This is a genomic window from Aquabacterium humicola (assembly GCF_030167915.1).
Lineage (GTDB): Bacteria > Pseudomonadota > Gammaproteobacteria > Burkholderiales > Burkholderiaceae_C > Pseudaquabacterium > Pseudaquabacterium humicola.
Genome location: NZ_JARGNB010000002.1, coordinates 1,235,342 through 1,293,012, shown reverse-complemented (window position 1 = coordinate 1,293,012; position 57,671 = coordinate 1,235,342). Strand labels below are relative to the sequence as shown.

The following is a 57,671-nucleotide window of genomic DNA, read 5'->3' as shown; positions in this document are numbered from 1 at the left end:
GTGTTCTCTAAGGCAATGCAGCTGATTCCATTGATCCCATTCATGACTTCGACGCTCCGCCGTCGAGCTGCGCGACCCACTTCCGCACGCCTCCGCTTGCGCGCTGATCCAGCCGTATGAAGCGCCGGGTTCCGGCAACGACACGCCCACGCCGGTATCCGAGCTGCTTTCCAAGCTCGCGCGCCCGCTCGTTCCATCGAGTGTGTGACCCCGGCAGGAAGTCCTCAATGGCTTTACGAAGCCGGTTGGTGGCAGCCTCCTGCGACGGCAGCCCGGCGAGCGAGCCGGTTTCATATGCTGTATCGATCGCCTCGCCCGCCGTGGTCGGCTCTTCCCCGAACACGTCGTGCCAGGCGCGGTGCAGTTCGAGCAACGCCGCTAAGTCATCGTCGTCGTCCTCGCTCGCCGTCAACTTCGCCAACGGATCGCCGACGAGCAGGCCAGTGTCAAAAGTGTTGGCCAGCCACAGGATCGGGCGCACCACGGCGGCCGACCACTCTTCGAAGCTACCCAGAGAAATTGTTGAGGCGAAGCTCTTGCCGTTGAGCTGGTACCCGCGCACCATGGTCAGCACGTCGCGAACGATGTCCTGCCGTTCTCTTGTGCAAGTTTCACGAGGGCTGAGCGAGAAGCGCCGCAGATAGGGTCGCTCCATCTTGGCGTCCAGGCGGCACGTGAGGATCCGCCGGGTCAACTCCCCGCGCAGCATCATGTTGTTCCCGTTGAATAGTGCAAGCATGCGGTTGGGCAACGTGAGCAGCCGCGTCTCGCCGAGCAACCGGTCGTTGAACCGCTCGGTCGTCAGCAGCGAGGCCAAGGTGGGCGAGTCGAATGCGCCTTTGATGTTGTCCCAAATCATTGCCGGCGCGCCCTTGAACAGCAACGACACCACCCGCTTGCGCACTTCAGGTTCGTCGTCGTGCAGGTGCGGCAACGAGCTCGGCGCACTCCCAGTGCCTACGATGGCCACGCACTCCGACAGCAGCGACTTGCCCGTGCCTTGCGCCGGCGCGTCGAACGCGAAACCAGGCGCAGCTCGCAAGCCCGGCCGCAGGACCGCCGTGAACAGCGCCGCGAGGAACACAGCGAGATCGTTCGGCGTGTCGAAGGGGAACGTCTCGAACCGCGCTAGCAGGCGATGAAACGCCCTCTGTACTGCTTGAAGGTCTGTCGGCACTGCCGTTGAATGCGCATTGGCAGGCAGCACCAAGAGCAGGCCAGACGTCGCGTCAAATCCCGAGCGCAGTAGCAATCGATCGCCTACGATGATGGGCGCCGTGATAACCGCGCTGAGTCGCGGTAGCTTTCGGTTTTCCCCAAGTTCGTAGACCGAGCTGCAAATCGAAGGCGCAGGGTCTTCTTCGAACCGCAGCCAACGACCCCGCTTTGCGTCGAACTTGTTTCGGTAGAAGTTGATGCGCGAACTGAGGGTGTACTGCAGCAGCCCCTTCGTGATCGTCACCAACGCTCCGTCGGCAGATACCGTTGCGAGCGCGTCGCCATAGTCGTACAGGTCGCCCGCATCTCGAAGGCGATCAAGCGTGTCGTCAACGGCGCGATGTAGCGCACCGACTGCCACTTCAACGGCGCCGGTCTGGCCCACCAGCTTGTACGTGCTGCCGCCGTGCGCAAACGAGTGCAATGTCGGGACCGGTCCGGTGAGGAACAGCTTGCCGACGACGTGGCCACCGTTGTAGTCGGGCTCGATCGGATCCAAAGTCTTGAGACCGTTGAACTCGTCCTTGCGCTGCAGGATCGCGTCAACGCTAACCTCTTCCACCTGGCCGTTGCGCCGCACGACCTGAACCGCCACGTCGCCGTGCAGTTCGGGCCGATCTTGACGGAGCATCGCTTGCACGTCTGCTATCGCTCGCGAACGAGCGACCTCCGCCGGGCGGCCCAGTATCAACCCCGCCTTCTCGATCTTTGCGCCTTGTTCGAGGATGAACCGGGCGGCCGCCGCCTCGGCCTCGGCGGCTTTCGCGATGCGAGCACGGCCTTTGTGCTCGGCGACCTTTTCGACCTCGCTGTCGTTCAGCGACCGCGGAACGGGCTCGATCCGGCCATCGACTCGCGATGCAAGGCGCCGGTGAAGCCCCTCGTGCAGGATCGGCTCGCCGCGACGCTGCTCGAGCGGTGCTCGGCAGATGGCTCCGCCAGCGAAGTCGATGCGGCTCGGTTGCCACACGGCTGTATCGAACAAGCCCCGTTCCAGCAGTCGCCCCGCTTTCGAGACGGTGAACACGCCGTATCCCGCGGCCCACATCATCTCAACGATGTAGCCTCCCCATGCCGGGATCGCTTCCGCGTCTTCGACCAGGATGTAGACGCGGCTGCCTTTCAGCGGGTTGACCACCTCGCCCGTGTCGCGGTTGAAAATGAGGCTCGAAGCGGACGGCCACGTCAACATGTCCACGTCTGCCAGCTCCGGCACCTCTCGGCGCAGCAACTCGACCAGGTCCGCAGGGGGATGAGCCTGCATGCCCGGCTGCGGATCGTGATCCAGCATCAGCACGCCGACGTCACCACGCGCCCAACGAACGTTAGCTTCCGTTCGCGAGACGGCCGTAGCGGGTCGTCCAGCAGCAGTCCACGCGGCGTCGGTCATCAGGTTCAAACGATCACGCCCCGCGACCCCATACATCAGGCACTGGTTGCGCTGCAACCCGCTCAGGACGGTCGCGAACTCGCTCAGATCGCGACACGACAGCCGCTCCAGCGTGCCCTGCGAAATGTGCGCGCTGACCGATTTCGTCACGCGATCGTCTTCGAGCGCGAACACCTTCGAGACCTCGGCGGGGACGGACGAGGTGATCCGCGTGAACGAAGCCACGCGATCGGTCACACCACCCTCGCTCGGCGCGATCGGTAGGGCGCCCGAAACGCCCTCGGCCTCAAAGTTATCCATCGAGCCGGCGATCACGACACGGTCCCCTTGTCGGTAGCCTCTACGCCGGTAGCGCAAGCGAACGCGACAGAGGTGAAGCGATCGCGGTGAGCGACCCAGAAGCGCCGCTTCGCGAAGCGGATCGCGTCGTGGTCGATCAGCGCCTGCTTGAAGTGGCGGAGAAAATTGTGGAAGGCCCAGTGATCCCGGCGATAGCCGAGCTCGGGGTGGTTCGCGACGAACTCGGCCCAGGCCTCGAGGCCGGTCGTCCATTCAGTACACATGTTCAAAGTAGCTCCTCAATTGCTGCACGCTTGCGGCGTGAGGAGTACTGGACCATCTGCCACCTCTTGACGTCGGCAGTTGCGGTGCCGCCGAGAACTTGCGGTGCTACGTGCTCCTGCCGCCAGCTGCGCGGCCACCATGCAGGCCGATTGCATGACGACCCTCAGCGAATTTGTCTTGCATGTTTCGCCTGCTCAGCCCGGCGTAACCTTCCATCAAGGGACACACGATGTCGAAGAACTTTGCGTCACTTTCGTAGACGAAGTCCTTTGGCAGTCCCTGCAACGTTCCGTCGAGGACCCCCACCAAAGTCCCGATGATGTTGATGTTCGCGTTGTTGCTCTTCGTGGTTCCCTTGACGCGGGGGGCCGGCTCCAGCCCTCGCTGGATGTCGTCAAAGGCGGGTTGCTCATCAGACCGCCACCCGCACTCGTACCAGGGGTTGCCCAGCGGCTCGTCATCTGAAGGCTGCCACCCATCCTGTTGCGCTTCCTTGGAGTAGCGGGCTGCCAGCGCGTCGAGCGCTCGGACGACATGTTCAGCGTTCTTCTCGTTCGAGAACGTCCATCGGCCGTATCGATCTTGGCCGAGTAAGCCAACCTTTTCGATCGCTGTGGCCAGGGTCGCGATGCTGTACCCGCGGTTGTAGACCGCTTGCATCGACACGAAGTCCACCTCGTCATCCGGCATCAGTTTGTCGCCGCCCATGCCTGCTCCTGCGCCCGACGCAAAGCACCAGTTTCAAGGTGACCGTACCGACGCGCCAGTACGGCCGGATCGTGGCCCATCACCTGGGCCGCCACGGCAAGGGTTGTACCCGAGCGCAGCAACGCCGCAGCCACTGCGTGACGGACGTCATGCATGTGCAGATCCGGCCGACCGATGTCGGCCACCAGCGTCGCCCATGCCTTCTTGTAGTCGATGCGCTGCCCCGGCACCCTGCCCTCGAACAGCAATGCCTCGGGTTTGTGTGTCCTGTACACACGACGAATCAGATCGGCGGTGGCGGGGCGGAAGTGCAGGATGCGGGGAACCCCGGTCTTGGTCGTGGGGCACGTGATCTCGCAACGCTCCAAATCGACCTGAGCCCATGACCGGTCGAGCAACTCGCCTTTGCGTGCTCCGGTGTCCATTAACAGCGACACGAAGACCCCGAAGCGCCGGTCGCGAAAACCGAGGGCACGGTCGCGCAATGCCTGCAGTTCGGCGTCCGTGATCTCGACACGTCGGATGCCCTCGTCGTACCGCCGCACGTCCAGCGTCGGGCTACGAAAGCCGCGCGGGGACAACCGCCGGTCCCTCGCCCAGCGATACACCGAGCCGAGCGCGGACAGGTCGCGATTGACGCTGGAAGGCTTGTAGATCTCGAGCATGGCCTGCGCGGCCGTTTCGAGGTGCTCCGAGGTGATGCGCCACGCGGACTCATGCCCGAATGCGTCGGTCCACTTGCGAAGGCGCAGGTCGCTATCAGCAAGGCTCGCAACGGCGTAGGCCTTGACGAGCTCCTGGAGCGTTAGGTCGGCCGCCTGACGGTCGGCCATGGCGCGCACGGCGGCGGCCAGGTTGATGGTCTTTCGCACTTCGATCTCCTACAAAGATCACTGCCGTGATCCGTTGCTGAAAATCGCCGCAAGCGTGCGTCTTAGACCTTCAAAATCAACAACTTACCAAGAAAACTGGTGGGCGGTGCAGGGTTCGAACCTGCGACCCCTGCCGTGTGAAGGCAGTGCTCTACCGCTGAGCTAACCGCCCGGAATTCCGGGTGTTTCGCTGCCGTTGCCGGTCAGCGAAGCGCGGATTATGCCATAGCCGTTTCGGACTCCAGCTTCGCAGCGAACACCGCGCGCCAGATCGTCTTGCCGCCGCAAGCCTTGTCCAGGTCGGCCAGCACCGCCTCGTGGGCGGCCGCCTCGGCTTCCGAGGCCTCGATGACGGGCAGCACGAAGACCGACAGGTCGCGCGCCAGCTCGGCCTGCGGCGTCGACGCGTCGGCGTCGTCGTGGTGGATCACCAGCGAGTCCTGGCCGCGGGTCAGGCGGATGTAGACCTCGGCCAGCAGCCCGGCGTCCAGCAGCGCGCCGTGCAGCGTGCGGTGCGTGTTGTCGACCTCCAGCCGCCGGCACAGCGCGTCCAGCGAGTTCGCCTTGCCGGGGAACATCTCGCGCGCCATCGCCAGCGTGTCGGTCACCTTCGCGGCGATCGTGTGGAAGGGTTCGCGGCCCAGACGCTTCAACTCGGCGTTCAGGAAGCCGACGTCGAAGCCGGCGTTGTGGATGACGATGTCCGCACCGGCGAGGTACTCGAAGAGCTCGTCGGCCACCTCGGCGAACTTCGGCTTGTCGGCCAGGAACTCGTCGGTCAGGCCGTGCACAGCGATCGCCTCGGCATCACCCTTGCGCTCGGGGTTCAGGTAGAAATGCTTGTCCACGCCGGTCAGCCGGCGGTTGACCATCTCGATGCAGCCGATCTCGACGATGCGGTCGCCGCTCTCGGGATTCAGGCCGGTGGTTTCGGTGTCGAGGAAGATCTGGCGCATGGGGCGTGATCCTACCGGGCGCGAACCGGACGACCCTCGCGCCGGCCGGCCCAGGCCCACAGCAGCGCGCCGCCGGCGATCATCGGCACGCACAGCCACTGCCCCATGCTCATGCCCAGCGCCAGCAGGCCGAGGTGGCTGTCGGGCTGGCGGAAGTACTCGGCGGTGAAGCGGAACACGCCATAGCCGAAGAGGAACGCCCCCGAGACCTGGCCGGTCTTGCGTGGCGAGCGTGCGTACAGCCACAGCAGCACGAACAAGGTCAGCCCTTCCAGCCCCGCCTGGTACAGCTGCGACGGGTGGCGCGCGATGCCGTCGCCGGCCTGCGGGAACACCATCGCCCAGGGCAGCGACGGGTCCGCCGGCCGCCCCCACAGCTCGCCGTTGATGAAGTTGCCCAGGCGTACCGCGGCGATACCGGTGGGCACGCAGGGGGCGATGAAGTCGGTGACCTCCAGCCAGTCGCGGCCGCGCTTGCGGGCATACAGCACCATCGCGAGGATCACGCCGAGCATGCCGCCGTGGAAGGACATGCCGCCCTTCCACACCGCGAAGACCTCGAGCGGATTCGCCAGGTACTCGCCCGGCTTGTAGAACAGCACGTAGCCGATCCGGCCGCCGATGATGGTGCCGAGCACGCCCCAGAACAGCAGGTCCTCGATCTCGCGCCGGTTCCAGCCGGTTTCGGCGTACCAGGGCAGCTTCGCGCGCCGGTTGGCGAGGAAGAAGAACAGCCCGAAGGCGACCAGGTAGGTCAAGCCGTACCAGTGGATCTTCAGCGGGCCCAGCGAGAGGGCGATCGGATCGAATTCGGGATGCACGAGCATCGGGGAAGGCTCCACGTAGTCAGGGCGCGGCCCGTCCGCTCCGGGGTCGGACCGCGCCGGCCGCGGATTGTCGCTGCAGCGTCATCACCTGCGCGACGAAGCGTTCGACCACCGGCGGCGCGGGCTCGCGCCACAGCAGGCTGGTCTCGCAGCGCAGGTCCACCGCCCCGACGCGGCGGTAGACCACGCCCGGCCGCTGCAGCCGCGTCAGCGACTGCGGCACCCACGCCACGCCCATGCCGGCCGAGACCAGGTTGACGATGGTCTGCATCTGGATCGCCTCCTGCCCGATGTGCGGTGTCGCGTCATTCGCACGATAGGCCGCCAGCACGGCGTCGTACAGCGATGGCGCGATCTGGCGCGGGAAGATCACCAGCGGCTCGTCGGCGATGTCGGCGAACCGCAGGCTGCGCTGGCCCGCCGCGGGATGGCGCTCCGGCAGCGCCAGCACCAGCGGCTCGGCCAGCACGCGCCGCGCCGTGAAGCCGGGCGGCACGGCCGAGGGCGCATGCAGCACGAAACCGGCGTCGATCTCGTCGGCCTCGAAGGCGGCCAGCTGCACATCCAGCGTCGCTTCGCGCAACTGCAGCGCGACGTCCGGATGGGCCTCGCGGAAGCGGCGCAGCCACTCCGGCAGCGGGCCGTAGGCGATGCTCGACACGAAAGCCAGGCGCAGGGTGCCGGACAGGCCCGACGCCGCGGCCTGGGCGATGCGCGGCAGGTCGTCGGCGCCGGCCAGCAGGCGCCGCGCCGGCGCCATCAGCGCGACGCCCGCCGGCGTCAGCGCGACGCTGCGCCGCGTGCGTTCGAACAGCGCCGTGCCCAGCGTGCGCTCCAGCGACTGGATCGCCAGCGTCAGCGGCGGCTGCGTCATGTGCAGGCGCGCGGCGGCGCGGCCGAAGTGCAACTCCTCGGCCACCGCGAGGAACTGGCGCAGCAGGCGCAGCTCGATCATTCATTTGCTCCGTGAATCAGAATCACGGTACAAATATATTGGACGCGCGGCAAGCGCCGATCCGATACTGCCGGCTTCCACTGCTGAAGGGAGCTGCCGCCATGGCCTTCAACCGCCGCTCGAAGAACATCACCGAAGGCGTCGCGCGCGCGCCGAACCGCTCGATGTACTACGGCATGGGCTACACCGAGGGCGACTTCGGCAAGCCGATGATCGGCGTGGCCAACGGCCATTCGACGATCACGCCGTGCAACTCCGGCCTGCAGCGCCTGGCCGACGCCGCCGTCGAGGGCCTGAAGGCCGCCGGCGCCAACCCGCAGATCTTCGGCACGCCGACCATCAGCGACGGCATGGCGATGGGCACCGAGGGCATGAAGTACTCGCTGGTCTCGCGCGAGGTCATCTCCGACTGCGTCGAGACCTGCGTCGGCGGCCAGTGGATGGACGGCGTGCTGGTGATCGGCGGCTGCGACAAGAACATGCCCGGCGGCCTGATGGGCATGCTGCGCGCCAACGTGCCCTCGCTCTACGTCTACGGCGGCACCATCCTGCCGGGCCACTACAAGGGCCAGGACCTCAACATCGTCAGCGTGTTCGAGGCGGTCGGCCAGTTCTCCGCCGGCAACATGAGCGAGGAAGACTTCTGCCAGATCGAGCGCCGCGCCATCCCGGGCAGCGGCTCCTGCGGCGGCATGTACACCGCGAACACGATGTCCTCGGCCTTCGAGGCGCTGGGCGTCAGCCTGCCGTTCGCGTCGACGATGGCCAACGTCGAGGACGAGATCGTCGCGATGGTGCGCCGCGCGGCCGACGTGCTGGTCAACGCGGTGAAGGCGGACCTGAAGCCGCGCGACATCGTCACGAAGAAGTCGATCGAGAACGCGGTGGCGGTGATCATGGCCACCGGCGGCTCGACCAACGCGGTGCTGCACTTCCTGGCGATCGCGCACGCCGCCGAAGTGACATGGACCATCGACGACTTTGAACGCATGCGCAGGAAGATCCCGGTGCTGTGCGACCTGAAGCCCAGCGGCAGGTACCTGGCGGTCGACCTGCACCGCGCCGGCGGCATTCCGCAGGTGATGAAGATCCTGCTGAAGGCCGGCCTCCTTCACGGCGACTGCATCACGATCACCGGCAAGACGGTGGCCGAGAACCTGGCCGACGTGCCCGATTCGCCGCGCGCCGACCAGGACGTGATCCGCGACATCAGCGCGCCGATCTACGAACAAGGCCACCTCGCGATCCTGCGCGGCAACCTGGCCACCGACGGCTGCGTCGCCAAGATCACCGGCCTGAAGAACCCGGTGATCACCGGCCCGGCCCGGGTGTTCGACGACGAGCAGTCGGCGCTGGCCGCGATCATGGCCAAGCAGATCGTCGCCGGCGACGTGATGGTGCTGCGCTACCTCGGCCCCAAGGGCGGCCCGGGCATGCCCGAGATGCTGGCGCCGACCGGCGCGCTGATCGGACAGGGCCTGGGCGAATCAGTCGGCCTGATCACCGACGGCCGCTTCTCCGGCGGCACCTGGGGCATGGTGGTCGGCCACGTGGCACCGGAGGCCTACGAAGGCGGCACGATCGCGCTGGTGCAGGAAGGCGACTCGATCACCATCGACGCGCACCGGCTGCTGCTGCAGCTGAACGTCGACGATGCCGAGCTCGCGCGCCGCCGCGCCGCGTGGAAGGCTCCGGCGCCGCGCTACACCCGCGGCGTGCTGGCGAAGTTTGCGAAATGTGCGGCCAGCGCCAGCCACGGCGCGGTGCTCGACCGCTTCGAATGAACGAAGGGGCGCCGCTGGCGCCCCTTGCGACGATCAAGGGCCCGGCCTCAGCGCCGGTGCTCGTCCTCGGTCTGCACGCGCGGCTTGCCGGTGGTGGTTCCGCGCTTCTTGAAGTTCAGCCCCATGTTCTCCAGGTGCCGCTCGCGGCGCGCCGCGACGCGGCGGTCTTCCCGGTCGGCCTGGCGCTTCTTCGTGTAGCCGGTGAAGTCGGCGATCAGCCACCAGATCGCCGCGACGGCAAACGGCGACAGCACCCACAGCCAGGACCAGGTGGCCACGGCCGTGAAATCCGCCCACTTCAGCAGCACGAACAGACAACCGATGGCGACGAACCACATGCCAAGCCCCTTGGCGCCAGGATGCGGCGTCAACCGCCCCGGCTAGAATTCGTTGAGTCTTGAGCACTGTACTCCAGCCGGCCCACCGGGCCACGCCACGAAAGGACCCCATGAAACAAGCTGCCCTCTTCGTCACCTTGGCCGCCGTGTTCGCTGGCCCCGCGTTCGCGAACGCCGACCTGGCCCAGAAGAAGGCCTGCATGGCCTGCCACGCGCTCGACAAGAAGCTCGTCGGCCCCGCGTACAAGGACGTCGCCGCCAAGTACGCCGGCCAGAAGGACGCCGCCGCCAAGCTGGCGGACAAGATCCAGAAGGGCGGCTCGGGTGTCTGGGGCGCGGTGCCGATGCCGGCGAATCCCGGCGTCAGCGCCGACGAAGCCAAGCAGCTGGCCGCCTGGGTGCTGACGATCAAGTAAATCGTCCCCGCTCATCGACGAAGCCCCGCATGCGGGGCTTTGTCGTTTCTGCGCCGGTTCCGCCGTCCCCGACGGCGGGCCGGCGCCTCGTCACTTCTTCTGCTCGGTTGCGGTCAGCGTCACGCGCTCGGTGACGTTCTTGGCCGCCAGCGCATCGGCCACATAGCTGGTCGAACGCACCAGCAGGTCGCGCGCCACTTCCTCCAGCGGTGAACCGGTGATGCTGGCGTGGCTGCCGCCCAGGCCCACGCCGCCGCCCCAGCCCGCGCCGGACAACCCGAAGCCGCTGCGCTCGTTGTCGGCCTGGAAGGTGCGCGAGCCGACGATCTTCGCCTTATTGATGTCGACCACGCGCAGGTCCATGTTCATGTGGACCTTGGTCTTCTTGAAGTCGACGCTGCCGGCGACCACCGACAAAGGCCCCTTGATCAGGCCGCCGAGCGCACCGAGGCCGGTCGAGCTCTGCTCGAAGCCGAGCGAGGTGATCGAGCCGACGACCATGAAGTCGGCCGCCTCCACCTGCACCTTCTTGCCGACCAGCGCAAGTTCCTTGTTGATCTCCTCCAGCTGGGCGCGCTCCATGATCTCGAAGCAGCCGGTCTGGCTGAGCGCGGTCGCCAGCATGTCGGTCATGCCGGTGCCGACGCCGGTGTAGGTCGGTTGCTTCACCGTGTTGCCGGCGCCCATGTATTCCCACCAGCGGTAGCGCTTCGGGTCCTGCTGGCCGGCGCCGGCGCCGCAGTCGGCCGACTTGCACTTGATCTCGCTGACGATCACCTTGGCCACCGGCTGCGCGCACTTGGGCACGCTGATCTCGCGCTCGCGCACGTCGCTCGCCTGCGCGTGCGCCACCACGGCCGCCGCGGCCGCCGCCATTCCCACCACCATCTTCAGTCGCATGCCACTCACCTCGTTGGACGGCGGCACTGTAGCGGCGGAAATGGCGCGCGCCCGGGCGGACTCCCCACTTTGAGGGGCCGCGCGGGCGCACGGATGACCTTCGGCCGGGGCTCGCAGCCCGACCTGGGCGTTCCACCGCGACCGGCGGGCGCCCTTCGGCGGCGTCAGTTGTTCTCGGCCAGCTGCGCCAGGATCGCCGGGTTCTCCAGCGTCGAGGTGTCCTGCGTGATCTGCTCGCCCTTGGCGATCGAGCGCAGCAGGCGGCGCATGATCTTGCCGGAGCGGGTCTTCGGCAGGTTGTCGCCGAAACGGATGTCCTTGGGCTTGGCGATCGGTCCGATCTCCTTGCCGACCCAGTCGCGCAGTTCCTTGGCGATCTTCTTGGCTTCTTCGCCGGTGGGCCGCGGGCGCTTGAGCACGACGAAGGCGCAGATCGCCTCGCCGGTGGTCTCGTCCGGACGCCCGACGACCGCCGCCTCGGCCACCAGGTCGGTGTGCGAAACCAGCGCCGATTCGATCTCCATCGTGCCCATGCGGTGTCCCGAGACGTTCAGCACGTCGTCGATGCGGCCGGTGATGGTGAAGTAGCCGGTCTTCGCATCGCGGATCGCACCGTCGCCGGCGAGGTAGTAGCCCTTCAGCTCCGGCGGGTAGTAGCTCTTCTTGAAGCGCTCCGGGTCGCCGTAGATGGTGCGGATCATGCTCGGCCACGGCTTGCGCACGACCAGGATGCCGCCCTGCCCGTTCGGCACCTCGTTGCCGGTCTCGTCGACCACCGCCGCGTCGATGCCCGGGAACGGCAGCGTGCACGAGCCCGGCACCAGCGGCGTCGCGCCCGGCAGCGGCGTGATCATGTGGCCGCCGGTCTCGGTCTGCCAGAAGGTGTCGACGATCGGGCAGCGGCCGCCGCCGATGTGCTTGTGGTACCACTCCCAGGCGGCCGGGTTGATCGGCTCGCCCACGGTGCCCAGCAGCCGCAGGCTCGTCAGGTCGTAGCGGTCAGGATGCACGGCCGCATTGCCCTCCGCGGCCTTGATCAGCGAGCGGATCGCCGTCGGCGCGGTGTAGAAGATCGAGACCTTGTGGTCCTGGATCATCTTCCAGAAGCGGCCGGCGTCCGGGTAGGTCGGCACGCCCTCGAAGACGATCTCGGTGCCGCCGAGCGCCAGCGGCCCGTAGGCGATGTAGGTGTGGCCGGTGACCCAGCCGATGTCGGCGGTGCACCAGAAGACGTCCTCGGGCTTCAGGTCGAAAGTCCACTTCGTCGTCAGCGCCGCATGCAGCAGGTAGCCGCCGCTGGAATGCTGCACGCCCTTGGGCTTGCCGGTGGAGCCGGAGGTGTAGAGCAGGAACAGCGGGTGCTCGGCGCCGACCCACTCGGGCTCGCAGGTGTCGGGCTGGCCGGCCAGCGCATCGTGCAGCCAGACGTCCAGCGCGGCGTTCCAGGCGATGTTGCCGCCGGTGCGCTTGTAGACGATCACGTTCTTCAGGCTCTCGCAGCCGCCGAGCGCGATCGCCTCGTCGACGATGGCCTTCAGCGGCAGCGACTTGCCGCCGCGCGCCTGCTCGTCGGCGGTGATCAGCAACACCGCGCCGGCGTCCTGCACGCGGTCGCGCAGCGACTGGGCCGAGAAGCCGCCGAAGACCACCGAGTGCGTCGCGCCGATGCGCGCGCAGGCCTGCATCGCGACCACGCCCTCGATCGACATCGGCATGTAGATGACGACGCGGTCGCCCTTCTTCACGCCGCGCTCGCGCAGCGCGTTGGCCATGCGGCAGGTGCGCGCCAGCAGGTCGCTGTAGGTCGCGCGGGTGACGGTGCCGTCGTCGGCCTCGAAGATGATCGCCGTCTTGTCGCCGAGGCCGCGCTCGACGTTGCGATCGAGGCAGTTGTAGGACACGTTCAGCGTGCCGTCCTCGAACCACTTGAAGAACGGCGCCTCGCCGTCGTTGAGCACCTTCGTGAACGGGGTCTTCCAGGTCAGCGTCTCGCGTGCGAGGCGCCCCCAGTAGGCCTGGTGGTCGGCCTGCGCCTCCTTCACCAGCGCCTCGTAGGCCGCCATGCCGGAGACGTGCGCCGAACGCACGACGGCTTCGGAGGGGGCGTAGATCTTCGGCTCGTGCGTGCCGTTGGAAGCGCTCATGCAAGTCTCCTGAAATGGTGGAACCGGAAAATTGCCGCGACGCTATCCAGGGGCTCTTACGAACCGCTTACTCCCGAGGAACGCTCGCTCCGGCCGGACGACCGCAAATCGTCGCACAGGCGCCACCTAAAATCCTATTCGGTGCGACCCCACGCCCGTCCTTCCTCCGCTTCATGACCCCCGACCGCCCGAACCTCAACCGTCCCCTGCGTCCGCTTCCCAACCTGATCTTCGCCAGCCGCTGGCTGCAATTGCCGCTGTACCTGGGCCTGATCGTCGCGCAAGGTGTCTACGTCTTCCACTTCTGGGTCGAGCTGGTGCACCTCGTCGAGGCCGCCTTCGGCAACCAGCAGGCGCTGCAACAGCTGGTCAAGAGCGCCGGTTATGTCGCGGCCGACGGCACGATCGCCTTCAACGAGACGCTGATCATGCTGGTCGTGCTCGGCCTGATCGACGTGGTGATGATCAGCAACCTGCTGATCATGGTGATCGTCGGCGGCTACGAGACCTTCGTCTCGCGCATGGACCTCGAGGGCCATCCCGACCAGCCGGAGTGGCTGAGCCACGTCAACGCCTCGGTGCTGAAGGTCAAGCTCGGCACGGCGATCATCGGCATCAGCTCGATCCACCTGCTGAAGACCTTCATCAACGCGCCGAACCTCACCGAGAAGACGATGATGTGGCAGACGGCGATCCACATCGCCTTCCTGCTCTCGGCGATGGCCATCGCCGCGTCCGACCGCATCCTCGGCGGTGCCGGCGCGTCCAACGCCAAGCACTGATTCCTTCGTCGCCCGAAAGACTTCCGTCATGAGCACCACGATCCGCCAGTCCGACCTGATCGACAGCGTCGCCGCCGCGCTGCAGTACATCAGCTACTACCACCCGGCCGACTACATCACGCACCTGGCGCGCGCCTACGAGCGCGAGCAGAGCGCCGCGGCGAAGGACGCCATCGCGCAGATCCTGACCAACTCGAAGATGTGCGCCGAGGGCCGGCGCCCGATCTGCCAGGACACCGGCATCGTCAACGTGTTCCTGAAGATCGGCATGGACGTGAAGTGGGAAGGCTTCAGCGGCTCGATCGCCGACGCCATCAACGCCGGCGTGCGCCAGGGCTACCTGAACCCCGACAACGTGCTGCGTGCCTCGGTGCTGGCCGACCCGATCTTCGAGCGCAAGAACACCAAGGACAACACGCCCGCGGTCGTGCACATGGAGCTGGTGCCGGGCGACACGGTGGACGTGATCGTCGCCGCCAAGGGCGGTGGCAGCGAGAACAAGAGCAAGATGCAGATGCTCAACCCGAGCGACTCGATCGTCGACTGGGTGCTGAAGACGGTGCCGACGATGGGCGCCGGCTGGTGCCCGCCCGGCATGCTGGGCATCGGCGTCGGCGGCACCGCCGAGAAGGCCGTGCTGCTGGCCAAGGAAGCGCTGATGGACGACATCGACATGTACGAGCTGCTGCAGCGCGGCCCGTCGAGCAAGCTCGAGGAACTGCGCATCGAGCTCTACGAGAAGGTCAACGCGCTGGGCATCGGCGCGCAGGGCCTGGGCGGCCTGACGACCGTGCTCGACGTGAAGATCAAGACCTTCCCGACGCATGCCGCGAGCAAGCCGATCGCGGTGATCCCGAACTGCGCGGCAACGCGCCATGCGCACTTCGTGCTCGACGGCTCGGGCCCCGCGTACATCGACCCGCCGAGCCTGGACCTCTGGCCGGACGTGAAGTGGGCGCCGGACTACAACAAGAGCCGCAGCGTCAACCTCGACACGCTGACGCGCGAGGAAGTGGCGAGCTGGAAGCCCGGCGACACGCTGCTGCTGAGCGGCAAGATGCTCACCGGCCGCGATGCCGCGCACAAGCGCATCCAGGACATGCTGGCCAAGGGCGAGAAGCTGCCGGTGGACTTCACCAATCGCGTCATCTACTACGTCGGCCCGGTCGACCCGGTGCGCGACGAAGTGGTCGGCCCCGCCGGCCCGACGACCGCCACGCGCATGGACAAGTTCACCGAGATGATGCTCAGCGAAACCGGCCTGATCTCGATGATCGGCAAGTCCGAGCGCGGACCGGTCGCGATCGAGGCGATCCGCAAGCACAAGGTGGCGTACCTGATGGCCGTCGGCGGCGCCGCGTACCTCGTGGCGAAGGCCATCAAGGCCGCGAAGGTCGTCGGTTTCGCCGACCTCGGCATGGAAGCGATCTACGAGTTCGACGTCAAGGACATGCCGGTCACGGTGGCGGTCGACTCCCAGGGCACCAGCGTGCACGACACCGGCCCCAAGGAGTGGCAGGCGAAGATCGGCAAGATCCCGGTCGCCATCGCCTGACAGATCGCAGCGCGGCCATCGCCGCGCGCGCTCAGAGCCGGTAGCTCGCCTGCAGGTAGAACGAGCGGCGCGGCAGCGGGAAGTCGTTCGGCAGCGCGCCGGGCGCGAAGCTCGGCTCGCGGGCGTCCGCGTTGAACAGGTTGCGCACGCTCAGCGCGATCTCCCACTGCCGCGTGCCGCCGAGCGAACGCAGCGTCATGTCGACGGTGGTGTAGTCGGCCACCGGCGGACGGCTGTCGCCGGGCTCGCGCACGCGGCCCGCGATGCGGTTGAGTTGCAGGTTCGCCATCCAGCCCGCGCGCCAGCGCCAGTCGCCGCGCAGGTACAGGTGGTGGTGCGGCGCGATGCCGGCGTCGCGGCCGCTGCTGCCTTCGGTCGAGCGCTGCTTGCCGTAGTTGGCGGCCAGGCGCAGGTCGCGCGACGGGTCCCATTGCGCCTCGAGCTCGAGGCCGCGGCCTTCCTGGCTGCCGCTGTTCTGCGTCGTCGAGCCGGTGGTCGGATCGGCGTTCGGCACCGGCCGCAGGATGTCGGTCATCGCGTAGCGGAAGACGTTCAGCCCGAGGTGCAGGTTGCCGCTCGGCTGCCAGGCCAGCGCCGCCTCGGTGGTGCGGATGCGCTCCGGACGCACGCTCGGGTTGCCGAGGATCACCGGGTTGTTGATCGCGTAGAGCTCGACGTACGACGGCGCGCGGAAGGCGCGCCCGTACAGCAGCTTCGCGGTCAGGTTGTAGGCCGCATCCCAGACCAGCGCGAAGCGCGGGTTCGTCGTGTCGCCGAAGTCGGAGTAGTGGTCGCGGCGCAGGCCGGCCGTCAGTGTCCAGTCGCGTGCGATCGTCCACTCGTCCTGCAGGTAGGCGAAGCTCGAGTTGCGGCGCTGCGGCGCCAGGAACGGCGCGGTGGCGGTCACGTCCACCAGCGCGCCCAGCGGCGCCGGCACGTTGCCGATGCCGGGCACGTGCACCAGCGTGAAGTTCTTGCTTTCCTCGATGCGGTAGATGTCCTCGCGCGCATGACCGATGCCGACCCGCACCCGATGGCCCGCGAAGCCGGTGTAGAAGGCCGAGGCCGTCAGCCGCGCGTGGCGCTCCCACTTCGCCGGATTGCCGAGCATGCCCTCGGGGAACGGCCCGAGCAACACCGTGCCCGGCGGCAGCAGCACCAGCTGCGAACGCGTGGCCATGTCGAAGTAGCTGCCCTGCACCGTCACGTCCCAGCCGGGTGCGAGCTTCGGGTCGTGGTAGGTCAGGTCGGCGGTGAAGCGCTCGGTCTCGCTGCGGCCGTCGCGGTCGAGCGCACCGGCCACGCCGCCGCCGCTGCCGACGTCGTCGCGCCGCTTGTAGCTGCTGCGCAGCCGCCACTCGTTGCGCGCGATGTCCACCTGGGCATCCAGGCTGCGGCGCCCCAGGCTCACCGGACCGGGCGCCAGCGAGGCGCGCGTGCCGAAGATCGCATCGTTGACCGTCTGGCCGTCGACCTCGACGATGCGCTTGTGGCCCTCGGTGCGGCCGATGCCGAGATGGGCCGCGACCTCGAAGGCGCCGACCCGGCCGCCGTACTGCAGCCAGCCGTCGGTGGTGCTGAACGAGCCATGGCGCAGGCCGACCTGCGTGCCGGCGATGTCGGTCGCCGTCTTGGTCACGATGTTGATGACACCGGCGAAGGCGTCGGCGCCGTAGAGCGCGGAGCCGGGGCCACGGATGACCTCGACCCGCGCGATGTTCTCCACCGGCATGCCGCCCCAGACATCGCCGCGGTTGCCGAGGTAGATGCTGGTCATCGGGATGCCGTTGATCAGCAGCAGCACCTGCGGGTTGTACTGCGTCGCGATGCCGCGGACGATCCAGATCGGCTTGTTGTCATAAGGCAGCAGGTGAGCGACCGTCAGGCCGGGCACCATCTGCAGCACGTCGTCGATGTCGGTCGCGCCGACGGCCTGGATGTCGGCCGCCGTGATGACGGTGGCCACGGCCGGCGCGCGCGCCAGCGGCACCCGCGCGCCGGTGGCGATCGTCACGAAGGACTTGTCGCCGTAGGCCTGCGCGAGATCATCTTCTTCGACCGCCTGCGCAGCGCTGGAGCTGGCGGCGGCGAATACGGCCTGAGCGAGCAGCAGGCGCGACAGCGCCCGCTTCGAGCTTCGGTTTGTCCCCACCCCATCCCCTCATGGACATCGAGGTGAGGGTGATCCTCGCACGCGCTTCGGTGAACGGTCAACGCGGCGTTGGCCCCGGGCGACACGCCTCCCAGCTGCGCGGCGCCACGCCTTCGTAGGCCACGTCGCGGCAGCCCACCGGGAACAGCGTGCCGGCCGGCTTCTCGGCGGCCTCCGCATAACACGGCACCATGCCCGCCAGGAAGCACGGGAACAGGAACAGCGTGTACTCGCGGGTCGACATGCCGAGGTCGGCCGCGATCGCCGCGCTCATGCCGCCGTAGTTGAGCTTGAGGCGGTAGCGGCGCATCAGCGGCAGCTCCTGCAGCGCCAGCGCGAGCCGGATGTGCGGCAACTGGTCGAAGCCGAGGCGCTCGAGCAGCCGCATCATCGGCGGGATGCGTTCGTCGACCGAGGTCAGCGGCCGACCGTAGCCCGGCACGCCGCGCAGGCGTTCGATCTCTTCGGCGGCACAGACGGTGGCCGACTCGCCGGCGGCGACCCGGCGTTGCGCGCGCAGGAAGAAGTCGATCGACTTCGTCAGCACGCCGCTGCCGTAGATGGCGGCCTCGGACACCGCGAGCGCCGCCGACAGGCCCAGCGCGCCGGTGCTGCGCGTGCTGCCGGCCAGCGCCGCCTCGCGGTTGTTCCACAGCCGCGCATCGGGAAAGCTGGTGTAGGTCCAGATCGCGTGCATCAGCTCGACCTGCGCCGCGCTGTAGCGCTTGCCGGTGATGCCGAAGACGTACAGCGCCATCCAGTCGAGGTCCGCCAGGTCGGCGTGCAGGTCGTGCCCGCGGAACACCGCGCGCACGCCCGGAACAAAACCGCCGGCGCTCGACTTCAGCCGGCCCGCATGGGCCTGCAGCAGTTCAGGGCCCTTCATGCCGCCACCGCCTCTCGTTGCGCCGGCACGCGCGGGCCGGGGTCGTTCTCGATCTCGATCGCGTAGAACGGGAAGCGCTTGTGGCCGTAACCGGCCTGCTCCAGCGCATGCGCCGCCGCGCCCGGCAGGCGCAGCAGCAGGAACAGCATCTCGCCCTGCTGCGCATCGAAGCCGAGGTCGCAGAACGCCGCCGCGGCGACGCCGGCGATGTTCAGCGGAGCACCTGCCGCCTGCTCGAGCGCACTGCTCTGCTCGCGCAGCCAGGGCAGCACCCCACCGGGGCTGCGATCGGCCAGGTGCGTCAGCAGCTGCCGCACGATGGTCGGCGTGGACACGCCGTGCGGGTCGAAGCCCGGCGACCCTGCGCGGCGCGGCCAGGTGCTGGCCACGGCATCCGGCGCATCGAGCGACGCGCGCCAGCCGCGCCAGCGCTCGACGTCCGACCCGGCGGCCAACCAGCCTTGCATCGCCAGCCAGACTTCGCGTGCGCCGGTGTGCTGGCCGGCGCCCACGCCCAGCGCGGCGATCAGGCTCGACGCCGCCGTCGAGCCGCAGACGCCGCCGCACATCGCGGCATGCACCGACGCGTCGCGCGGGCCGGGATTGGCCAGCGCCACCGCCAGCGCCTCGAGCAGGTCCGCCTGCTGCGCGCCGGGGGCCTCGCCGCGCAGCAGCAGGTACAGCATGTCGACCCAGCGCGCCCGGCCGAGCATGGCGCCGAAGACGTCGTAGCCGTGGCAGCGCGCGACGCGGGTCGCGAACGGGTTGTCGGCTTCCGGCTCCTCGTGCCAGATGCGGGTGTGGATCGGTTGGGTCTTGTCGCTCATGCCCGCGCCCTCAGACCACGCTCATGCCGCCGTCGACGACGATCTCCTCGCCGACGACATACGACGCATCGTCCGACGCGAGGAACAGCGCGACCTTCGCGACCTCCTCGGGCTGGCCGAAGCGCTGCATCGGCGACTTGCCGGCGATCTGCGCCTTGATGCCCTGCGCCACCTCGTCGGGCAGGCCGAAGCGCTCGAAGATCGGCGTCGCGATCGGACCCGGGCTGATCGCGTTGACGCGGATGCCGCGGCCGATCAGCTCGAGCCCCAGCGTCTGCACCAGCGAGCGCAGCGCGGCCTTGCTGGCGCCGTAGATGCTCATCGCCGGCGTGCCGACCTGGTTGGCGATCGAGGTCGTGACGATGATCGACGCGCCCGGCCGCAGCAGCGGCAAGGCCTTCTGGATCGTGAAGTAGGTGCCCTTGACGTTGACCGCGAACATCTCGTCGAACTGCGCTTCGGTGGCGCCGTCGATCGGTGCCGCAAGCGCGACGCCGGCATTGAGCACCAGCGTGTCGAGCTGGCCGAAGCGGTCGGCGACGGTGGCCATCAGCGCGTCGATCTGCGCCAGGTCGCCGGCATCGCTGCGCAGCGCGATCACCGCGTCGCCCAGCGCCTGCTGGGCGTGCTCCAGGCCGGACTGGCTGCGTCCGGTGATGACCAGGCGTGCGCCATGGTCACGGAACAGCCGGGCCGTGGCCAGGCCGATGCCGCTGTTGCCGCCTGTTATCAGGACGGTCTTGCCGGCCAGACGTTGCATTCGAGACTCCATCGGTGGTTGCTGAAATTCGGTTCGCGGCTCACTTCGCGGTGCGCAGTGTCTTCATGCGCACGGACAGCGGCGGCACCTCGTCGGCATCGATGCGCACGTCGAGCAGGGTCGGGCCCTTGCGGCGCAGCATGGCCTCGAAGTCGACCAGCTCGAAGTCCTCCGGCGCGCCGATGACGTGGCCGGGGATGTTCATTGCGGCGGCCATCAGGCGGAAGTCGACCGCCGGCAGTTGGTGGCCGATCGACTCCGCGCCGGCCAGCCGCTGGCCGTGGCGCACCATGCCCAGCGATCGGTCGTTGAGCACGACGAAGATCACCGGCAGGCGCTCTTCGGCCGCGACGGTGATCTCCTGGCCGTTCATCAGGTAGCTGCCATCGCCGGTAATGCAGACGACCGGGCAGTTCGCCCGCGCGCGGGCGATGCCGATCGCGGCCCCGATGGCCCAGCCCATCGGCGCGAAGTCCATCGTCACGCGCAGCCAGCTCGCGCTGCCCGAGCGGCGCTCGTTGGCCGCCTCGGCGAGGTCGGCGCGCGGCCGCAGCAGGCGGCGGTCGTGCGGCTGCAGGTAGTGCACCGCCCACGCGGTGCTGTTGCCGGTGTCGGCGACGAAGCGCGTGTTCGCCGGGCAGCGTTCCGACAGCTCCTTCATCAGCCGCTGCGGCTTGACCGGCGCGGCATCGGAATGGAAGGCGTCCGGCGCATGCAGCAGGCTGTCCGCATCGCGAATCACCGGCGGTACCGGCAGCATCGGCAGCACCGGCGCTGCCGGCAGCGCACGCACCTCGTCGCGCTCGCGCAGCACCTGCAGCAGCCGCGTGCAGACGGCCTTGAGCCGGCCGCGCACGTGCAGCCGTGCCATCGGCGAGCGCATCAGGTTCTCGTCGCAGCCGTCGAGGTGCACCATGCGGCTGTTGAGCACGGCATCGCACCAGCCGGCGCTGTTCCATTCGCCCAGGCTCGTGCCGAAGGCCAGCACCAGCTCCGGCTCGCTGCGCAACAGGGCATCGGCGGCGGCATGGCCGCCGAAGCCGAACACGCCGCGGAAGCGCCGATGGCGCGGGTTGACGAAGCCCTTGCCGTCGGGCGTGGTGATGAACTGCGCATCGAGCCGTTCGGCCAGCGCCAGGATCTCCTCGATCGCCTCGCCGGCGCCGCCGCCGACCATGAACACCGGCTGGTGCGTCTGGCGCAGCTCGTCGGCCAGGCGCTGCACGCTGCCTTCGTCGACGAGGTCGGCCTTGCGCATCAGCAGCGAGTCGAGGTCATAGGCCTGCGCGCGGCGCGCCAGCGGGCTGCGCAGCACGTCGAGCGGAATCGACAGGTGGGCCGGGCCCTGCGGCGTCTGGTAGGCATGCATCAGCGCGCTGACCAGCTTGCTCTCGAGCTGCTCGGGATGCGAGACCAGCGAGTTGAAGCGCGTGCAGTGCCGGAACATGCCGACAGTGTTGATGCCGGTGCAGGCCGACTCCTGCAGCGCGCCCTTGCCGAAGGACGGCAGTGGTGGCTGGCCGGTGATCACCAGCAGCGGCACCTGGTTGTCGTAGGCCGTGGCCACGCCGGTGATCATGTTCGTCGCGCCGGGACCCGAGGTGGCGATGCAGACGCCGATGCGGCCGGTCTCGCGTGCATAGCCGTCGGCCATGAAGGCGGCGCCCGACTCGTGGCGCGCGGCGATGTGGCGCAGCCCGCCGCGGCGTTCGCTGCGTGCCAGGGCGTCGTACAGCGGCTCGACGGCGCCGCCCGGGATGCCGAAGACGTGCTCGACGCCGATCTGCTCGAGGTACGCGACGATCAGCGACGCCGCGTCGGCTGCGCTGTCGAACGGCGTGACGTCGGCCGGGCGCGCGACGGCAGCGGACCGCAGTCCGCTCAAGGCTGATGCTTCCAAATCCCCTCCCCAACTCGAAGCGCAGGTCCAGGTACGCTGCACTGCGGGCAAGGCAGGGTGCGGCGCGATGACAAGTGGCAAACCTCGAAAGGGGTCCGAGCGGCATGCTGTGGCCGCCAGGTACGAGACCCCGACCGAGGCAACCGGTGGCACGCGGCCCCCGGTCCCTCGTCACGCTGCGCCGCGGCGACGGCGTTCAATGCGCCATCGGCCGGTCGGCTTCGACCGTCTTCCCTTGGGATCGTGAGCCCCAAACGGCCCTAACAACCAAACGCCTCAGCCATGCGGGCGACGCGGTAACGAGTTGTTAGAAGCGACGCAGTATAGGGAGCAACCCGATGGCGGTATACGGGGGCCCCCCGGTTCGAGGGAAGCCCGGACCGTGCGGAAAGCCCGCTAGGACGCCTGCCGCATCACGCGCTGCGGATACGGGATCTCGACGCCGGCTTCATCCAGCGTGCGCAGCACCGCGAGGTTGACGTCGCTGCGCACGTTGCCCCCGCCGTTCTCCGGGTCGCCGATCCAGAAGCCGAGCGTGAGCTCCAGGCCGTCGGCGCCGAAGGCCGACAGCTGCACCGAGGGCGCCGGGTCGGGCAGCACGCGCGGCACGCCGGCCATCGCGGCGACCAGCCTGGGCATCAGCGCGTCGAGGTCGGTGCCGTAGGCCACCTGCACCACCGTCGTCAGCGAGATGCGGGTGTCGGCGAACGAGCTGTTCTCGACCCGCTGGGTGATCAGCAGCTCGTTGGGCACCAGCGACTCGCGGCCGTTGGACGCGCGGATCACGGTGTAGCGCGTCGTGATGTCGGTGATGCGGCCCTCGAAGTTGTCGACCTTGACGACATCGCCGATGCGCAGCGACCGTTCGGCCAGGATCACGAAGCCCGACACGTAGTTCGCCGCCAGCTTCTGCAGCCCGAAGCCCAGGCCGACGCCGATCGCGCCGCCCAGCACCGACAACGCGCCCAGCGGGATGCCGGCGGCCGACAGCGCGATCAGCAGGCCGATCAGCAGCAGGCCGGCGCGCGTGGCGTTGGCGGCGATCTTGCGCACCGACAGGTTGACGCTCTCGGCCTTCAGCAGCCGCGACTCGATGGTGGCGGACAGCCACAGCACCAGCATCAGCACGATCGCGGCGCTCAGTGCCCCCTCGATCAGGCTGCGCAGGCTCACGTCGGCGCCGCCGACCTTCCAGCGCACGCCCTCGAGCTCGGTCAGCAGCAGCGGCAGCAGGTCGGTCAGCCACAGCACCAGCACCGCCCAGACCAGCCACGAGATCGTGCGTTCGAGCGCACGCACCAGCAGCGACTGCGGGAAGGCCACCTGGAGCACGCGCACCGTCGTGCGGATCACGCCCAGGCTGATCAGCACCGGCACCGCGACCTTGAACAGCGCCAGCGGCAGCCAGGCCTTCAGCAGCAGGCGCGCCAGCAGCGCGAGCACCAGCGCGAGCCAGGGGAACAGCACGCCGTCGAAGCCGCGTTCGCCGAACCAGATGCTGCCGGGTGCGGTCCGGTGCGCGAAGCGCACGATGCCCCAGGCCAGCAGCAGGCAGACCGCGACGACCGCGGCCTCGATCAGCACGGTCGGCCGCTGCAGTGCCGCGAGCAGCGCAGCGAAGTCGATGCCGCCCACGGCTAAGCTACAGGTCCGCCAGCACGCGCAGGTGCGCGACGACGCTGCGGCCGAGCGCGCTCAGCGCGTAGCCGCCTTCGAGGCAGGACACGATGCGCCCGCCGGCGTGGCGGTCGGCGATGTCCTTGACGCGCTGCGTGATCCAGCTGTAGTCGGCCTCGACGAGCCCGAGCTGGCCGAGCTCGTCCTCGCGGTGCGCATCGAAACCGGCGGAGATGAACAGCATCTGCGGCTTGAAGGCATCGAGCCGCGGCATCCACATCGCCTCGATGATCTCCCGCACTTCCATGCCGCGGGTGTACGGCGGGATCGGCACGTTGATCATGTTCGTGCCCTTGGGCACCGCGCCGCTGCCGGGATAGAGCGGATGCTGGAAGAAGCTGCACATCAGCACGCGCTCGTCGCCGGCGATGATGTCCTCGGTGCCGTTGCCGTGGTGCACGTCGAAGTCGATGATGGCCACGCGCTTGAAGCCCAGCACGTCGAGCGCATGGCGTGCGCCGACGGCGACGTTGTTGAAGAAGCAGAAGCCCATCGCCTCTTCGCGCGTGGCATGGTGGCCGGGCGGACGCACTGCGCAGAACGCATTGCGCAGCTCGCCGCGGGCCACCGCCTCGGTCGCCGCCACGGCGGCGCCGGCGGCATGCAGCGCGGCCTGCCAGGTGTGCGGGCCGGCGATCGTATCGGGGTCGACCGCCCGCGGCTCGCCGCTGGCCTCGACCTGGCGCAGCAGGTCCTGGATGTGCAGCACGTAGGCGGTGCTGTGCGCCCGCTCGATCTGCGCCAGCGTGGCCGGTGGCGCCTCGCGGTGCTCCAGCGCGACGTCGATGCCGGAGGCGATCAGCTGGTCGGCGATCGCGTCGAGGCGCTGCGGGCACTCCGGGTGGCCCGCGCCCATGTCGTGCAAACGGCACTCGCGGTGGGTATAGATCGCAGTCGGCATTCGGGAGACGGGGTTTTTTGGGCTATGGTGCCGCGCATGGTCGATACCCCCCTCGCGCAGCGCCTTGCCCGGCTCACGGATCAGATTAGCACGATCATCGTCGGCAAGCGGTCGCAGATCGAGGACTGCATCGCCTGCCTGCTCGCCGGCGGCCACCTGCTGATCGAGGACGTGCCCGGCGTCGGCAAGACCACGCTGGCGCACGCGCTGGCGGTGTCGCTGGGGCTGCGGTTCTCGCGCGTGCAGTTCACCGCCGACCTGATGCCCTCGGACCTGGTCGGCGTCAGCGTCTACGAGCGCTCGAAGGAAAGCTTCGTCTTCCATCCCGGCCCGGTGTTCACGCAGGTGCTGCTGGCCGACGAGATCAACCGCGCCGGCCCGAAGACGCAGAGCGCGCTGCTGGAGGCGATGGAAGAGCACCAGGTCAGCGTCGAGAACGAGACCCGCGCGCTGCCCAAGCCCTTCTTCGTGATCGCGACGCAGAACCCGAGCGACCAGCTCGGCACCTATCCGCTGCCCGAGAGCCAGCTCGACCGCTTCCTGATGTGCATCACGCTCGGCTACCCGGACCGCCTGTCCGAGCGTGCACTGCTGGCCGGCGAGGACCGCCGCCACGTGATCGAGCGGCTGGGCCCGGTGATGTCGCCGGTCGACCTGGTGGAGGCGCAGGCCGCGGTGCAGCGCATCACCGTGTCCGACGCGCTGCTCGACTACCTGCAGGCGCTGGTCGCCGCGACCCGTTCGGGCCAGTGGTTCGTCGAGGGCCTGAGCCCGCGCGCCGCCATCGCGATCCTGCGCGCGGCGCGTGCCCGCGCGCTGCTGGCGCGGCGCGACTACGTGGCCCCCGACGACCTGCAGGCCATCCTGCCGCAGACCGCCGCGCACCGGCTGGTGCCGGTGGCCTCGGCCGGCCGCGGCCGCGTCGAGCAGGTGCGCGCGATGGTCGAAGCCATCCCCTTACCGTGATCGAGCGCCTCAGGACCTACCTCGAGAACCGGCTGCCGCGCAGCGACAGCTGGACGCTGGGCCAGGGCAACATCTACATCCTGCCGACGCGCGCCGGCTGGGCCTATGCGCTGACCCTGATCGTGATGCTGCTGGCCTCGATCAACTACCAGCTGAACCTGGGCTTCGCGCTGACCTTCCTGCTCGGTGGCGCCGGCCTCGTCGGGATGGTCCAGACGCATGCCAACCTGCGGGGGCTGACGCTGCGCGTGAAGAGCCCGCAGCCGGTGTTCGCCGGCGAACGCGCGCAGCTGGAGGTGGTGCTGAGCAACCCCGGGCGCGAGCGCAACGGGCTGGGCCTCGGCATCTACCGCGCCGGAGCGCAGGGCATGGCCTGGGTCGACGTGCCGATGCAGGGCTCGGGCAGCGCCCGCCTCGCCTTCGTGCCGTCCACCCGTGGCCTGCACGAGCTGCCGACGCTGATGGCGGAGACGCACTTTCCGCTCGGCCTGTTCCGCGCGTGGACGGTCTGGCGGCCCGCGGGCCAGGTGCTGGTCTATCCGCGACCGGAGCATCCGGCCCATGCGCTGCCGTCCTCGCAGGCGGCCCCGGGTGGGCCGCCGCAGGCGCAGGTGCGTTCCGGCGGCGAGTTCGACGGCGTGCGCGCCTACCGCCGCGGCGACACGCTGCGCCAGGTGGTGTGGAAGAAGACGGCCAAGAGCGGCGAGATGGTCAGCCGCGATACCAGCGCCAGCGCGAGCCGCGAGCTGTGGCTCGACTACCAGCTCGCCACGCTGCCCGAGAGCGAGGCCCGCCTGTCGCGGTTGGCCGCCTGGGTGCTGGCCGCCGAACAGCGCGGCACCAGCTTCGGGCTGCGCCTGCCGGGCCAGGAACTGGCGTGTGCCAGCGGCGAGGTGCAGCGGCGCGCGGCGCTCGAGGCGCTGGCGCTCTGGCAGGCGGCGTGATGAAGGCCGCGTCGGCGCTGCAGCCGATCGACAGCGCGCGGCGCTGGGCGAACTGGGGCCTGCTGCCGCGCGAGACGCGCGACACGCTGTTCCAGCTGGCGGTCATCGCCTGGACGGTGCTGCCGCACCTGTCGCACCTGCCGTGGTGGTGCAGCGCGTTGACCGCGGTGGTGCTGATCTGGCGCGGCCACCTCGCGCTGAACAACGCGCCGCTGCCCGGCCGCTGGCCGGTGATCGCGCTGCTGGTGATCGCGACGCTGCTGACGCTGTGGACCGAGCGCACACTGTTCGGCAAGGATGCCGGGGTCACGATGCTGGTCGTGCTGATGGCGCTGAAGACACTGGAGCTGCGGGCGCGACGCGATGCGCTGGTCGTCTTCTTCCTCGGCTTCTTCCTGGTGCTGACGCACTGCCTGTACTCGCAGTCGCTGCTGACCGCGCTGTCCATGATGGTGTCGACCTGGGGCCTGATGACGGCGCAGGTGCTGTCGAGCATGCCGGTGGGCCGGCCGTCGCTGAAACGCGCCGGCGGCATCGCCGCGCGCAGCGCGCTGCTCGGGCTGCCGCTGATGCTGGTGCTGTTCGTGCTGTTCCCGCGCTTCGGGCCGCTGTGGGGGCTGCCGCAGGACGGCCTGGGCAAGACCGGCCTGTCGGGCACCTTGCGCATGGGCGGCGTCGCCGAGATCGCCAACGACGACACCATCGCCTTCCGGGTGCGCTTCGAGGGCCGCCCGCCGCCGTCCGAGCTGCTGTACTTCCGCGGCCCGGTGCTGCCGATCTTCGACGGCGTCGAGTGGCACCAGGCGCGCCCGCGGCCGGGCCTGCGCCTGCAGGCGCCCGAGCTGCAGCTGCGTGGTGGTGCGCGCGCGTACGAGATGCTGATCGAGCCGATCCGCCTGCCGCTGCTGCCGCTGCTGGAAGCCACGCCCGGCGAGGCGGGCGCCGCGCCGGTGCTGCGCGGCTGGACGCTGACGCTGACGCCCGACCTGCAGTGGCAGACCGACCGGCTCGTCGCCGAGCGCCTGCAGCTCAGCGCACGCGCATGGTCGACCTACACCCTCGGTCCGACCCAGGACCTGCCGGGACGCTACGACCTGACGCGTCTTCCCGAAGGCAGCAATCCGCGCGCGGTCGCCTGGGCGCGCGCGCTGCGCGCAACGCCGGCGCTGGAGAACGCGAGCACGTTCACGCTGGCGCAGGCGCTGCTGGACCACATCCGCGGCGGCGGCTTCAGCTACACGCTGGCGCCGGGCGAGTACGGGCGCCAGGCCGTCGACGAGTTCTGGCTCGACCGCAAGCTCGGCTTCTGCGAGCACTACGCGGCCAGCTTCGTGCTGCTGATGCGGGCGATGGGCGTGCCCGCGCGCGTGGTCACCGGCTACCAGGGCGCCGAGCCGGCCGATGCCGACGGCTGGATGACGGTGCGGCAGAGCCACGCGCATGCGTGGGCCGAGTACTGGGAGGCCGGCGTCGGCTGGCGCCGCGCCGACCCGACCGCCGCCGTCGCGCCGAACCGCATCTTCGACAGCCGGCCGCTGGCGGGGCGCCAGGGGCTGGTCGCCGGTGCGCTCAGCACGATGAGCCCGGCGCTCGCCGAACGTCTGCGCCAGGCCTGGGAACTGCTGGACAACCGCTGGAACCAGTGGGTCATGAGCTACTCGCGCTCGCGCCAGTTCGACCTGCTGGAATCGCTGGGCGTCAGCGCCCCGAGCTGGCAGGACCTGGCCTTCGTGCTGATCGGCATCGCCAGCGCGGTGTCGCTCGGCGGGGCCGGCTGGGCCTGGTGGGACCGCCATCGCCAGGACCCATGGCTGCGCCTGCATGCGCGCATGCGCGGCCTGCTTGCGCCGCTGGGCGTCGAGGCCGGGCCGCAGGACGGGCCGGGCCTGCTGGCGCGGCGCGTGCGCCAGCGCTTCGGCGACGCCGGCGCAGCGCTGGCCGAGTCGCTCGACCGGCTCGAGCAACTGCGCTACGGGCCGGAGAACCGCCGCCTGCCGGGCCCGGGCTGGTGGTCCGGCTTCGCGCGCGCCGCCGCGCGCCTGCGCCGCGACGGCCGGCCGATCGCGCTGCAGCAGCCGGGATAATCGGCCGATGCCCCTGTTCCTCTGCCGGGTCCTGCTGCCCGGCCTGCTCGCGCTGGCCGTCGGCGCGAACGCCGCCGCCGCACCGAAGCCCTCCACCGCGAAACCGCGCAAGCCGGCCGTGCGCAGCGACCACGCGCCCGACGCGGTGACCTACGGCAGCCGGCCCGACGTGGTGGCCTTCGCCGACGACACCGCGCTGACCCTCGGCCTCGACCGCGAGCAGGTGCGCGCCGCGCTCGCCGAAGCGCGCTACCTGCCGTCGGTCGCGCGGCTGATCATGCCGCCGCCGGCCGGCACCGCGAAGAACTGGCGCGCCTACCGCGCGCGCTTCGTCGATGCCGAGCGCGTGCGCGCCGGCGCCGCCTTCTGGGATGCGCATCGGCGCTGGCTGGACGCTGCGAATGCGCGTTATGGCGTGCCGCCGGAGATCGTCGTCGGCATCATCGGCGTCGAGACCTACTACGGCCGCCTGATGGGCAACTTCCGCGTGCTCGATGCGCTGGCCACGCTGGCCTTCGACTTCCCGCCCGGGCGCAAGGACCGCAGCGAGTTCTTCCGCCGCGAGCTGCAGCAACTGCTGCTGCTGGCCGACCGCGACGGCGTGCCGGCCGCGGCGATCAGGGGTTCGTACGCCGGCGCGATCGGCCTCGGCCAGTTCATGCCGGGCAGCATCCTGCGCTTCGCGGTCGACGGCGACGGCGACCAGCGCATCGACCTGCGCGACGACCCCGCCGACGTGGTCGCGAGCATCGCGCACTTCCTGGCGGTGCACGGCTGGCAGCCCGGTTTGCCGACGCACTTCGCGGTCAAGCCGCCGGTCGACACCGCCGACCGCGCGACCCTGCTGGCGCCGGACATCGTGCCGAGCTTCAGCGCCGCGCAATTCGCCGAACGCGGCGCCGTGCTCGACGACGCCGGCCGCATGCACGCCGGAGCGCTGGCGCTGATCGAGCTGCAGAACGGCGACGCGGCGCCGAGCCACATCGCCGGCACGCGGAACTTCTACGCGCTGACGCGCTACAACTGGTCGAGCTACTACGCGCTGGCGGTGATCGAGCTGGGCCGCGCGGTGCGCGAGGCGCGCGAGCTGCGCGACGCCCGCGAAGCGCGGGCGCCCGCGGCGCCCGGCCCGGTCATGCCGCCGCCGGCCGAACCAGCAGCTTCTTCGCCGCGCTGAAGATCGCCAGCGCGATCGCGCCGGCGGCGACGCCGACCAGCGCGTCGGCCAGCATGCTCACCAGCCAGCCGATCGGCCCGGCGGCCTGCACCCAGCCTTCGACCGCGTGGTGCAGCGGCGCGATGCCGTGCATCAGGATGCTGCCGCCGACGAGGAACATCGCCGCGGTGCCGGCGACCGACAGGAACTTCATCAGCGCCGGCGCGGCGATCAGCAGCAGCTTGCCGAGCTGGCGTTGCGCGGCGCCGGCCTGGCGCGACAGCCACAGGCCCGCGTCGTCGAGCTTGACGATGCCGGCGACCAGGCCGTAGACGCCGACCGTCATCAGCAGCGCGATGCCCACCAGCACGCTGGCCTTGGTCAGCAGCGGCTTGTCGGCCACGGTGCCCAGCGCGATGACGATGATCTCGGCCGACAGGATGAAATCGGTGCGGATCGCGCCCTTGATCTTGTCGCGCTCGAACGCGACCATGTCGGCGTTCGGATCGAGCAGCGCCTGCTCGACCTCGCGCGCGTGCGCATCGTCCTCGGCCTGCGAATGCAGGAACTTGTGCGCCAGCTTCTCGACACCCTCGAAGCACAGGAACAAGCCACCCAGCATCAGCAGCGGCGTGATCGCCCACGGCGCGAAGACGCTGATCGCCAGCGCCGCCGGCACCAGGATCGCCTTGTTGACCATCGAGCCCAGCGCGACCTTGCCGACCACCGGCAGCTCTCGCTCCGCGCGCACGCCCGCGACCTGCTGCGCATTGAGTGCCAGGTCGTCGCCGAGCACGCCGGCCGTCTTCTTCGCGGCGACCTTGGTCATCACCGCGACGTCGTCGAGCACGAGCGTGATGTCGTCGAGCAGGGCAAGCAGGCTGGCACCGGCCATGGGGGTCTTCTTTCTCTGGGGCCCGAACCTGGGCGTGAAGGGCGGCTATGGTAGCGGCTCGACCGTGACGGCCACGGTCGGCGGCGTGGTGCCGCCACCGCGGATCACCCCGCGCAGCGGTGCGACATCGCCGTAGTCGCGGCCGAAGGCCAGCGTGACGTGGTCGAGGCCGACCGCCAGGTCGTTGGTCGGGTCCAGCGCGATCCAGCCGTTCAGCGGGCACCACACCGCCACCCAGGCATGCGACGCGTCGGCACCGAGCAGCCGCGGCTGCCCCGGCGGCGGCCGCGTCAGCAGGTAGCCGCTGACGTAGCGCGCTGCCAATCCGCGCGAACGCAGCGCGCCGATCATCAGGTGCGCGAAGTCCTGGCAGACACCGCGGCGATGCGCCAGCGCCTGCAGCGCGTCGGTCGCCACGTCCGTGCTGTTCGGTTGATAGGCCATGCGCTCATGCACGCGGGCCATCAGCGCCATCGCCACCGCCAGCAGCGGCCGCCCGGGCTCGAACAGGCCGTCGCCGAAGTCGACCAGCGCCGCATGCACCGGCGCGAAGGCCGAGCCCAGCGCGAACTCGATCGCCTCGGGCTGCGTCGCACCGGCGCGAAAGCGCAGCGCCTGCGCCACTTCCTGCCACGGCGGGCTCTCGTCGATCGCCGGCGGCGGCGGGGCCGTGAGGCGCACCTGGAAGCGCGAGACCACCGACAGCCGGTCGTGCACCGTCGCGTGGTTGAAACCGTGGCGCCAGTTGCCGAAGGCATCGCGGCTCTCCTGCAGCGCGCCCAGGCCGCCCTCGGGCTCGGGGTCGATCGCCAGGTCCCAGTCGACCACCTGCTGGCACTCGGTGTCGCGCGGGCGCAGGTGCGCGCTGTGGTGCGCGACCTCGACCGGCGTGTCGTAGTCGTAGAGCGTTTCATGGCGAACCGCGAGCACGCGGGACCCGTTGCCGGTCGTCACGCTCATACCCAGACGCTGCGCTCGGGCGACACGACGTGCACGAACAGGTGCCGGCCGATCTGGTCCGACAGCTCGCGCGCCGCGGCGCTGCAGCCGTCCAGCGCCTCGATCAGCGCACCGTGGCGACCCTCCGCATCCGGCGTGCCGAGCGCCCCGAGCGACCAGGTCTCCGGCGCCGGCAGCCCGTCGACGACCTCGGCCACCCAGGCCGCATCCTGGCGCGCGAGCTTGCGCAGCCGGTCGCGCATCGTGCGCGCGACCCAGGCCAGCGAGCGCGGGTTGTCGGTGTCGAAGACCAGCAGGTGCAGCAGCGGCAGCACCTCGCGCCGCGCCTGGAACTGCGCGCGGTAGGTGATGATGCTGTCGAACAGGCCCAGCAGCACCGCGAAGCCGTCGTCGGCTTCGTGCACGCCATGCTCGAAGGCCAGCGCCAGCGCGGCGGCCAGCGTGTCCAGGCGCTCGATCTGGCGGCCCACCGACAACAGGCGCCAGCCGTCGTCGCGCGTCATGCGGTCGGTCTGCGCGCCGGTGATCGCGGCCAGGTGCGTCGTGGCGCGGGCCAGCACGCCCAGCACGTCGGGCGGCGCGACCTGGCCCTCCGCATCGTCCAGCACCGCGGCCAGGTGGTGCTCGAAATGGTCGCCGACCTCGTGGATCAGCTTCCAGTGTTCGGGCGACAAGCGCTCGCGCAGCGCCTTCGCGCAGCCGCGCAAGGCGCGCAGGTTGTAGGCCACGCTGGTCAGGTCGCTGACGTCGCCCAGCCCGTGCACCAGCGCGCGCTCGAACAGCCGCAGCGACTGCTGCGGCGTCGGCACGCCGGCCGGCACGAGGCCGTGGCGCCGCGCGAGCGCATCGAGGAACCGCAGCACCGGTTCGCTGCTCTCGGGCAGCGCCTCGAGCATCACCCGCGCCATGCGGGCGTTGTTCTCGGCCCGCTCGCTGTAGCGGCCGAGCCAGAAGAGGTTCTCCGCGGCGCGGCTGCTCACGGTGCGGTGCCAGCCCTGCAGCTCGGCCACCGACAGCGCCTTCGGCAGCAGCGAGGTCGCATCGACGGCGCCGCGCGCGATGACCCAGGTGTCGACGCTCGCGGCGCCGTGCTGCATCGACAGCAGCGGATCGTGCTGCGCATCGTCGCGGCCGGCCACGCGCGTGAGCGCGCCTGGCAGCACGCGCCAGCCGCCGGTGCCGTCGGCCAGCGCATAGACGCGCATCACCGCGGCCCGCGGCCACAGCTGGCCGTCGGCCCACACCGGCGTCTCGGACGGGCGCTGCGGCTGCAGCAGCGTCCAGGCGGCCGGCTCGGCATCGATGGCCGCGACCAGCGCGGCGCGCTGCGCCTCGTCGAGCTGCGAGACGACCTGCGGCTTCTGCGCGCTGCCGGGAAAGGTGGGCACGACGATGAACTGCGCGAGCTTGTCGCGCTGCGCGGCCCACACGGCTTCTTCGCCGCACCACCAGGTGGTCGGCGCCGGCAGCAGCAGGTCTTCGCCCAGCAGCTCGCGCGCGACCGCCGGCCAGAATGCCGTGAGCCCCGGGCTTTCGAGGAAACCGGCGCCCGGCGCATTGGCCATCACCAGCTCGCCGGCGCGCATCGCCTGCAACAGCCCCGGCACGCCGAGCGCCGAATCGGGCCGCAGCTCCAGCGGATCGAGGAACTCGTCGTCGACGCGGCGCAGCAGCACGTGCACGCGCTCCAGCCCGTGCAGCGTCTTCAGGTACAGGCGCTTGCCGCGCACCGTCAGGTCCGAGCCCTCGACCAGCGTGACGCCGAGGTAGCGCGCGAGGAACACCTGCTCGAAGTAGGTCTCGTTGAGCGGACCGGGCGTCAGCAGCACGATGCGCGAGCGTTCGCCGGCCGGGCTGGCGCGCATCAGGCCGTCCAGCAGCGAACGGAAGGTGGCCGCGACCCGCTGCACGCGCAGCGCGTCGAAGGGGTCGTGCAGCTGCGGGCCGATGATCAGCCGGTTCTCCAGCAGGTAGCCCAGGCCCGATGGCGCCTGCAGCCGCTGCGCCAGCACGCTGAAGCCGCCGTCGGGCGTGCGCATCAGGTCGAAGGCGGCGATGTGCAGGTGCACGTCGCCGCGCGGCCACAGGCCGTGCACCGGACGCAGGTACTGCGGATGCGCGAACACCAGCGCCGGCGGCAGCAGCGCGTCGCGCAGCAGCGTCTGCGGGCCGTAGACGTCGGCCAGCGCCATCTCCAGCAGCTTCGCGCGCTGCTGCACGCCGTGCTCGATCACCGCCCAGTCGTCGGCCGAGACGATGAAGGGCAGCAGTTCCAGCGGCCAGGGCCGGTCGGCCTCGCCGCGTTCGGCATAGATGTTGTAGGTGGCGCCGTCCTCGCGCACCCGCTGCTGCACGCGCAGCTGGCGTGCGCGCAGGTCGGCCCAACCCTCGGCACCGAGCGTGCGGAAGAAGTCGCGCCACGGCGGCGCGAGCTCGGCCGGCGGGTGGCCCGCGACCGTCAGCTCGCCGCGCAGCTCGTCGAAGCGGCCGGCAGTGCCGCGGCGCGCGACCGCGGCGGCCACGGTCGCGGCATCGGGCAGGTCGTCTTCGGCGAGCAGGCTGCTTTGCATGGTCCGTCATCATGCCGTGCGGCGCGCGGGCGCCGCATCGGGCATGGCCCCTGAATCATCGCCCGGCGGTACGCAGATCCAGCGTGAACGGAAACTCGAGCGAACGCTCGGCCTCGCCCACCTGCATCCGTCCCGGCGTATGCCCGATCGTGAAGAAGCGCGCCAGGCGCCGGCTCTCGGCCTCGTAGGCATTGACCGGGAAGGTCGCGTAGTTGCGGCCGCCCGGATGCGCGACGTGGTACTGCGCGCCGCCCAGTGAACGCTGCATCCAGCGGTCGACGAGGTCGATCGTCAGCGGCGCGTTGACGCCGATCGTCGGGTGCAGCGCCGACGGCGGCTGCCACGCGCGGTAGCGCACGCCGCAGACGTATTCGCCGACGCGACCGGTCGGCTGCAGCGGCACGGCGACGCCGTTGACCGTCAGCACGTGGCGCGGATCGACGAGGCCGCTGGCCTTCAGCTCCAGCCGCTCGAGCGAGGAATCGACATAGCGTACCGTCGTGCCTTGAGCGCCCTCCTCGCCCATCACGTGCCACGGCTCCAGCGCCGTGCGCAGGCTCACCTGCACGCCCCGCGCCGCGAACTCGCCGACCTTCGGGAAGCGGAACTCGAAGTGCGGCGCGAACCAGTCGCGCTGGAACCCGAAGCCGGCCAGGCCCATGTCCTCGATCACGTCCTCGAAGTCCATCCACACGAAGGACGGCAGCAGGAAGCGGTCGTGCAGTTCGGTGCCCCAGCGCACGAGGGCGGCGCGGTACGGTTCGTTCCAGAAGCGCGCCACCAGCGCGCGCAGCAGCAGCTGCTGCACGATGCTCATGCGCGCATGCGGCGGCATCTCGAAGGCGCGCAGCTCCAGCAGGCCGAGGCGGCCGGTGGCCGAGTCGGGCGAATACAGCTTGTCGATGCAGAACTCGCTGCGGTGGGTATTGCCGGTGACGTCGACCAGCACGTTGCGCAGGCTGCGGTCGACCAGCCACGGCGGCATCGATTGCCCATAGACCGCCTTGCTGCGCTCGATCTCGCCGAGCGCGATCTCCAGCTCGTAGAGCTGGTCGTTGCGCGCTTCGTCGACGCGCGGCGCCTGGCTGGTCGGGCCGATGAACAGGCCCGAGAACAGGTAGCTCAAGCTGGGGTGGTTGTGCCAGTAGGCCAGCAGCGATCCCAGCACGTCGGGCCGTCGCAGGAAGGGCGAATCGGCCGGCCGCGCGCCACCCAGCACGAAGTGGTTGCCGCCGCCGGTGCCGGTGTGGCGGCCGTCGAGCATGAACTTCTCGGTCGACAGGCGCGATTGCCATGCGGCGTCGTAGAGGAACTCGGTGTGCTCGACCAGTTCCTTCCAGTCGTGCGCCGGATGGATGTTGACCTCGATGACACCGGGGTCCGGCGTCACCTGCAGCAGCTTCAGGCGCGGGTCGCGGGGTGGCGGGTAGCCTTCGAGCACGATCTTCACGCCCTGGGCCGCCGCCGTCGCTTCGACGGCCGCGAGCAGCGCGAGGTAGTCCTCCAGCCGCTGCAGCGGCGGCATGAAGACATAGAGCACGCCGCTGGGCGTGCCGACGCTTTCGGCCTTCGGGCCGTTGGCGCGGCGCGGGTCGCGCGCCTCGACGACCAGCGCGGTGCGGGTGATCCAGTGCGCGGACTCGAAGCGCTCGGGCGCGCGGGCGAGCTGCTCGGCGGTCAGCGGCTCGGCCTGGGCGGTGCCGCGGCCCGTCGCGGCGCCGGCGCCGCCCCGGCCACCGGCCCCACCCGGACTGCCGGCACGCCCCTCCGGCGCCACCACGGCGCCCTGCACGCCGACCATGCCGCCCTCGGCGAAGCCGCCGCCGACCTGGTGCGGCGCGACCTGCGCGCGCAGCGCCGCGGCCGCCGGCAGCGCATCGCGCGGCGCGAACGGATCGGTCTCGATGTGGAACGGGTACTCGGTGCCGCTGACCCAGGGCAGCGAATCCAGCGGCAGCCGGTAGCCCATCGGCGAATCGCCGGGGAACAGGTACATGCGCTCGTCGCGGAAGAACCAGGGGCCGGTGATCCATTTCGGGCCCTCAAGGCCAGGCCCTTCCGCCGGCTTGATCGGCAGCGCATAACCGACCTCGTGCGACAGCCCCTGCTCGAAGATGCGGCGCAGCCGCATGCGCTCGAGCTCGTCGTCGAGCCGTGCATCGAAGGGGTCGACGTTGACCGGCAGCCGGCGTTCGCGCCACAGGTAGTACCAGGTGTCCTCGTAGCCGGTCTGCACATGCTCGGCGGTGATGCCCAGCCGCTGCGTCAGCGCCCCCATGAACGCCTTCGCATCGGCCGAGGTGTAGGCATGCGGGTCGCGCTCGTCGGCGAACAGCGAAGGATCGTGCCAGCAGGGTTCGCCGTCGGCGCGCCAGACGATGCTCAGCGCCCAGCGCGGCAGCTGCTCGCCGGGGTACCACTTGCCCTGGCCGAAGTGCAGGAAACCGCCCTTGCCGTAGTGCGCGCGCAGCCGCTGCGTCAGGTCCTGCGCGACCATGCGCTTGGTGGGCCCCAGCGCATCGGTGTTCCATTCGGCGCCGTCGCGGTCGTCCACCGACACGAAGGTCGGCTCGCCGCCCATCGTCAGCCGCACGTCGCCGGCCACCAGCTGCTCGTCGACCGCGTCGCCGAGCGCGAGCACCGCCTGCCACTGCGCGTCGCTGTAGGGCTTCGTGACGCGCGGCGACTCCCAGATGCGGGTGATGGCCATCGAGTGGCCGAACTGAACCTCGCTTTCGTCGACTGCGCCGCTGACCGGCGCGGCGGACGAGGGCTGCGGCGTGCAGGCCAGCGGGATGTGGCCCTCGCCCGCCATCAGCCCGGAGGTCGGGTCGAGGCCGATCCAGCCGGCACCGGGCAGGTAGACCTCGCACCAGGCGTGCAGGTCGGTGAAGTCGACCTCGGTGCCGCTGGGACCGTCGAGCGCCTTGACGTCGGGCTTCAGCTGGATCAGGTAGCCGGAGACGAAGCGCGCCGCGAGCCCCAGGTGGCGCAGCGCCTGCACCAGCAGCCAGCCGGTGTCGCGGCAGGAGCCGCTGGCCTTGGTCAGCGTCTCCTCGGGCGTCTGCACGCCCGGCTCCATGCGGATCAGGTAGGCGATGTCGCGCTGCAGGCGCTGGTTGATGTCGACGAGGAAGTCGATCGTGCGCCGCTCGCCGCGGTCGATGGTCAGCAGGAAGGCCGCGAACGCCGGCGTGGCCGCGTCCTTCACGAGGTAGGGCGCCAGCTCCGCGCGCGTCGCGTCGTCGTAGGCGAACGGGAAATTCTCGGCGTAGGGCTCGAGGAAGAAGTCGAACGGGTTGTAGACCGACATCTCGGCGACGAGGTCGACCGTGACGCGGAACTCGGTCGTCTTCTCGGGGAAGACGAGCCGCGCGAGGTAGTTCGAGAACGGGTCCTGCTGCCAGTTGATGAAGTGACCCTCGGGCTCGACCTTCAGCGAGTACGACAGGATGTTGGTGCGGCAGTGCGGCGCCGGGCGCAGGCGCACGATCTGCGGCGACAGCGAGACCGGGCGGTCGTAGGTGTAGTGCGTGACGTGGTTCAGCGCGACGTGGATCGACACGTGCCCTCCTGGGTGTTCTTGTGGATCTGCGCGTCGCTCACGCGGGCACGAGGAAGTCGCGGCTGATGCCCGCGCCGAGGTCGTTCACGCGCTCGAGGAACTGGGTCAGGAACGCATGCAGGCCGGTCGCCAGGATCTCGTCGATGCGGCCGAACTGCAGGTCGCTGCGCAGGCGGCCGGCGCGGCGCTGGGTCTCGCTGCTTTGTTCGTTGGCGACCAGCCGCAGGTTGGCGACCACCTCGTTCATGCAGGCCGCCAGCGAACGCGGCATGTCCGGCCGCAGGATCAGCAGCTCGGCCACCTTGTCTGGCCGGATCACGTTGCGGTAGACGCGGCGGTAGATCTCGAAGCCGGACACCGAGCGCAGGATCGCCGACCAGTGGTAGAAGTCGACCTCCGGCGCCTCCTCGTGGCCCCAGGCGCCGAAGTAGTCGCCGGCCAGCGCATGGAACTTCACGTCGAGCAGCCGCGCGGTGTTGTCGGCGCGCTCGAGGAAGGTGCCGATGCGGATGAAGTGCAGCGCCTCGTCCTGCAGCATCGTGCCCACCGACACGCCGCGCGACAGGTGCGAGCGGAACTTGACCCACTCGAACATCGCCGACGGATCGCGGTCGTAGGCCGGGTCGCGCAGCATGCGGTTGAACTCCAGCCAGGTCTGGTTCGTCGTCTCCCACAGCTCGGTGGTCAGCGTGCCGCGCACCGCACGCGCGTTCTCGCGCGCCGCCGACAGGCAGGAGACGATCGACGACATGTTCTGCGGGTCGCGCACCATGAAGTGCATGACGTTCTTCGCGTCGACGCGCTCGTACTGGCGGCTGAAGGCCTGCGTCAGCTCCGAGATGCCCAGCACGCCCTGCCAGCCCTGCTCGGCGCCGTCGGCCGACTGCGGCAGCAGCGAGGTCTGGTAGTTGACGTCCAGCATGCGGGCGGTGTTCTCGGCCCGCTCCATGTAGCGGGCCATCCAGAACAAGTGGTCAGCGGTTCGAGACAGCATCACGCCCTCCCTTGGCGCTGAGACTGGAATCCTTGCGACTGTGACTGCGACTGCGACTGCGACTGGGACTGCGACTGGAACGACCCGAGCCCCCCCGGCACCGTGTCGCGACCCGGCTCGTCCTCCAGCACCCAGGTGTCCTTCGTACCCCCGCCTTGGCTGCTGTTGACGACCAGCGAGCCTTCCTTCAGCGCCACCCGGGTGAGCCCGCCGGGCACCATCTGCACCGTCTTGCCCGACAGCACGAAGGGCCGCAGGTCGATGTGGCGCGGCGCGATGCCGCGCTCGACGAAGGTCGGGCAGGTCGAGAGCGCCAGGGTCGGCTGCGCGATGTAGTTGCTGGGGTTGGCCAGCAGCGCGGCGCGGAACTCCTCCACCTCGGCCCTGCTCGCCGCCGGACCGACCAGCATGCCGTAGCCGCCGGCGCCATGCACTTCCTTGACCACCAGCTCGGCCAGGTGGTCGAGCACGTACTGCAGGTCCTTGGGCTCGCGGCACAGCCAGGTCGGCACGTTCTCCAGGATCGGCTTCTCGCCGAGGTAGAACTCGACCATCTTCGGCACGTACGGGTAGATCGACTTGTCGTCGGCCACCCCGGTGCCGATGGCATTGCACAGCGTGATGTTGCCCTTGCGGTAGACGTCGAGCAGCCCGGCGCAGCCGAGCGTCGAGTTGGGCCGGAAGGCCGAGGGGTCGAGAAAGTCGTCGTCGACGCGGCGGTAGATCACGTCGACCCGCTTCGGCCCCTGCGTGGTGCGCTGGTAGACGAAGCCGTCCTTGACGAACAGGTCCTGGCCTTCGACCAGCTCGACGCCCATCTGCTGCGCGAGGAAGGCATGCTCGAAGTAGGCGCTGTTGTACATGCCGGGCGTCAGCACCACCACGGTCGGCTCGTTGACCGACGCCGGCGCGACGTCGCGCAGCGTTTCCAGCAGCAGGTCCGGGTAGTGCGCCACCGGCGCGATGCGGTGCTGCGCGAAGAGCTCCGGGAAGAGCCGCATCATCATCTTGCGGTTCTCGAGCATGTAGCTCACGCCCGAGGGCACGCGCAGGTTGTCCTCCAGCACGTAGTAGGTGCCGCTGCCGTCGGCCTGCGCCGCGCGCACGATGTCGATGCCGGAGATGTGCGAGTAGATGCCGCCCGGCACGTCGACGCCGGCCATCTCGGGCCGGAACTGCGCGTTCTTCAGCACCTGCTCGGCGGGCACGACGCCGGCCTTCAGGATCTCCTGCCCGTGGTAGACGTCGTGGATGAAGCGGTTCAGCGCCGTCACGCGCTGCACCAGCCCGGCCTGCATGCGCTGCCACTCGTCGTGCGGAATGATGCGCGGGATCAGGTCGAAGGGGATCAGCCGCTCGGTGCCGGAGCCGTCCTCGTCCTTGGCGCCGTACACCGCGAAGGTGATGCCGACGCGGCGGAAGATCATTTCGGCCTCGTCGCGGCGCGCGGCCATCGCCTCCCTCGACTGCTGGTCCAGCCAGCGCTCGTATCCCCGGTAGTGCGGCCGCACCCCAGCGGCCGTGGCATGCATCTCGTCAAAACTCTTCGCGGTCATTGTGTGCTGACTCCTGCATCGGGATTAGCAACATCCGCACCACCGCCTGCACCAATTTCTGCCGCTTGCCAGTGCCAGTAGCGGCGGCGCACGTCTCGGGTGCACCGGGCCGCACCATCGTGCCACAGGAACGCACCACAACGATCCGTGCGAACCACGGGGTTCCCCAGGGCCTCATAACGCGCGATCACCGCGGGAACGGGGTGGGCGAAGCGGTTGCGGTAGCCGGCCTGCACGATGGCGAACCGCGGCTGCACCGCGCGCACGAAGGCCTCGCTCGACGAACTGCGGCTGCCGTGGTGCGGCACCAGCAGCAGCTCGCTGCTCAAGCGCTCGGCGCCATGGCGCCGCAGCAGCGCGGCTTCGTCGTCGATGCCGATGTCGCCGGCCAGCAGCGCCGCGCGGCCCTGCGCGTCGACGATGCGCAGCACGCAGGACAGCGCGTTCGGCGTCACCCCGGGCTTGCCACCGGCCATGACATCGCCCGGTTCGGGATGCAGCACCTCGAAGCGCACGCCGTCCCAGGTCCAGGACTGCCCGTCGGCGCAGGTCGCGTGCTGCGCCGCCAGCGCGCGCAGCGGGTGCGTCGGTTCGATCGAGCTGTCGAGCTGGACCACCGGCAGCGCCTGCATCAGCGACGCGGCGCCGCCGACATGGTCGACATCGCGGTGGCTCAGCACCAGCCGATCGATGCGGGTCTCGCCGCGCACGCGCAGCAGCGGCAGCAGCATGCGCTGGCCGGCATCGCTGTCGCGGCCCAGCGGCGGGCCGGTGTCGTAGACCAGCAGGTGGCCGCGCGTGCGCACCAGCACCGCACTGCCCTGGCCGACGTCGGCGGCCACCAGCTCGAAGGCCCCTGCGGCCGGCCGCTCGACCGGCGGGATGAGCATCGGCAGCAGCAGCGGCACGGCCAGCGCGCGCAGCCGCCACGGCAGCGGCAGCACCAGCAGCGTGGCCGCGAGCAGGCCGCTGGCCACGCACCATGCCGGCGCGGCGGCCACCGTCCACACCGCCCACGGGTGGCCGCCGAGCAGCGCCAGCAAGGCGCTCATCCCGCGCAGCATCGCCGCCGCCAGCAGCCACAGCGGCGGCAGCAGGCTGCCCAGCAGCGCCAGCGGCGTGATCAGCAGCGTGACCAACGGAATCGCGACCAGGTTGGCGACGAAGCCGACCAGCGACAGCTGCTGGAAGAACACCAGCGACAGCGGCGCGAGGCCGATCGTCGCCACCGCCTGGCCCCGCAGCAGCGCGCCGAGGCGGCCGGCGAGCGTCGCCGGCGGTGCCGGGCGCCGCGCCGCTTCCGAGGCCATCAGCAGCCCGACCGCCGCGAACGACAGCCAGAAGCCCGGCTGCAGCAGCGCCCAGGGATCGAGCGCGGTGACGATCACCGCCGCCAGCAGCAGCACCAACGGCCACGGCCAGCGCCAGCCCGCGCTGCGCCACAGCACCGCGACGGCCAGCATCAGCAGCGTGCGCTGGGCCGGCACGCCCCAGCCGGCCAGCAACGAATAGGCCGACGCCGCCGCCAGCCCGCCCCAGCCGCCGGCGATGGCCGCCGGCAGCGCGGTGACCGCGCGCGGCCAGCGTCGCCAGCCCGCGCCGATCACGGCGCCCGCGAGCCACGCGAACATCGTCACGTGCAGCCCGCTGATCGACATCAGGTGCGCGATGCCGGTCTGGCGGTAGAGGTCCCAGTCCTCGCGCTCGATGGCGGCCTGGTCGCCGATCGCCAAGGCGGCGAGCACGCCGGCGGCACGCGCATCGGCCACCTCGCGCTGGAGGGCATCGCGCAGCGCCTGGCGCAGGCGCTCGACGGGATGCGCCACGCCCTCGGCCAGCAGCACCGGCGCCGCCACGCCACGCACCGAGCCGCGCACGCTGCCGGTGGCCCGCACGCCGCGTTCCCACAACCACAGCTCGACGTCGAAGCCGCCCGGGTTCATCGCACCGTGCGGCTGCTTCAGCCGCACCGGCAGGCGCCAGCGCTGGCCGGCGCGCAAGGTCGCACGCGGTTCGGCCGCGGCCTCGTCCTCGGGCAGCGCGCTGTACCAGCCGAGCGACAGCAGCGCGGGGATCGCGACGGGCGTGGCGCCGGCCCGTGCGTCCTCGACCTCGAACAGGAAGCGCGTGCCGGTGGCGCCGGCGTCTGGCAGGGCGGCGATCACGCCCGTGACCACCAGGTCGCGGCTTTCGAGCGCAGGATCGAGCCGCTCGGCCATGCGCAGGTCGGCTCGCCATCCGGTGCCGCCGAAGCCCGCCAGGGCCAATCCGACGATCGCCGCTGCACCGACGTGCCGGCGCCAGGCGGCGACCAGCAGCAGGACCACGCCCGCCCCCAGCAGCCCGCCGTAGACGCTGCCCGTCCACAGCGCCGGCTGCTGCAGCTGCAGCGCAACGCCGCCGAGCCAGGCCCCTGCCCCTGCAGCGATGCGCCATCCCGGGTGGATCCCGTGTCCTGGCATCAGTGACTGCGCGGCCGCCCGAAAGTCACCGTGACCCTCGGGGGCCGCGAACGCAGTGAGCTGGGGGCCGTCATGCACCAGTGTAGGATTTCGGCCGCCCCGTTCGGGCCCATCCACCCCTGTCTCGCGAGACTCCCCCCATGTCCGTCTACGACAAGCTGCAGCAGCTCGGCATCACGCTGCCCCCGGTCGCCACGCCCGCCGCCGCCTACGTGCCGTTCGTGCGCACCGGCAACCTCGTGTTCCTGTCGGGCCACATCGCGAAGAAGGACGGCAAGCCCTGGGTCGGCCAGCTCGGCCTGACGCTGGGCACCGAAGAGGGCCAGGCCGCCGCGCGCGCGATCGCCATCGACCTGCTGGGCACACTGCACGCGGCCGTCGGCGACCTGAACAAGGTCACGCGCATCGTCAAGCTGATGAGCCTGGTGAACTCGACGCCGACGTTCACCGAGCAGCACCTGGTGACCAATGGCGCGTCGAACCTGATCGGCGAGGTCTTCGGCGCGACGATCGGCGCCCATGCGCGCAGCGCCTTCGGCGTCGCGCAGGTGCCGCTGGGCGCCTGCGTCGAGATCGAGATGATTGCCGAAGTCCAGGGGTGAGCCCGACGTCGTTGCGCACCGCGCCGGCCACCTTCGGGCTGATCGCGCTGCTGTCCTTCGCGGCGGTGGGCGTCGCGCTGTACTCGCAGCACGTGCGCGACATGCAGCCCTGCCCGTGGTGCGTGCTGCAGCGCCTGGTCTTCGTCGCCATCGGCGCGTGGTCGCTGTTCGGCCTGCTGCAGCGGCGCGCGTTCGGCCAGCGGCTGGTGGGCATCGGCGTGTCGGCGCTGGCCAGCGCCGGCATCGCCGCGGCGCTGTGGCAGCACTTCGTCGCCGCGGCTTCGGCGTCGTGCAACCTGACCTTCGCCGACCGCTTCATGTCGGCCACCGGCCTGGACAGCCTGCTGCCGCAGGTCTTCGCGGCCTACGCGTCCTGCGCCGACGCGAAGGTGAACCTCTTCGGCGTGCCCTACGAGTTCTACAGCCTCGTGCTGTTCACGCTGATCGACACGATCGCCGTGCTGGGCATCATCGCAAGGAAGCGTTGAGCTTCTCCAGCGCCTCGGGGCCCGGGCACAGCTCGGACTCGCGCAGCGTGTTCAGCGGCGTCGCCACCGTGTTCAGCGCCTGGTGCATGTCGCGCGGCTCGGGGTCGACGTAGAGCAGTCCGGTGGCGATCTCGCCGCGCGCGGCATAGGCCGCCACCTGGTTCATCGCCGCGATGCGGTCGGTCGGGTCGTAGTCGGCGTGCAGCTTGCGCAAGCGCATCGTGCCGCCGTCGGGCGACGGGATGTCCACCGCCTCGCCCGGCGCCGGCGCCGCGTTCACCTCGGCATCGAGGTCGATGAAGTCGATGCGGTTGACGGCCTCGTTGTGCTCGCGCACGTAGTCGTAGCTGCGCGTGCTGCCCGCATGGTTGTTGAACGCCACGCACGGGCTGATGACGTCGAGGAAGGCCGCGCCGCCATGCTCGATCGCACCCTTGATCAGCGGCACCAGCTGCGCCTTGTCGCCCGAGAAGCCGCGGCCGACGTAGGTGGCGCCGAGCTGCAGCGCGATGCCCACGAGGTCGATCGCCGCGTCGTTGTTCACCGCGCCCTTCTTGGCCTTCGAGCCGCGGTCGGCGGTGGCCGAGAACTGGCCCTTGGTCAGGCCGTAGACGCCGTTGTTCTCGACGATGTAGACCATGCGCACGCCGCGGCGCATCGCGTGCGCGAACTGGCCGATGCCGATCGACGCCGAGTCGCCGTCGCCGGAGACGCCCAGGTACAGCAGCTCGCGGTTCGCGAGGTTCGCGCCGGTCAGCACGCTGGGCATGCGGCCGTGCACGGTGTTGAAGCCGTGGCTCGCGCCGAGGAAGTAGTCCGGCGTCTTCGAGCTGCAGCCGATGCCCGAGAGCTTCGCGACGCGGTGCGGCGCGATGTCGAGCTCCCAGCAGGCCTGCACGATGGCCGCCGAGATCGAGTCGTGCCCGCAGCCGGCGCACAAGGTCGAGACCTTGCCCTCGTAGTCGCGGCGCGTATAGCCAACCTTGTTGCGGGTCAGCGTCGGGTGATGCAGCTTGGGTTTGGTGAGGTAGGTCATGGTCGCGTGCTCATTGGGGCGTCACACGTTCGCGGCGCGGCGCGACGGCCAGCGCATGCACGTGCTTGGTGATCGATTGCGTGATGAAGCGCGCGGTGATCGGCGTGCCGTCGTAATGCAGCACCGGGATCAGCCAGGCCGGGTCGATGTCCAGCTCGTTGATCAGCAAGGTGCGCATCTGCGCGTCGCGGTTCTGCTCGGCGACGAACACATGGTCGTGCATCGCGATGAACTCGCGCACGCTGGACGGGAACGGGAAGGCGCGCAGGCGCATCGCGTCGAGGTGGATGCCGTCGGCGGCCAGCGCCTCGAGCCCTTCGTCCATCGCCGGGGCGGTCGAGCCGAAGTACAGCACGCCCAGGCGCGTCTTCTTCGCCGCCGCGCGCAGCAGCGGCTGCGGCACCAGCGTCGCGGCGGTCGCGAACTTGCGCAGCAGGCGCTGCACGTTGTACAGATAGTGCGGGCCGGCCTCGGAATAACGCGCGTATTCGTCGCGCGTGGTGCCGCGCGTGAAGTACGCGCCCTTGGTCGGATGCGTGCCCGGCAAGGTTCGCCACGGGATGCCGTCGCCGTCGACGTCCTTGTAGCGCGCGAACTCCTTGCCGGCCTCCAGTTCCTCCGCGGTCATCACCTTGCCGCGGTCGAGCTGGCGCGACGGGTCCCACGCGAAAGGCTCGGACAGGCGCTGGTTCATGCCGATGTCGAGGTCGGTCATCACGAAGACCGGGGTCTGCAGCCGGTCCGCCAGGTCCAGCGCCGCGGCCGCGAACTCGAAACACTCGTGCGGGTCCTGCGGCAGCAGCATCACGTGCTTGGTATCGCCGTGCGACGCATAGGCGCTGCTGATGAGGTCGGCCTGCTGCGTGCGCGTGGGCATGCCGGTGGACGGGCCGCCGCGCTGCACGTCGATGATGGTCATCGGGATCTCGGCGAAGTAGGCGAGGCCGATGAACTCGGTCATCAGCGACACGCCGGGCCCCGAGGTCGCGGTGAAGGCGCGCGCGCCGTTCCAGCCGGCGCCGGTGACCATGCCGATCGAGGCGATCTCGTCCTCGGCCTGCACCACCGCGAAGCGGTGCTGGCCGGTGGCCGGGTCGACGCGGTACTTGCGGCAGTACTTCTCGAAGGCCTCGGCCAGCGACGACGACGGCGTGATCGGGTACCAGGCGCAGACCGTCGCGCCGCCGTAGACGCAGCCCAGCGCCGCGGCGGTATTGCCGTCGACGAAGATGCGGTCGCGCACCGCATCGGCGCGGCGCACCGTCAGCCCGATCGGCGACTTCAGGTGGTCCTTCGCGAAGCTGCGGCCCGAATTCAGCGCGCGCACGTTCGATTCGAGCAGCCGCTCCTTGCCCTTGTACTGCTCGGCCAGCAGCTTCTCGATGACCTGCGCGTCGACCTCCATCAGCACCGACAGCGCGCCCAGCACCATGATGTTCTTGAACAGCGTGCGCTGGCGCGGGTCCTCGTAGGTGGCGTTGCAGATCGCGGTGACCGGCATGCCGATCACGTTGATGTCGTCCCGGAAGGCCGTCGGCGGCAACGGCTTGGTGCTGTCGTAGAACAGGTAGCCGCCGACCTCCAGCTCGGCGACGTCCTGCGCCCAGGTCTGCGGGTTCATCGCCACCATCATGTCGATGCCGCCGCGCCGGCCCAGCCAGCCGCGTTCGGACACCCGCACCTCGTACCAGGTCGGCAGGCCCTGGATGTTGCTGGGGAAGATGTTGCGCGGACTCACCGGCACGCCCATGCGCAGGATCGCCTTCGCGAACAGCTCGTTGGCCGAGGCCGAGCCCGAGCCGTTGACGTTGGCGAACTTGATGACGAAATCGTTGACCGCTTCGATGCGCTTCATGCATGTGTCTCCGCGCGAACGGCCAGCGACGTCGTCTTCGCGTCGCGACAGGCCGGCCCCGCCTTCGTCGTCAGCAGCAGGAACTTCTGCATGTCCCACGCGCCGGTCGGGCAGCGCTCGGCGCACAGGCCGCAGTGCAGGCAGACGTCCTCGTCCTTGACCATCACCCGCTGCGTCTTCAGCGGCAAGCTGACGTAGAGCGCCTGATCGGTGTTCAGCGCCGGCGCCTTCAGCTGCTGGCGCAGCTCGGGCTCGTCGGCGTTGGCGGTGAAGCTGATGCAGTCGGTCGGGCAGATGTCGACGCAGGCATCGCATTCGATGCACAGCTTGTCGCTGAACACCGTCTGCACGTCGCAGTTGAGGCAGCGCTGCGCCTCCTTGAACGCGGTGGCCGCGTCGAAGCCGAGCTCGACCTCGATCTTGATGCTGGCCAGCGCCTTCTCCTTCTCGGTCCACGGCACCTTGAAGCGCAGGTCGTTCGACACCGCGTTGTCGTAGCTCCACTCGTGGATGCCCATCTTCTGCGACATCAGGTTCACGTGCGGCGGCGGCCGCTGCGCCACGGCTTCGCCGTGCAGCAGGCGGTCGATCGACACCGCCGCTTCATGGCCGTGGGCCACCGCGGTGATGATGTTCTTCGGGCCGAAAGCCGCATCGCCGCCGAAGAACACATTGGGGATGCTGGACTGGAAGGTCACCGGATCGACCACCGGCATGCCCCATTCGTCGAAGGCGAGCCCGCTGTCGCGCTCGATCCACGGGAAGGCGTTTTCCTGGCCCACGGCCACCAGCACCTCGTCGCAGGCGAAGTCGACGTCCGGCTGCCCGGTAGGCTTCAGCGTGCGGCGGCCGCGCTCGTCGTAGACCGACTCGACGACCTCGAAGCGCATGCCGACCAACTTGCCGTTGTCGTGCAGGAAGGCCTTCGGCGTGTGGCAGGGGATGATCGGGATGCCCTCGTGCATCGCGTCTTCCTTCTCCCACGGCGAGGCCTTCATGTCCTCGAAGGTCGAGCGCACGATCACCTTGACGTCGTCGGCGCCCAGGCGCCGCGCCGAGCGGCAGCAATCCATCGCGGTATTGCCGCCGCCGAGCACGATCACCCGCTTCTTCACCGCGGTGACGTGGCCGAAGTAGACCGAGGCCAGCCAGTCGATGCCGATGTGGATGTGTGCCGCCGCCTCGTCGCGACCTGGCACCTTCAGGTCGCGCCCACGCGGCGCGCCGCAACCGACGAAGACCGCGTCCCAGCCTTCGGCGAGCAGTTCCTTCATCGAGCCGATGTAGCGGCCGCCCTTGAACTCGACGCCGAGGTTCAGGATGTAGCCGCATTCCTCGTCGATAACTTCCTCGGGCAGCCGGAAGCGCGGCACCTGCGTGCGCATGAAGCCGCCCGCCTTCGCATCGCCCTCGAACACCGTGACCGCATACCCCTGCGACGCGAGGTCGCGCGCGACGGTCATCGACGCCGGCCCGGCGCCGACGCAGGCCACGCGCTTGCCGTTCTTCGGCAGCGGCCGCGGGATCATCGCCCGCATGCCCTCGCCCTTGAAGTCGGCGGCCACGCGCTTGAGGCGGCAGATCGCCACCGGCTCCGGCTTCTCGGCCTGCTTCTCCTCGACGCGGCCGCGCCGGCATGCCGGCTCGCACGGCCGGTCGCAGGTGCGGCCGAGGATGCCGGGGAAGACGTTGGACACCCAGTTGACCATGTAGGCGTCGTCGTAGCGACCCTGCGCGATCAGCCGGATGTACTCCGGCACGGGGGTGTGGGCCGGACATGCCCATTGGCAGTCGACGACCTTGTGGAAGTAGGCCGGATTGGCCACGTTGCTGGGCATCACGGGCGCGCGTCTCCTGCAGTCACGGAGCGCCCTGACCTCGTCGATCAGCCGACCGGCCCGACCCGAAACAACCACCCGGGCCGATCCCAAACGCCCCTTCGTTGTGCGGACCAGTCTACTCCCGCACCGGAAGGGCGCGTTTGCGCGTTCTCAGTCCGCGAGCAGGTCGCGGCGCGCGCTGGCGCTATCCGACGATGCCGGGGGGCGGGGGCGGCGCGGGCGATGCGGGCGGCGCAGGCGGCGGCACCGGCAGCGGCGGACGTGACGCCGCCGGGGCCCGAGGACGCACGCGGTCGAGCGGCTGCACCGGCCGTTCTTCGGTGGCCGGCGGCGCGGCCGGGGCCTCGGCTGCAGGCGGGGCCGCCGTCGGCGCAGGCTCGGGCGCGGCCGTCGCCGGCGTGGTCGCCGCGGGCGCCGGCGCGGGTGCAGGTGCCGGCGCGTCCTTGCGGCCGCAGGCGCCGAGCAGCGCGGCGGCCAACGCCAGCATCACGCTCGATCGCATGCGGAATCGGTCTTGCATTCGCAGTCTCCGTGCATCGGGTCCATTGTGCCGAGTCGCGCCGCCGCATGAGCCCGCCCGGCCGTTCCGAAGGGCTCATCCCGGAGCACGCAGTGCGGAGGGTAGTCCAGTGAGCCCGCTACGGCGCGCGTCCTTCGTCGCGGATGGGCCGATCCAGCGCGGCGGCCAGCGCCAGCAGCACCGACACGCTGCCGAACAGCCACAGCGCCGCCGTCGTGCCGCCGTGCTCGAGCACCAGCCCGCAGACCGCGGCGCCCACCGGGTGCAGCGCGAAGGCGATCAGCCGGAAGCTGGAGTTGACGCGGCCCTGCAGCCCATCGGGGATCTTCGCGATGCGGTGGCTGAACTGCACCACGTTGTAGATCGGCGCGACGAACTGGATGCCGCCGAGCACCAGGCCCAGCGTCAGCGCGCTGGCCGCCAGCCCGAACAGCGGAAACAGCAGCGCTTGCACCGCCAGCGTGCCGATGATCACCGTGCCGAAGCCGAAGCGGCGCTGGCACCAGGGCCCGAGCAGCGCGCCGAACATGCCGCCCAGCCCGGCGAGGCTGAAGATCACGCCGATCTGCGCCTCGGCGACGCCGCGCTGCTGCGCCAGCACGATCAGCAGCAGCGGCACCGCGGCATTGACGAAATGGCCGACGCCGGTCAGCAGCGCCATGTCCCGCACCAGCCGGTCGCGCCACAACCAGCGCAGGCCTTCGGCGATCTCCGAGCGCAGGTCGTGCCGGCCGGCATCGGACGCCGGCGCGAACGACGCACGCAGCCGGAAGATGTTGAACGCCGACAGCGCGAAGCACGTGGCGTTGACCACGAACGGCAGGCTGCGGCCGAGGCTGCCGTACAGCCAGGTGCCGAGCGCCGGCCCGGCGATGGCCGCCGCCGCGAAGCCGACCTGGTTCTGCGCCACCGCCTGCGGCAGCTGCTCGTTGGCGACGACGCGCGGCAGCGCCGCGGTCTCGGCGATGTTGAAGAACACCATCAGCGTGCCCTCGATCACCGCGACGATGTAGATGTGCGGCATCACCAGGGCATCGACCGCCATCGCCGCCGGCAGGCTGCCGACCGCGATCGCGCGGCCGACATCGCAGACCAGCATCACGCGGCGGCGGTTCCAGCGGTCGATCAGCGCGCCCACCGGAAGGCTCAGCAGCAGGTAGGGCACGATGCGCAGCGCCGAGACGAGGCCGACGATCGTCGGCGACTGCGTCATCGCCAGCACCAGCAGCGGGTAGATGATGCCGGTGGCGTAGGCGCCGAGGTTCGATACCAGCTGCGCGCTCCACAGCAGCAGGTAGTTGCGCTGGCGCCAGACCGGCGGCCGCGCGGCCGCCTGCTCCGGCATCGCAGGAGGACGTCCGGTCACGCCGGCAGCACGCGCAGCACCTTCTGCAGCCCTTCCACCTTGCGCCCCTTGCGCGCGCGCTTGCCGGCGTGCTCGGCCAGCGCGGCGCCCTTCAGGTCCTCGTCCTTGGGCTTGCCGCCGCGGCCGCTGCCGATCACGCGCAGTGCCGCCGCGCAGGTGGCCACCGAGACCAGCGGCGACTTGGGATCGACGTCCATCAAGGTCAGGCCCTTGCCGCCGTTGGGCTGCAGCTTGAGCTCGTCGAGCGGGAACAGCAGCAGCCGGCCGTCCATCGACAGGCACGCCACCTGCGCGTGGCCGGCGGCCACCGCCACCGGCGGCAGCAGGTGGTCCTGGTCTCCTAACGTCAGGAAGGCGCGGCCTGCGCGGTTGCGGCCCTGCATGTCGCCGGCCTTGGCCAGCAGTCCGAAGCCGGCGGTATTGGCCAGCAGCAGCGTGGTGTCGGCATGGCCGGCGAAGTAGTGGGCCGGGTGCGTGCCGACCTCGAGGTCGATCAGGCTGGTGATCGGCGCGCCGTCGCCGCGCCCGCCGGGCAGGCTGCTGACGGCCACCGAATAGACGCGGCCGGAGCCCTTCGCAGGCGTGCCGAAGACCAGCAGCGTCTCGACGCTGCGGCACGGGAAGGTGCCGTACAGCGCATCGCCGGCCTTGAACTGCAGCGTCTGCGGATCGACCTCGTGGCCCTTGAGCGCCCTCACCCAGCCCTTCATGCTGACGACCACCGTCACCGGTTCGTCGACCACCTTGATCTCGGCCACCGCGCGCTTGTCGGCCTGGATCAGCGTGCGGCGCTGATCGCCGTGGGCCTTCACGTCGGCCTCGATCTCCTTGATCACCGTGCGCCGCAGCACCGCGCCGCTGCCGAGGATCTCCTCGAGCTTGCCCTGATCCTCGCGCAGGCCCTTCAGCTCCTGCTCGATCTTGATCGCCTCCAGCCGGGCCAGCTGGCGCAGCCGGATGTCGAGGATGTCGTCGGCCTGGCGCTCGCTCAGCTTGAAGCGCTCGATCAGCGCCGGCTTCGGCTCGTCGGCGTGGCGGATGATGCGAATCACCTCGTCGATGTTCAGCAGCACCAGCTGCCGGCCTTCGAGCACGTGGATGCGTTCCTTGACGCGGCCCAGGCGATGCTCGGTGCGCCGGCGCACCGTGTCCTGGCGGAAGGCGATCCACTCGACCAGGATCTGGCGCAGGCTCTTCTGCGTCGGCCGGCCGTCGCGGCCGATCATCGTCAGGTTCAGCGGCGCGCTGGTCTCGAGGCTGGTGTGGGCAAGCAGCGTGGTGATCAGCGTGGACTGCTCGATCGTGCGGCTCTTCGGCTCGAACACCAGCCGCACCGCGGCCTCCTTGCCCGACTCGTCGCGCACCGCGTCGAGCACCGACAGCACGGTGCCCTTCAGCTGCACCTGCTCGGCGCTGAGCGCCTTCTTGCCGGCCTTGACCTTCGGGTTGGTCAGCTCCTCGATCTCCTCGAGCACCTTCTGCGCGCTGGTGCCGGGCGGCAGCTCGTCGACCACCAGCTGCCACTGGCCACGCGCGAGGTCCTCGATCTTCCAGCGCGCGCGCACCTTCAGCGAGCCCCGGCCGGTGGCGTAGGCCTCGCGGATCTCCTCGGGACTGCTGATGATCTGGCCGCCGCCGGGGAAGTCCGGGCCGGGCAGCAGCGCGTGCAGCACGTCGTCGGAGAGCGTCTCGTCCTTGATCAGCGCGACCGCCGCGGCGGCGACCTCGCGCAGGTTGTGGCTCGGGATCTCGGTGGCCAGGCCCACCGCGATGCCCGACGCGCCGTTCAGCAGCACGAAGGGCAGCCGCGCGGGCAGCAGGCGCGGCTCGGTCTCGGAGCCGTCGTAGTTCGGCACGTAGTCGACCGTGCCTTCGTCGATCTCGTCGAGCAGCAGCCGCGCGATGGGGGCCAGGCGCGCCTCGGTGTAGCGCATCGCCGCGGCGCCGTCGCCGTCGCGGCTGCCGAAGTTGCCCTGGCCGTCGATCAGCGGGTAGCGCAGGCTGAAGTCCTGCGCCATGCGCACCAGCGCGTCGTAGGCCGCGGTGTCGCCGTGCGGGTGGAACTTGCCGAGCACGTCGCCGACGACACGCGCGGCCTTCACCGGCTTGGGCGCACCGGCCGCACCATGGCCCAGCCCCATGCGCTGCATCGAGTACAGGATGCGGCGCTGCACCGGCTTGGCGCCGTCGCAGACATCGGGCAGCGCGCGGCCCTTGACGACCGACAGCGCGTATTCAAGGTAGGCCCGCTCGGCGTAGTGCGCCAGCGTGATCGCATCGCCGCCATCGCTGGGCGGCCCGGATTGGAAATCGAGGGTGGTCTGGTCCATCGGGAAACGGGAATCAGCGCGGGAACATCTCGCGCAGCTTCAGCTTCCAGAACTTGCCGGTCGATGTGCGGGGCACGGCATCGATCGGCTGGTAGCGGTCGGGAAGCTGCCAGCGTGCGAACCCGTGCTGCAGCAGGTGCGCGTTCAGCGCGTCGGGGGCCGCATTCTGCCCCGGCTTGAAGACGATGCAGGCGAGCGGCCGTTCGCTCCACTTCTCGTCCGCGATCGCGATCACCGCGGCCTCGGCGATCGCCGGATGCGCCATCAGCGCGTTCTCGAGGTCGACCGAGCTGATCCACTCGCCGCCGGACTTGATCAGGTCCTTGGTGCGGTCGGTGATGCGCAGGAAGCCCAGCTCGTCCATCGTCGCGACGTCGCCGGTGCGCAGCCACAGCCGGCCCTGCGCGTCGCCGACGAACTTGTCGGCGCTGCGCGGCACGTGGTGGTAGGCGCCGGTGATGAACGGGCCGCGCACCTGGATCTCGCCCATCGTGCGGCCGTCCCAGGGCGCGACCTCGCCATCGTCGGTGACCAGGCGCAGCTCGATCAACGGCGCCGGGATGCCGGCCATCGCGGCGCGGCGGAAGCGCTCGTCCTCGCCAGCTTCGCGCAGCTCGGCGCGCGGATAGGCGACGGTGGCCAGCGGCGAGGTCTCGGTCATGCCCCAGCCCTGCACGATGGTCACGCCATGGCGCGCGAAGGCGCGGATCAGCGACTCCGGCACCGCCGCGCCGCCGACCAGCGAGCGCAGGCCCTGCGGCAGGGTCCAGCGGCCGGGCGACTCGGTCAGCGCGCGCTCGTAGGCCTGGATCAGCCCGAGCCAGATCGTCGGCACGCCCAGGGTGAGCGTCGGCGGCTCGATCTGCATCAGGTCGAGCAGATCGTCGGGATGCAGATGCGGGCCGGGGAAGACCAGCGGCACGCCCAGCATCACCGCCCCATACGGCACGCCCCAGCTGTTGGCATGGAACATCGGCGTCACCGGCAGCACGACGTCGCTGCTGCGCAGGCCCCAGTGGTCGGGCAGCGCGGCGGCCAGCGTGTGCAGCAGGGTCGAGCGGTGCGAGTAGACGACGCCCTTCGGCCGCCCGGTGGTGCCGGACGTGTAGCACATCGCCACCGGGTCGTTCTCGCCGTGCTCGGCATAGGCGAAGCCGTCCGGGTCGGCGGCCTCGAGCAGAGCTTCGTAGTCGAGGAACTCCGGCGGCACGGGTGCACCGGAGAACGGGAAGACGATCACCTGCTCGAAGCGGTGCAGTGCCGCGAACTGCCGGTACAGCGGCAGCAGCACGTCGTCGACGATCAGGAAGCGGTCCTCGGCATCGGCCGCGATCCAGCCCAGCTCGTCGGGCGACAGGCGCAGGTTCAGCGTGTGCATCACGCCGCCGGCGGCCGGGATGCCAAAGTAGGCCTCGAGGTGCGCGTGGTGGTTCCAGCACAAGGTCGCGACGCGGTCGCCCGGACGCAGGCCCAGGCGCTGCAATGCCGAGCCCAGCGCCCGCGTGCGGCGATACCACTGGCCGTAGTCGTGGCGGCGCAGCGACTTGTCGGGCAGCCGCGAGACGATGCGGTTGTGTCGGAAGATCGTGCCGGCGCGGTCCAGCAGGTGGTTCAGCGACAGCGGCACGTCCATCATCGTGGTCTGCATCGACTCGTCCCCCGGGGTAGATGTGTGTTCGGCACGGCGGCCCGCGCCGTCGCAGGCGTCAGGCCGCGGCCTCGACGCCCATCGCCAGCCGCGCCTGGTACTCGCGGTCGAGCATGCTCATCACGATCAGCGAGTCGTAGCCGTCAGCGCCGTCGATGCTGATGCGCACGCTCTCGCGCAGCCGGCCTTCCTCGACGAAGCCCTCGCTGGCGTAGAGCTGCAGCGCGCGGATATTCAGCGACTTGACGTCGAGCCAGAAGCGGTGCGCATGCAGGTCGCGGAAGGCCATGCGCTTGAGCAGCTGCACGCAGGCGCGGCCCAGCCCGTGGCCCTTGGGCTGCAGCACGATGCGCTTGAGCTCGACGCTGCGCTGCGGATTGCGGCAGCCCTGCAGGATGACGAAGCCGGCGCGTTCGTACTCGGCGCCGGCCTCGACGATGAAGTGCCGGAAGTCGGGGATGCGCACCGCTGCTTCATGCTGCGTGCGCTCCCAGGGCGTGATGAACGGCAGGTTGCGCGCGTCGGTCTCGACCGAGATCACGAAGTCGAGGTCCGACAGCATCGTCGGCCGCAGGCGCAGGCGCAGGTCGGGCGAAGTCATGGCCCATTGTGCGACCGTGCGACCGTGCGACCGTGCGACCGTGCGACCGTGCGACCGTGCGACCGGCGCGCCCGTGCGGCCGCGCGCCCGCCGCCTACCGCCTGGCTACCGGCACTCGAAGCTCGCCGCGCTCTCCAGGCTGCCCGTGCCCTTGTAGCGGGCGACCTGCGGATACGGGCACAGCGGGCGCGTGCGGTCGGCCGCCCAGCCCGCGGGCACTTCGGGATTCACGCCGCCGGCGTTGCCGGCACCGCGGGCCGACGCGGTGACCTGGTCGGGCGCGCGGCCGTTCTCGACCCAGTCGACCAGCGACGCCAGCATGTCGAACTGATCGGTGGCCGGTCCGCCGCTGCAGTGGCCCATGCCGGGCACGCGGTAGAAGCGCGCGAAGTCGGCTGCGTTGCCGCTGTTGGCCGACTGCAGCCCGCGGTACCAGGTCTCGGTGTCGTTGACCGAGAAGATCGCGTCGCTGACGCCGTGGTAGACCATCAGCTTCGCGCCGCGGCCCTTGAGCGTGCCGAGCGCGGTCGGGTTCGGCGGCGTCATGAAGCTCATCGCCGATTCGGTGTAGGTCCCGTTGCTCGCGTTGATCGCCTGCACCAGTGCGTCGATGTTCGCGGTCAGCGAGAACTGCGGCGGGTTGAAGCCCGCCGGGTTCACCGGCGGCACCTGGAACACGAAGCCGACGGCGCCGGGGTCGAGCACCATCGACGCGGTGAACTCCCAGAACGCGACACCGGGGCTGCCGAGGCCGGCATCGAACGGGAAGCTGGCATACACCGGCGCGCCGGTGCTGGTGACCGCGCCGCTGAAGATCGGCGCGATCGCGCTCTTCTGCGCGGCGCTGAGGCAGCTGCCGTCGCGCTCGCCGCTGCAGGTGGGCACGTCGCTGGCGAGGCTGAAGGCCGCCTGGCAGGCGGCGACGTCCTGCACCAGGCCGTCGGTCGCGCCGTCGAGCGCATCGCACTTCGCGAGCACGCGCTGCGACACCAGCGTGCGCTCGGCGGCGGTGAAGGCGGTCGACAGGTCCGCCGGGTTCGTCGCGACGCCCGCATAGCGCTGCGCGCCGAAGATGTTGGCCACCGCGGCCTTCGGCAGGTTGTAGCCGGGTGCGCCGGCGAGGAAACCGTCGTACTGGTCGGCGTAGCGCGCCGCGGCCACCATCGTGTGCCGCCCGCCGTTCGAGCAGCCGCCGATGTACGAGCGGTCCGGCCCCTTGCCGTAGGCGGCCTGGATCACGCCCTTGGCCATCGGCGTGAGCTTGCCGACGGCCTGGTAGCCGTAGTCGAGCCGCGCCTGCGGGTCGAGGCCGAACGCCGGGATCTGCGCGGCCGTGTGGCCGGCATCGGAGCTGATCACCGCGAAGCCCTTGTGCAGCGCGTGCGTCAGCGGCCCGCCTCCGGTGGCGCCGGTGGCGGCGACGACGTTGCCGTCGAGCCCGCCGTTGGCCTGGTGGAAGAAGCGGCCGTTCCACGCCCGGGGCAGCCGCATCTCGAAGCCGATGGCGTAGGTCTGCCCGTCGACCGCGCTGACGCGCTGGTGCATGCGGCCGGTGACGAGGCAATGTTCGGGCACCGCCTGGCCACCGACCGACAGCGCGCCGGCAGCCACGGTGGACGTGGCGGTGATGCTGGTGTTCGCCAGCGTCGCCAGCCGGCCGGCCAGCGATTCGCAAGTGCCCGACAACGATGCCGGTGTCGCAGGCGACAGTTGCGGCAACGACGCATCGCTGCCGCCGCAGGCGCCCAGCGCCAGTGCGGACAGCGCGGCCAGCACCGGGCCGGCGGACGGGAAAGCTCTCATGGCAGGGTCTCCTTCGATCAGGCGCGCTCGGCCATCGATGCGCGCATTTGATTAACTTACTTAATCAAATGATCGGCTCACATCCGGTGATACCCTCTCACGCAAAGTGATGTTTTAGTTCACTGCATACATTATTTTGGTCAAGGGTCCGGTGCACGGACAATGTCCCCATGGCACGCAGGACCCCCTTCGCCTCGCCGAGCGCATCGGCCCCCGACGAGCTCCGCCAGGACACGCTGAACGAGGTCATCGGTTACCAGGTGGTGCAGGCCGGCATCACGACGCTGCAGGTCTTCGAGCGCTGCGCCGGCGAACCGCTGTCGCTGAGGCCGGTGGAATACAGCGTGCTCGCGCTGATCCGCGACAACCCCGGCATCGCGCCGGCACGGCTGGCGCGGGCGCTGAGCGTCACGCCGCCGAACATCACGATGTGGGTGGCCAAGCTCGAGGCGCGCGACCTGGTGCGGCGCGAGGCGAGCGTCGACGACCGGCGCGCGCAGCAGTTGTTCGCGACGCCGGCCGGTCAGAAGCTGGTGGACGATGCGACGCGACGCATCCTCGAGGGCGAGCGCCAGCGCCTGGGGGCACTGACACCCGGCGAACGCTCGATCCTCACCGAGCTGCTGCGCAAGCTGGCGAGGATCCGCTTCGATCAGGCATGACGGCCCCCGGGCGCCGTGGCCCGGGGCCGGATGGTCAGCAGCGGCCGGTTGCGCGCCGCTGCCGGGTTACTGGCCGCAGCCGAGCGCCGTGATGCGGTCGTGTGCGGCCTTGGCCTGCACCAGGCCGTGGCCGAACTCGGCGTCGCGGCCCGGCGCGCCGAGGTCCATCGCGCTCTTCGCCAGCGAGGCGCGGATCTGCTCGGCGCTGCAGCTGGTGTGCAGGCTCCACACCAGCGCGGCCACGGCCGACGCATG

45 protein-coding genes and 1 tRNA gene (1 of these 46 cut by a window edge) are annotated in these 57,671 nt (G+C 70.1%); 11 read left to right on the top strand and 35 right to left on the bottom strand.

Annotated features, from left to right (window positions below; all coding sequences use genetic code 11):
* Positions 1-40: 40 nt before the first annotated feature.
* The 8 genes from P1K89_RS16140 to P1K89_RS16105 all read right to left on the bottom strand — a co-directional run bounded on the left by P1K89_RS16140 (position 41) and on the right by P1K89_RS16105 (position 7,490).
* Positions 41-2,923 carry a hypothetical protein gene (locus P1K89_RS16140; RefSeq protein ID WP_284617458.1) on the bottom strand — a complete coding sequence of 961 codons (2,883 nt, stop codon included), beginning with the start codon at positions 2,921-2,923 and terminating at the stop codon, positions 41-43.
* On the bottom strand, positions 2,920-3,171 hold the full coding sequence (locus P1K89_RS16135) for a hypothetical protein (RefSeq protein WP_284617457.1): 252 nt from the start codon (positions 3,169-3,171) through the stop codon (positions 2,920-2,922). The genes P1K89_RS16140 and P1K89_RS16135 overlap by 4 nt, the downstream gene beginning before the upstream one ends.
* Positions 3,172-3,277: 106 nt before the next feature.
* A complete protein-coding gene (locus P1K89_RS16130) occupies positions 3,278-3,880 on the bottom strand; it encodes an SRPBCC family protein (protein WP_284617456.1) in 603 nt (200 codons plus the stop codon).
* A complete protein-coding gene (locus P1K89_RS16125; RefSeq protein ID WP_284617455.1) occupies positions 3,862-4,752 on the bottom strand; it encodes a tyrosine-type recombinase/integrase in 891 nt (296 codons plus the stop codon). The genes P1K89_RS16130 and P1K89_RS16125 overlap by 19 nt, the downstream gene beginning before the upstream one ends.
* Before the next feature lie 97 nt (positions 4,753-4,849).
* Positions 4,850-4,924: transfer RNA gene (locus tag P1K89_RS16120), tRNA-Val, on the bottom strand.
* A 46-nt stretch (positions 4,925-4,970) separates the two neighbouring features.
* Entirely contained in the window at positions 4,971-5,708 is a 738-nt protein-coding gene (gene dnaQ / locus P1K89_RS16115) for a DNA polymerase III subunit epsilon (protein WP_284617454.1), read from the bottom strand.
* Positions 5,709-5,719: 11 nt separating this feature from the next.
* A complete protein-coding gene (lgt, locus tag P1K89_RS16110; protein WP_284617453.1) occupies positions 5,720-6,535 on the bottom strand; it encodes a prolipoprotein diacylglyceryl transferase in 816 nt (271 codons plus the stop codon).
* 19 nt (positions 6,536-6,554) lie between these two features.
* Positions 6,555-7,490, bottom strand: a complete 936-nt coding sequence (locus P1K89_RS16105) for a LysR family transcriptional regulator (RefSeq protein ID WP_284617452.1) — start codon at positions 7,488-7,490, stop codon at positions 6,555-6,557.
* Between the two features lie 101 nt (positions 7,491-7,591).
* On the opposite strand from P1K89_RS16105, the gene ilvD reads away from it, so the two are divergent.
* The gene (ilvD, locus tag P1K89_RS16100) at positions 7,592-9,274 is read left to right on the top strand and encodes a dihydroxy-acid dehydratase (protein ID WP_284617451.1); all 1,683 of its coding nucleotides are present in this window, start codon (positions 7,592-7,594) and stop codon (positions 9,272-9,274) included.
* A 47-nt stretch (positions 9,275-9,321) separates the two neighbouring features.
* Here ilvD and P1K89_RS16095 read toward each other — a convergent pair whose 3' ends face one another.
* Complete coding sequence (locus tag P1K89_RS16095) at positions 9,322-9,612, bottom strand: TIGR04438 family Trp-rich protein (protein ID WP_284617450.1); 291 nt, start codon at positions 9,610-9,612, stop codon at positions 9,322-9,324.
* Between the two features lie 110 nt (positions 9,613-9,722).
* Between P1K89_RS16095 and P1K89_RS16090 the strand changes: the two genes are divergently transcribed.
* The gene (locus tag P1K89_RS16090) at positions 9,723-10,028 is read left to right on the top strand and encodes a c-type cytochrome (RefSeq protein ID WP_284617449.1); all 306 of its coding nucleotides are present in this window, start codon (positions 9,723-9,725) and stop codon (positions 10,026-10,028) included.
* A gap of 90 nt (positions 10,029-10,118) precedes the next feature.
* Here P1K89_RS16090 and P1K89_RS16085 read toward each other — a convergent pair whose 3' ends face one another.
* Positions 10,119-10,928, bottom strand: a complete 810-nt coding sequence (locus P1K89_RS16085; protein ID WP_284617448.1) for a CsgG/HfaB family protein — start codon at positions 10,926-10,928, stop codon at positions 10,119-10,121.
* Between the two features lie 164 nt (positions 10,929-11,092).
* Positions 11,093-13,072 carry an acetate--CoA ligase gene (gene acs, locus P1K89_RS16080; protein ID WP_284617447.1) on the bottom strand — a complete coding sequence of 660 codons (1,980 nt, stop codon included), beginning with the start codon at positions 13,070-13,072 and terminating at the stop codon, positions 11,093-11,095.
* Between the two features lie 173 nt (positions 13,073-13,245).
* On the opposite strand from acs, the gene P1K89_RS16075 reads away from it, so the two are divergent.
* Both P1K89_RS16075 and P1K89_RS16070 read left to right on the top strand, forming a co-directional pair.
* Positions 13,246-13,854 (top strand): TIGR00645 family protein, encoded by a 609-nt coding sequence (locus tag P1K89_RS16075; RefSeq protein ID WP_284617446.1) that lies wholly within the window; start codon positions 13,246-13,248, stop codon positions 13,852-13,854.
* Positions 13,855-13,882: 28 nt separating this feature from the next.
* Positions 13,883-15,409, top strand: coding sequence for a fumarate hydratase (locus tag P1K89_RS16070; protein ID WP_284617445.1), 1,527 nt, complete (start codon positions 13,883-13,885; stop codon positions 15,407-15,409).
* Positions 15,410-15,440: 31 nt separating this feature from the next.
* Here the strand turns inward: P1K89_RS16070 and P1K89_RS16065 are convergent, their stop codons facing one another.
* The 7 genes from P1K89_RS16065 to P1K89_RS16035 all read right to left on the bottom strand — a co-directional run bounded on the left by P1K89_RS16065 (position 15,441) and on the right by P1K89_RS16035 (position 24,512).
* Positions 15,441-17,561, bottom strand: a complete 2,121-nt coding sequence (locus P1K89_RS16065) for a TonB-dependent receptor plug domain-containing protein (protein WP_284617444.1) — start codon at positions 17,559-17,561, stop codon at positions 15,441-15,443.
* A gap of 58 nt (positions 17,562-17,619) precedes the next feature.
* Positions 17,620-18,447: a citrate synthase family protein gene (locus tag P1K89_RS16060; protein WP_284617443.1), complete on the bottom strand. Its 828-nt coding sequence runs from the start codon at positions 18,445-18,447 to the stop codon at positions 17,620-17,622.
* Positions 18,444-19,274, bottom strand: a complete 831-nt coding sequence (locus P1K89_RS16055) for a citrate/2-methylcitrate synthase (protein ID WP_284617442.1) — start codon at positions 19,272-19,274, stop codon at positions 18,444-18,446. The genes P1K89_RS16060 and P1K89_RS16055 overlap by 4 nt, the downstream gene beginning before the upstream one ends.
* 10 nt (positions 19,275-19,284) lie before the next feature.
* Positions 19,285-20,034, bottom strand: coding sequence for an SDR family oxidoreductase (locus tag P1K89_RS16050; protein ID WP_284617441.1), 750 nt, complete (start codon positions 20,032-20,034; stop codon positions 19,285-19,287).
* Between the two features lie 40 nt (positions 20,035-20,074).
* Entirely contained in the window at positions 20,075-21,919 is a 1,845-nt protein-coding gene (locus P1K89_RS16045) for a thiamine pyrophosphate-binding protein (protein WP_284617440.1), read from the bottom strand.
* Positions 21,920-22,330: 411 nt separating this feature from the next.
* Positions 22,331-23,569 (bottom strand): mechanosensitive ion channel family protein, encoded by a 1,239-nt coding sequence (locus P1K89_RS16040; RefSeq protein WP_284617439.1) that lies wholly within the window; start codon positions 23,567-23,569, stop codon positions 22,331-22,333.
* 7 nt (positions 23,570-23,576) lie between these two features.
* The gene (locus tag P1K89_RS16035) at positions 23,577-24,512 is read right to left on the bottom strand and encodes a histone deacetylase family protein (protein ID WP_284617438.1); all 936 of its coding nucleotides are present in this window, start codon (positions 24,510-24,512) and stop codon (positions 23,577-23,579) included.
* Positions 24,513-24,548: 36 nt separating this feature from the next.
* Between P1K89_RS16035 and P1K89_RS16030 the strand changes: the two genes are divergently transcribed.
* The 4 genes from P1K89_RS16030 to mltB are packed head-to-tail and all read left to right on the top strand — an operon-like array spanning position 24,549 to position 29,683.
* Positions 24,549-25,478, top strand: coding sequence for an AAA family ATPase (locus P1K89_RS16030; protein WP_284617437.1), 930 nt, complete (start codon positions 24,549-24,551; stop codon positions 25,476-25,478).
* Complete coding sequence (locus P1K89_RS16025) at positions 25,475-26,422, top strand: DUF58 domain-containing protein (protein WP_284617436.1); 948 nt, start codon at positions 25,475-25,477, stop codon at positions 26,420-26,422. The genes P1K89_RS16030 and P1K89_RS16025 overlap by 4 nt, the downstream gene beginning before the upstream one ends.
* On the top strand, positions 26,422-28,506 hold the full coding sequence (locus P1K89_RS16020) for a transglutaminase TgpA family protein (protein WP_284617435.1): 2,085 nt from the start codon (positions 26,422-26,424) through the stop codon (positions 28,504-28,506). The genes P1K89_RS16025 and P1K89_RS16020 overlap by 1 nt, the downstream gene beginning before the upstream one ends.
* A 7-nt stretch (positions 28,507-28,513) precedes the next feature.
* Positions 28,514-29,683, top strand: a complete 1,170-nt coding sequence (gene mltB, locus P1K89_RS16015) for a lytic murein transglycosylase B (RefSeq protein ID WP_284617434.1) — start codon at positions 28,514-28,516, stop codon at positions 29,681-29,683.
* Here mltB and P1K89_RS16010 read toward each other — a convergent pair.
* The 7 genes from P1K89_RS16010 to P1K89_RS15980 are packed head-to-tail and all read right to left on the bottom strand — an operon-like array spanning position 29,640 to position 42,664.
* Positions 29,640-30,557: a DUF808 domain-containing protein gene (locus P1K89_RS16010; protein WP_284617433.1), complete on the bottom strand. Its 918-nt coding sequence runs from the start codon at positions 30,555-30,557 to the stop codon at positions 29,640-29,642. The genes mltB and P1K89_RS16010 overlap by 44 nt on opposite strands.
* A 45-nt stretch (positions 30,558-30,602) precedes the next feature.
* A complete protein-coding gene (locus tag P1K89_RS16005) occupies positions 30,603-31,517 on the bottom strand; it encodes a transglutaminase family protein (RefSeq protein ID WP_284617432.1) in 915 nt (304 codons plus the stop codon).
* Positions 31,514-34,087, bottom strand: a complete 2,574-nt coding sequence (locus tag P1K89_RS16000) for a circularly permuted type 2 ATP-grasp protein (protein ID WP_284617431.1) — start codon at positions 34,085-34,087, stop codon at positions 31,514-31,516. The genes P1K89_RS16005 and P1K89_RS16000 overlap by 4 nt, the downstream gene beginning before the upstream one ends.
* A gap of 55 nt (positions 34,088-34,142) precedes the next feature.
* Positions 34,143-37,652: a transglutaminase family protein gene (locus P1K89_RS15995; RefSeq protein WP_284617430.1), complete on the bottom strand. Its 3,510-nt coding sequence runs from the start codon at positions 37,650-37,652 to the stop codon at positions 34,143-34,145.
* A 37-nt stretch (positions 37,653-37,689) separates the two neighbouring features.
* Complete coding sequence (locus tag P1K89_RS15990; protein WP_284617429.1) at positions 37,690-38,646, bottom strand: alpha-E domain-containing protein; 957 nt, start codon at positions 38,644-38,646, stop codon at positions 37,690-37,692.
* Entirely contained in the window at positions 38,646-40,202 is a 1,557-nt protein-coding gene (locus P1K89_RS15985; protein ID WP_284617428.1) for a circularly permuted type 2 ATP-grasp protein, read from the bottom strand. The genes P1K89_RS15990 and P1K89_RS15985 overlap by 1 nt, the downstream gene beginning before the upstream one ends.
* The gene (locus tag P1K89_RS15980) at positions 40,199-42,664 is read right to left on the bottom strand and encodes a DNA internalization-related competence protein ComEC/Rec2 (RefSeq protein ID WP_284617427.1); all 2,466 of its coding nucleotides are present in this window, start codon (positions 42,662-42,664) and stop codon (positions 40,199-40,201) included. Before P1K89_RS15980 ends, P1K89_RS15985 begins: the two co-directional genes overlap by 4 nt.
* A gap of 140 nt (positions 42,665-42,804) precedes the next feature.
* On the opposite strand from P1K89_RS15980, the gene P1K89_RS15975 reads away from it, so the two are divergent.
* Complete coding sequence (locus tag P1K89_RS15975; protein ID WP_284617426.1) at positions 42,805-43,266, top strand: RidA family protein; 462 nt, start codon at positions 42,805-42,807, stop codon at positions 43,264-43,266.
* On the top strand, positions 43,263-43,754 hold the full coding sequence (locus tag P1K89_RS15970; protein ID WP_284617425.1) for a disulfide bond formation protein B: 492 nt from the start codon (positions 43,263-43,265) through the stop codon (positions 43,752-43,754). The genes P1K89_RS15975 and P1K89_RS15970 overlap by 4 nt, the downstream gene beginning before the upstream one ends.
* Here P1K89_RS15970 and P1K89_RS15965 read toward each other — a convergent pair.
* From P1K89_RS15965 to P1K89_RS15925, 9 genes are all read right to left on the bottom strand, one after another.
* Positions 43,735-44,790 (bottom strand): 2-oxoacid:ferredoxin oxidoreductase subunit beta, encoded by a 1,056-nt coding sequence (locus tag P1K89_RS15965; RefSeq protein WP_284617424.1) that lies wholly within the window; start codon positions 44,788-44,790, stop codon positions 43,735-43,737. The genes P1K89_RS15970 and P1K89_RS15965 overlap by 20 nt on opposite strands.
* A 10-nt stretch (positions 44,791-44,800) precedes the next feature.
* On the bottom strand, positions 44,801-46,645 hold the full coding sequence (locus tag P1K89_RS15960) for a 2-oxoacid:acceptor oxidoreductase subunit alpha (RefSeq protein ID WP_284617423.1): 1,845 nt from the start codon (positions 46,643-46,645) through the stop codon (positions 44,801-44,803).
* Complete coding sequence (locus P1K89_RS15955) at positions 46,642-48,483, bottom strand: FAD-dependent oxidoreductase (protein WP_439897985.1); 1,842 nt, start codon at positions 48,481-48,483, stop codon at positions 46,642-46,644. The genes P1K89_RS15960 and P1K89_RS15955 overlap by 4 nt, the downstream gene beginning before the upstream one ends.
* Positions 48,484-48,670: 187 nt before the next feature.
* Entirely contained in the window at positions 48,671-49,006 is a 336-nt protein-coding gene (locus tag P1K89_RS15950; protein ID WP_284617421.1) for a hypothetical protein, read from the bottom strand.
* 118 nt (positions 49,007-49,124) lie between these two features.
* Positions 49,125-50,351 (bottom strand): MFS transporter, encoded by a 1,227-nt coding sequence (locus P1K89_RS15945; RefSeq protein ID WP_284617420.1) that lies wholly within the window; start codon positions 50,349-50,351, stop codon positions 49,125-49,127.
* 17 nt (positions 50,352-50,368) lie between these two features.
* Positions 50,369-52,702, bottom strand: a complete 2,334-nt coding sequence (parC, locus tag P1K89_RS15940; protein WP_284617419.1) for a DNA topoisomerase IV subunit A — start codon at positions 52,700-52,702, stop codon at positions 50,369-50,371.
* Positions 52,703-52,715: 13 nt separating this feature from the next.
* The gene (locus tag P1K89_RS15935) at positions 52,716-54,350 is read right to left on the bottom strand and encodes a long-chain fatty acid--CoA ligase (protein WP_284617418.1); all 1,635 of its coding nucleotides are present in this window, start codon (positions 54,348-54,350) and stop codon (positions 52,716-52,718) included.
* A gap of 58 nt (positions 54,351-54,408) precedes the next feature.
* Positions 54,409-54,951, bottom strand: coding sequence for a GNAT family N-acetyltransferase (locus P1K89_RS15930; protein WP_284617417.1), 543 nt, complete (start codon positions 54,949-54,951; stop codon positions 54,409-54,411).
* A 105-nt stretch (positions 54,952-55,056) separates the two neighbouring features.
* On the bottom strand, positions 55,057-56,754 hold the full coding sequence (locus P1K89_RS15925) for a tannase/feruloyl esterase family alpha/beta hydrolase (protein WP_284617416.1): 1,698 nt from the start codon (positions 56,752-56,754) through the stop codon (positions 55,057-55,059).
* A 170-nt stretch (positions 56,755-56,924) separates the two neighbouring features.
* On the opposite strand from P1K89_RS15925, the gene P1K89_RS15920 reads away from it, so the two are divergent.
* Positions 56,925-57,416, top strand: a complete 492-nt coding sequence (locus tag P1K89_RS15920; protein WP_284617415.1) for a MarR family winged helix-turn-helix transcriptional regulator — start codon at positions 56,925-56,927, stop codon at positions 57,414-57,416.
* A 66-nt stretch (positions 57,417-57,482) separates the two neighbouring features.
* Here the strand turns inward: P1K89_RS15920 and P1K89_RS15915 are convergent, their stop codons facing one another.
* On the bottom strand, positions 57,483-57,671 hold the 3' end of the coding sequence (locus P1K89_RS15915) for a S8 family serine peptidase (protein WP_284617414.1). Its footprint extends 1,365 nt past the window's final position; the window shows 189 of its 1,554 coding nt (coding positions 1,366-1,554); its start codon lies beyond the right edge, outside the window; it ends in the stop codon at positions 57,483-57,485.

Bases quoted from the DNA above. Each gene is read 5' to 3' on its own strand.
- ilvD (WP_284617451.1), top strand. From the start codon at position 7,592: ATGGCCTTCAACCGCCGCTCGAAGAACATCACCGAAGGCGTCGCGCGC.
- P1K89_RS16000 (WP_284617431.1), bottom strand. From the start codon at position 34,087: ATGCAAAGCAGCCTGCTCGCCGAAGACGACCTGCCCGATGCCGCGACC.
- P1K89_RS15960 (WP_284617423.1), bottom strand. From the start codon at position 46,645: ATGAAGCGCATCGAAGCGGTCAACGATTTCGTCATCAAGTTCGCCAAC.
- P1K89_RS16130 (WP_284617456.1), bottom strand. From the start codon at position 3,880: ATGGGCGGCGACAAACTGATGCCGGATGACGAGGTGGACTTCGTGTCG.
- P1K89_RS16090 (WP_284617449.1), top strand. From the start codon at position 9,723: ATGAAACAAGCTGCCCTCTTCGTCACCTTGGCCGCCGTGTTCGCTGGC.
- lgt (WP_284617453.1), bottom strand. From the start codon at position 6,535: ATGCTCGTGCATCCCGAATTCGATCCGATCGCCCTCTCGCTGGGCCCG.
- P1K89_RS15980 (WP_284617427.1), bottom strand. From the start codon at position 42,664: ATGCCAGGACACGGGATCCACCCGGGATGGCGCATCGCTGCAGGGGCA.
- P1K89_RS16005 (WP_284617432.1), bottom strand. From the start codon at position 31,517: ATGAGCGTGACGACCGGCAACGGGTCCCGCGTGCTCGCGGTTCGCCAT.
- mltB (WP_284617434.1), top strand. From the start codon at position 28,514: ATGCCCCTGTTCCTCTGCCGGGTCCTGCTGCCCGGCCTGCTCGCGCTG.
- P1K89_RS15920 (WP_284617415.1), top strand. From the start codon at position 56,925: ATGGCACGCAGGACCCCCTTCGCCTCGCCGAGCGCATCGGCCCCCGAC.
- P1K89_RS16060 (WP_284617443.1), bottom strand. From the start codon at position 18,447: ATGAAGGGCCCTGAACTGCTGCAGGCCCATGCGGGCCGGCTGAAGTCG.
- P1K89_RS16030 (WP_284617437.1), top strand. From the start codon at position 24,549: ATGGTCGATACCCCCCTCGCGCAGCGCCTTGCCCGGCTCACGGATCAG.
- P1K89_RS16010 (WP_284617433.1), bottom strand. From the start codon at position 30,557: ATGGCCGGTGCCAGCCTGCTTGCCCTGCTCGACGACATCACGCTCGTG.
- P1K89_RS15965 (WP_284617424.1), bottom strand. From the start codon at position 44,790: ATGACCTACCTCACCAAACCCAAGCTGCATCACCCGACGCTGACCCGC.
- P1K89_RS16085 (WP_284617448.1), bottom strand. From the start codon at position 10,928: ATGCGACTGAAGATGGTGGTGGGAATGGCGGCGGCCGCGGCGGCCGTG.
- P1K89_RS16020 (WP_284617435.1), top strand. From the start codon at position 26,422: ATGAAGGCCGCGTCGGCGCTGCAGCCGATCGACAGCGCGCGGCGCTGG.
- P1K89_RS16095 (WP_284617450.1), bottom strand. From the start codon at position 9,612: ATGTGGTTCGTCGCCATCGGTTGTCTGTTCGTGCTGCTGAAGTGGGCG.
- P1K89_RS16105 (WP_284617452.1), bottom strand. From the start codon at position 7,490: ATGATCGAGCTGCGCCTGCTGCGCCAGTTCCTCGCGGTGGCCGAGGAG.
- P1K89_RS15975 (WP_284617426.1), top strand. From the start codon at position 42,805: ATGTCCGTCTACGACAAGCTGCAGCAGCTCGGCATCACGCTGCCCCCG.
- P1K89_RS15950 (WP_284617421.1), bottom strand. From the start codon at position 49,006: ATGCAAGACCGATTCCGCATGCGATCGAGCGTGATGCTGGCGTTGGCC.
- P1K89_RS15990 (WP_284617429.1), bottom strand. From the start codon at position 38,646: ATGCTGTCTCGAACCGCTGACCACTTGTTCTGGATGGCCCGCTACATG.
- P1K89_RS16075 (WP_284617446.1), top strand. From the start codon at position 13,246: ATGACCCCCGACCGCCCGAACCTCAACCGTCCCCTGCGTCCGCTTCCC.
- P1K89_RS15925 (WP_284617416.1), bottom strand. From the start codon at position 56,754: ATGAGAGCTTTCCCGTCCGCCGGCCCGGTGCTGGCCGCGCTGTCCGCA.
- acs (WP_284617447.1), bottom strand. From the start codon at position 13,072: ATGAGCGCTTCCAACGGCACGCACGAGCCGAAGATCTACGCCCCCTCC.
- P1K89_RS15955 (WP_439897985.1), bottom strand. From the start codon at position 48,483: ATGCCCAGCAACGTGGCCAATCCGGCCTACTTCCACAAGGTCGTCGAC.
- P1K89_RS16050 (WP_284617441.1), bottom strand. From the start codon at position 20,034: ATGCAACGTCTGGCCGGCAAGACCGTCCTGATAACAGGCGGCAACAGC.
- P1K89_RS15935 (WP_284617418.1), bottom strand. From the start codon at position 54,350: ATGCAGACCACGATGATGGACGTGCCGCTGTCGCTGAACCACCTGCTG.
- P1K89_RS15930 (WP_284617417.1), bottom strand. From the start codon at position 54,951: ATGACTTCGCCCGACCTGCGCCTGCGCCTGCGGCCGACGATGCTGTCG.
- P1K89_RS16055 (WP_284617442.1), bottom strand. From the start codon at position 19,274: ATGAGCGACAAGACCCAACCGATCCACACCCGCATCTGGCACGAGGAG.
- dnaQ (WP_284617454.1), bottom strand. From the start codon at position 5,708: ATGCGCCAGATCTTCCTCGACACCGAAACCACCGGCCTGAATCCCGAG.
- P1K89_RS16070 (WP_284617445.1), top strand. From the start codon at position 13,883: ATGAGCACCACGATCCGCCAGTCCGACCTGATCGACAGCGTCGCCGCC.
- P1K89_RS15945 (WP_284617420.1), bottom strand. From the start codon at position 50,351: ATGCCGGAGCAGGCGGCCGCGCGGCCGCCGGTCTGGCGCCAGCGCAAC.
- P1K89_RS16135 (WP_284617457.1), bottom strand. From the start codon at position 3,171: ATGTGTACTGAATGGACGACCGGCCTCGAGGCCTGGGCCGAGTTCGTC.
- parC (WP_284617419.1), bottom strand. From the start codon at position 52,702: ATGGACCAGACCACCCTCGATTTCCAATCCGGGCCGCCCAGCGATGGC.
- P1K89_RS16035 (WP_284617438.1), bottom strand. From the start codon at position 24,512: ATGCCGACTGCGATCTATACCCACCGCGAGTGCCGTTTGCACGACATG.
- P1K89_RS15985 (WP_284617428.1), bottom strand. From the start codon at position 40,202: ATGACCGCGAAGAGTTTTGACGAGATGCATGCCACGGCCGCTGGGGTG.